Below are 57,671 nucleotides of genomic sequence, written 5' to 3' on the forward strand. Positions count from 1 at the left end.
GCCCATCGGCCCCACGTCGATCAAGAAGTTCGCGCCCGGGTCCGACCCCGGACCGAGCGAGAACTTCTTGACCGACACGACCGGCAGCGGCGTGGTCCGGGGCCGGGGTGCAGCCCGGGCGGAAGGATGGAATGCCGAACGGCCCGTCCCACCGGAGTGGGACGGGCCGTTCTGAGGTGTAGCCCCGACCGGATTCGAACCGGCGCTACCGCCTTGAGAGGGCGGCGTCCTGGGCCGCTAGACGACGGGGCCAAGACTTCACTGCTTCCACCGCCCTTGCGAGCGGTGCGGCTGTAGTCTAGCGGCGTCCCCTCCGGAGACGGAAATCGGGGCCACCGACTCCGGGTCCGCAGGAGCGGGTCCATCGGGACCGGGCCGACCGGGACCGGATCGGCGCGGGGCATCGGCGGTGGCCACCGCACCAGCCACGCGACATGCGAAACGGCCCGCCCCACCGGAGTGGAACGGGCCGTTCACTGTGTAGCCCCGACCGGATTCGAACCGGCGCTACCGCCTTGAGAGGGCGGCGTCCTGGGCCGCTAGACGACGGGGCCAGAACCTGACTTGCGGCACCGCTCTGCCGAGCGGCGCCGCTGGACTCTATCAGAGAGAACCCCGATCCCCTGATCGGGAACCGGAGTCGTCTCCTACGAGATCCAGCGCTCGAAGCTCTTGCGAACCTCGGCTGCGCTGGGGTACCAGGACTCGAACCTAGACTAACTGAACCAGAATCAGTCGGGCTGCCAATTACCCCATACCCCATTGGCCCCTTGCGGTGCCGGGATCAAACTTTACCCTCCCGGTGCCAGCAGGCCAAATCGACTCCCCCAAACCGCCCCTGAACTGCGGAAACGGGGCCTCGACGCGGATCAGGCGACGGGCACCACCGGGTTGGTGAGGTCTCCGATCCCCTCGATCCGCACGGTGACCGTATCCCCGTCCAGCAGCGGGCTAACCCCCGCCGGCGTGCCCGTGAGCACCACGTCGCCGGGGAGCAGCGTCATCACGTGCGAGACGTACGACACCAGGGCCGGCACGTCGAAGACCATGTCGCGGGTCCGGCCGAGCTGACGGACCTCCATCTCCTCGGGATTGCGACCCACCTCACAGCGGATCTCCAGGTCGCGGACGTCGAGCCCGGTGGTGATCCACGGTCCGATCGGGCAGAACGAGTCGAAGCCCTTGGCGCGGGTCCACTGGCCGTCGGAACGCTGGAGGTCCCGGGCGGTGACGTCGTTGGCGCAGGTGTAGCCGAAGATGGCCCGCTCCGCGGCGGCCCGGTCGGCCCGGCGGGCGCCCGGCGCGCCGATCACCACGGCCAGTTCGGCCTCGTGCTCGACCTGCTTCGAGAAGATCGGCAGCCGGATCGCGTCGCGGGGCCCGATCACGGAGGTGGACGGTTTGAGGAAGAGCAGCGGCTCCTTCGGCACCTCGCTGCCGTGCTCGGCGGCGTGCTCGGCGTAGTTGCGACCGACGCAGACGACCTTGCTGGGCAGGATCGGCGAGAGCAGGCGGACGTCCGACAGCGCCCAGCGGGCGCCGCTGAAGGTGATCTGGCCGAACGGGTGGCCCTCGATCTCGGCGATGGTCAGGCCCTGCGGGCCCGCCTCCGCTTCGCCCTCGACGACCCCGAACGACATTCCCTTGGCATGAGCAAAACGAGCGATACGCACCAGGCCAATCTAGCCCCGGCGACCCGCGACCCGGCCGAGGCCGCAGTCAGGCGCGCCCCGGGACGCCGGGAGGGCGCACCCTACGACACCGTCCGTTCGCGGGGGCGGAGTTCGCGACTTCGTACCCGCCCGGTGTCGTCGCGCCCCTAGCGTCGGCTCCGGAGGTTCGTTCGTATGCCTGCATCGACACGACACCACAGGGCCCTCGCAGTGTTCGTACACTGCCTCGGCATTCTCTCCGCCGTGCCGGCACTGCCGGCGGCGGCGCCACCCGCGGCGGCCGCGCCACCACCGGTGGTCGCGCCGACCCCGGAGCCGGCGATGCCGTCGGCGCCGCCGGCGGTGCCCACCCCGGCCCGGGCCGCCCCGCCGGTGGCGAAGCCGCCGGTCACGGTCGCGGTGGTACCGGAGAGCACGCCGGCGCCGCGCTACCGGATCCAGGTCCGCAACAGCGGTGGCACGCCGGTGGACACCACCGTCCGGCAGGAGCTGCCGCCCGGGGCCTCGGCGACCGCCATCACCGCCGGGGGCCGGGCCACCCGGGCCCACGGGCAGTCGGCCACCGAGGTGACCTGGCAGCTGAAGCTGCCCGCCCGTAGCACCACCACCCTGGGCACGGCGCTCACCGCCGCCGCCCCGGCCCGGCCGCTGACCGCGCCGGCCTGCGCCTACGCCCGCGACGGCAGCCGGCCGTACGACTGCGCGACCGCGACCTGGAACGCGGGCGTGCCGGCCGCCGCGCCCGAGCGTTCCGAAGCGCCGCCGTGGCGCCGGACGCCGGTGCTGCTGGCCGGGCTCGGCACGGTGACGGTGCTCGCGGTGGGCGGGGTGTGGACCTGGCGCCGGCGCCGCCGGCCGGTCGCCGCGGCCCTCTCCGGCCAGCGGCCGGGGACGGTCTACCCACGCCCGGCCGCGCCGCGACCGGAACAGCTCCGCCGCAAGCCGTCCGTCTGGTTGATCGTCCCGGTGGCCGCCGCCGTGCTCGCCGGCACCGTGGGCACCGCCGCCTGGACGGCCACCCGGCAGGTCGCCGCCGTCGACACCGACAGCCAGCCGACCAGCGGCGCGTGGCTGGGCCAGGGGGTCAACGGCGCCGTCGGCGAGCCGCTGCGCGAGTCGGCGTTCGAGTTCACCGTGTACCGCGTCGCGTGCGAGCCCGGCGCCACGGCCCGGCAGTGCGAGGCGACGGTCGGGGTGCGCAACCTCACCCCGGAGCAGCAGAGCTGGCACGGCCGGCTGCAACGGGCGTACCTGCCCGACGGCAACTTCGTCAGCACCGACGAGCAGGCGACCCGCGCGGCCAACCAGGGCCGGGACGTCTTCGCCCAGCCGATGGCGGGCGGCAGCCGGACGGTGCTGCCGCTGGTCTTCACCGTCGCCGGGAAGGCGCCGCCGGAGCAGCTTGAGCTGCGCAGCGGGGTGTTCTCCGCCGGGGTCCGGGTGGACGTGCCCTGACCGGGCGCCGGGCGGCGGTCGTACCCTTGGCTTCGTGACCGCCGCCCTCACCCCGCCCGTCGTTCCCGACGCGGCACGCCGCCACCGGGCGCACGAGGAGCCGTCGACCACCGTTCCCGCGACGACCTGGGTTCCCCTCCTGGAGGCGCACGAAAGGCGTGCGGACGTCCTGACCGCGGGCCACCGCGCCCGCAGGGCCACGGGGGAACGCCACGCGATCGACGACTTCCTGTACGACTACTACGGCACCAGGCCCTCCGTGCTCCGACGGTGGCACCCGGGCGTGGGCGTCTCCCTGGAGCCGGGGCCGGACGGCTCCGCCCCGCACCGGCAGTGGCGTTGGTACGCGACGGCGGCGGACGGGGCGGTGAGCTTCGACGTCGCGGCGTTCCTCGCCGACCGGAGCGAGTCGGTGCGCTTCATCCACCGGCTGTTGTCCGCGATCGCGTCGCGACCCGCCTTCACCGGCTGCTTCGGCCTGCACGAGTGGGCGATGGTGTACCGCCAGCGGGAGCACCGGCACCCGCTCCCCCTGCGACTCGGGCAGGAGGGCACCGACGCGGTCGTCGAGTCGCACCAGATCCGCTGCACGCACTTCGACGCGTACCGCTTCTTCACCCCGGACGCCGTCGGCCTCAACCGGCTCCGACCCACGCGGGAGAGCCAGGTGGAACTCGACCAGCCGGGCTGCCTGCACGCATCGATGGACTGCCACAAGTGGGCGACCAAGTTGGGCCCCGCGGTCCCGGGGGACCTGGCGCTCGACTGCTTCGAGCTGGCGAGGGACATCCGGCTACTCGACATGCAGGCGTCCCCGTACGACTTCTCCTCCTACGGGCAGCCCGCGGTGGCCATCGAGACGCCGGAGGGCAAGGCCGAGTACGTGGCGCGGCAACGCGAGTTCGCGCAGCGTGCCGGCCAGCTACGCGCCCGGCTCATCGGCGTCTGCGCGGCACTGCTCGACCAGGCGGCGCCATCGCCACGGGTGGGGCTGTGACGCCCTGAGCCAGCGGTCTGCCCGCTGAGGTCGTGGAGCTGGCCGCCGGGGACCCCGTCGATGACAGCGAGGAACACCAGGCCCCGCGGGGAGCGTCGGGTCAGTCGCCGTCGACGCGGCGGTCGCGCTTGCGCTGTGACCGGCGCTTCTTGTCGGCCAGCCGGCGCTCCTTCGCGCCCCGCGACGGGCGGGTGGGCCGGCGGGGCGGGGGCGGCGGGGCGGCGGCCTCGCGCAGCAGCGCGGCCAGCCGTTCGCGGGCGGCCTCCCGGTTGGCGAGCTGCGCCCGGTGCTCGCTGGCGGCCACGGTGAGCACGCCGTCGACCAGCCGGCCGGCGAGCCGCTCCAGCGCCCGCGCCCGCAGCGGCTCGGGCACGCCGGGCGAGGCGGCCAGGTCGTAGCTCAGCTCGACGCGCGAGTCGGTGGTGTTGACGCCCTGGCCACCGGGCCCCGACGACCGGGAGAACCGTTCCCGCAGCTCGGCGGCGGGAACGGTCCACCGGTCGTTCACCCGCAGTCCGTCGTCCACCCCCCGAGGCTAGCGCCCCTGCCGGACGCTCGGGGTAGCGGACGGGCCCGGGGTCTGCGCGGGTGGGTCGGGACTGTCGTCGGAGTCGGCGGCGGCGTAGGCGACCGCCCCCACCAGCAGCAGGGCGATCACCCCGATCTTCGTGGTGGCCACCTTGATCAGCAGCCACGCGGCGCTCCGGGCGCCGGGCACGGTCATCTTGACGGTCTGGTAGTCGGCCCACCCGCGTCGTGCCCGGGCGTACGCCGACCCCACACCGGTACCGATCAACAGGCCCACCAGCAGGAGGACCACGATTCCAGGACGCTCCACCCGAGCCAGTTATCCATACTCAGCGTGATATTTCCATTGGCCGATCATTCCGCGCCGGGTATCCGACAGTTTTCACATTCCCGGGGCCGTCCCGGACGGCGGCCCGCAGCTCAGCCGCCCTTCCCGATGATCGTGTCGGCGGTCTGCTGCACCTGTTCGATGGGGATGGCGAAGCCGATGCCGATCGAGCCGTTGCCGTCGATCGTGGCGATGGCCGTGTTCACCCCGACCACCTCGCCGCGCGCGTTGACCAGCGGGCCGCCCGAGTTGCCCGGGTTGATCGAGGCGTCGGTCTGCACGGCGGTGTGCCGGTTGTCGCCGAGGCGCACCTGCCGGTCCAGGGCGCTGACGATGCCGGCGGTGACGGTGCCGGACAGCCCGAGCGGCGAGCCGACCGCCAGCACCGGCTCCCCCACCCGGGTGGATCCCGGCTTCGCCAGGGGCAACGCCGCCAGGCCGGCCGACGGCGGCACCCGCAGCACGGCGAGGTCGCTGCGCGGCTCCCGCCCGACGACCTCGGCGGCGAACCGCCGCCCGTCGGGTAGTTCCACCGTCACCGAGCCGCCGCGCCCCTTGGCCAGGATGTGGTCGTTGGTGATGATGTGCTGCTGGTCGTCGACGGCGAAGCCGGAGCCGGAGGCCGAGGCGCCGCCGGCCCCGCCCACCAGCACCGAGACCACCCCGGGCACGGTCTTCCCGGCGGCGGTCACCAGTTCCGCCGGGACGGGGGCCGCCGAGGCCGCCGCCGGGCCCGGGGCGTCGTCGCGGCCCGCCACGATGCCGCCGGCCACCGCGCCGGAGGCGGTCGACAGGGCCACCACCGCCAGCGCCGCCAGCACCCGTCCGCGCGGGCCGCGGCCCGCCGGGCCACCGTCGGGGTCGGACCCGCCCCACCGGGCCCGCCCGTCGGAATCCAGCTCCGGGGAGATGAACCAGGGGCCGCGCGGTTCGCCCAGCCCGGTCTGCACTGCCATGCGTACGCTCCTCACGTGTCCTTCTCGACGGCGGCCGTACGGGTCAGGGCAGCCGGGCGAACCAGCGCATCGAGCCGGCCGCCGCGCCCATGGCGAACACCAGCCCGAGACCGATGAACCGGGCCGAGACGTCCTGCCGTTCGATGCGGTAGCCGACCGAGGTACCGATGTCGTCGTAGACGGCGCGCAGCTCGTCGCTGGTGCTGGCCTCGTGGAACACGCCCCCGGTCTCCTCGGCGACCGCGCGCAGGGTCTGCCCGTCGACGGGCACCTGGATCGGCCGCCCGCCCCGGTCCACCGTGCCGCCGGGGGTGCCGAACGAGATGGTGTGCACCGGCACCTTCATGTCGACCGCCTCGGACGCGGCCTCCATCGGGTCGATGCCGGAGGTGTTCGCCCCGTCGGAGAGCAGGATGATCCGGGCCGGCGGCGGGTCCTTCGCCGCCTGGCTGTCGAAGCCCTTCACCGCGCCGAGCGAGGTGCTGATGGCCTCTCCGATGGCGGTGCCCTGCACCCCGGTGGCCCCCTCGACCAGCCGCTCGACGCCCTCGTGCAGCGCCTCCCGGTCGGTGCTCGGCGGCACCAACACCGCCGCGCTGCCGGCGAAGGCGACCAGCCCGACGTTGAACTCGTCCGGCAGGCCGTCGACGAAGCGCCGGGCGGACTCCTTGGCGGCGCTGAGCCGGTCCGGTTCCACGTCGCCGGCGAGCATCGAGGTGGAGACGTCCACGGCGACCATCACCGTGGCCCGTTCGCGGGGCACCCGGACCTCCGCCGTGGGCCGGGCGAAGCCGACCACCAGCAGCGCCAGCATGGCCACGAAGAGCCCGGCCGGCACGTGCCGCCGCCAGGCCGGACGGTGCGGCGCGACCCGGTCGAGCAGCCGCAGGTTGGTGAAGCGGACGGCGTACCGGCTGCGGCGGCGCTGCATGAGCAGGTAGCCGACGGCCAGGGCGAGCACCCCGAGCAGGAGCCAGAGCCGGGCGGGCGACTGCCAGATCACGCCGCACCTCCCCGGGCCACCCGCGCCGGGGCGGCCGCGAGGCGCCGCTGGGCGTGCACGTGCCGCACGATGTCGGCGCCCCAGTCCCGGTCGGTGCGCAGCGGCAGGTGCGCGGCCCCGCTGCGGCGCAGCGCCTGGCGTACCTGCTCGCGTTGGGCGGTCGCGGCGGCGGCGTAGCGCTCGCGCAGCGCGCGGTCGCCGGTCCAGACCTCGCGCCGCCGCCCGGTCTCCGGGTCGACGAGGGTGACCAGTCCGACGTCGGGCAGCTCCAGCTCCCGGGGGTCGGTGACCTGCACGGCGAGCACCTGGTGCCGCGCGGCGAGGCGGCGCAGGGGCACCTCCCAGGACGGCGCCTGCCGCGGGTCGTCGGGCAGTCCGTCGAGGAAGTCCGAGACCACCACGACGAGGCCGCGGCGCAGCGCCACCCGGTGCACGGCGGCCAGCCCGTCGGCCAGGTCGGGGCCCGCCGGCGCCGGCTCGTCCCGGTCGTAACCGCCGACACGCGGGGCGGTCAGCAGGGCCCGGAGCAGCCCGAACAGATGGGTACGTCCGCTGCGGGGCGGGAACCGGCGCAGCCCGTCCGGGCCGAGCACCTGCGCGCCGAGGCGGTTGCCCACGCCGCCGGTGAGGAAGCCGACCGCCGCGACGGCCGCCACGGCCAGCTCCCGCTTGTCCAGCTCGGCGGTGCCGTACTCCATGCTGGGGCTCGCGTCGACCAGCAGCCAGGTGGTCAGCTCCCGGTCGGCGTCGACCTCGCGTACGTGCGGGACCGTGGTGCGGGCGGTCACCGCCCAGTCCATCCGGCGCACTTCGTCCTCACCGGGCCGGTACTCCCGGCTGCCGGCGGTCTCGCTGCCGGGCCCGGGCAGCAGACCGCGGTACCGGCCGTGCAGCAGCCCGTCGAGCCGGCGCGTGACGGTCAGCTCCAGCCGGCGCAGCCGCCGGTCCCCGGTGAGGTCGGCCAGTCCCGGGTCGGCCGGCCCGGGGGCCGGGGCGGTGGCCCCGCGCCACCTCATGCCGCCGCCAGGTCGGCCGCGGGTTCCGGGTGGGCGGTGGCGACGCGCGGCGGCGGCACGACCTCCACCAGCCGCCGGACCACCGCTTCGGCGGCCACCCCGTCGGCGACCGCGTCGAAGGAGAGCACCAGGCGGTGGGCGAGCACGTCGACGGCGAGTTCGCGGACGTCCTCGGGCAACACGTACCCGCGACCGCGCAGGAGCGCCTGGGCCCGCGCGGCGCGGACCAGGCCGAGGGTGGCCCGGGGGCTGGCCCCGTACGCCAGCAGGGGGGCGATCTCGGGCAGGCCGAACCGGCCGGGGTCCCGGGTCGCGAAGATCAGCCGGACCACGTACTCGGCGATCGCGTGGTGCACGAAGACGTGGGCGGCGCGGGCCTGGAGGTCCCGCAGTCGCTGCGGGTCGAGCACCCGCCGGGCGACGGGCCGGTCGGCGCTCATCCGGTAGAGGATGGCGAGTTCGTCGGCGTCGCTCGGGTAGTCGACGACGACCTTCATCATGAACCGGTCGCGTTGCGCCTCCGGCAGTTGGTAGACCCCCTCCGACTCGATGGGGTTCTGGGTGGCCAGCACCAGGAACGGCTCGGGCACGGGATAGCTGTGCCCGCCGATGGAGACCTGCCGCTCGGCCATCGCCTCCAGCAGGGCGGACTGCACCTTGGCCGGGGCCCGGTTGATCTCGTCGGCGAGCACCAGGTTCGCCATGATCGGGCCCAGCTCGATGTCGAAGTCCTCGCGCGACGCGCGGTAGATCCGGGTGCCGACGATGTCGGAGGGGACCAGGTCCGGGGTGAACTGGATCCGGGAGAAGGTGCCGCCGACCACGGTGGCCAGGGTCTGCGCGGCGAGCGTCTTGGCCACCCCGGGCACGCCCTCCAGGAGGCAGTGCCCGTCCGCGATGAGAGCGGTGAGCAGGCGCTCGACGAGCCGATCCTGCCCGACGATCACGCGTTTGACCTCGAAGAGCGTCTGTTCCAGGTCGGCCGGGGTCGCATCGGGATCGGCCGGGCTGGGCACGCTGGCCAGGGTGTCCGAGATGTCCGTCACGGTGCTTGCTTCCCGTGCCGGCGGTCGGACAAACGTCGGATTATCGGCGCGGGGGCGGTCTTAAGGTGCCCGAACCGGGACGACCTTCCCGGCCGGGTGGTAACGGAAACGGGCACACCCGCGGGCGTCGATCATGCAGTTGTGGTGCCCCGCACAAGGCGCGATTCGGGGCACAACTCCCACCACAACCGCATGATCGACCCGCGAAGGGGCGAAGGGCGGGCGGGACGGGGCGGGGCGCCGGCGCCGGCCCCCGTACGAGACGGAGGCCGGCGTCGTCAGCGGGTGCTCAGTTGGCGACGACCAGGTGGAACGGCCGGTCGGCAACGCTTCCCGACGAGTTGCGGGTCTGGACGAAGACCGCGTTCGGCGTCTGGAGCCGCGGCGCGACGGAGACCTCGCCGCCCGGGGGCACGTTGTACGGGTCGGTGGTCCCGATGGTGGCGTGGAACGCCTTCAGCGAGACGTTGTAGTTGAACAGCACCTGGTACTCCCCGGGGCCGTACCGGGTGGCGGAAACCACCTCGGGCGAGCCGCGGAGCACGGTGCCGCCGTTGGTGACGACGGCGGAGGCGACGGTGCCCGGCGCCGTCGCCTGCGCGGACGGGCCCTGGGCCAGCGCGGCCTTGGCCTTGCGGGCCTCGGCGGGGGTCACCGCCGGCTGGCTGCCGGAGCCGGGCTGACGGGCGGCCGGCTGGACGACCTCGGCGGGCGCCTGCGCCGCCGGCTGGGCGACGGCGATCCCGCCCCCGGCCAGGGTGAGCGCCAGCGCGGCGAACGCCACCGCCACCGCCTTGCGTCGGAAGAGTGTGGTCATGACAGGTCTCCCTTTTGTTGACCGTGCGGATCCGACCGGTCCCACTGCACGCGGGACGGTCGACTTCCATTTTTTTCGGGCCGGGAAATAGCGACAACCGCCTGGAGCCCACACCTTCAGGCCGCACCTAGATGTTGCCGCTTCAACGATTTTGACCGGCTCTGAGCAGCGATTACTACTCAGAGTTTCGACGTCTCAACCCACTGGAAGGTAGCACCGCAAAAAGCCGGGCGTCAATAGTCGATCACGCTCGGCAATTACCCGAATCGAGATCGCCTAATTGTGAGAAGCGAACGCTGAACCATTCACGAACGGGTCACGCGAACTGCGTCGGAGCCGCCGCGTGGGCGCGTTCGGGACCGCCGGACGGGCGCTCGGACGCTATCCTCCGGCCGTGATCATCGAGACCGCGCAACCGGCGACGGGCCGCCGGACGGCGCGGCTGCGCACCGCGCTCTGCTGGGCCGCCGTCGCGCCCGGGATCGCCTGGGCGGCGGTACGACTGGGCGGTCTCGACCGGGGGCCGCTGGTGCAGCTGCTCGCCTTCACCCCGTACGCCGCCGCCGGGAGCCTCCTGCCGCTGGTGCTCGCGCTCGCCCTGCGGCGCCGGTGGCCCGCGGTGGTCGCGGCGCTGGTCACGGCGACCCTGGTGGCCGTGGTGGCACCCCGGGCACTGCCGTCCGGCCAGCCCCCGGCCGGCGGGCCGACGGTACGGCTGCTGACCGCCAACCTGCTCGCCGGGGCCGGCGACACGCGGGCGCTGGTCGACCTGGTCCGGCGGCACCGGGTCGACGTGCTCGCCGTGCAGGAGTTCACCCCGGACGCCGCGGCGGAGCTGGACCGGCTCGGCCTGCCCGGGCTGCTCCCCTACCGGCAACTCCACCCGCAGACCGGCACCGTCGGCTCCGGCCTCTACGCGCGGTTCCCGATCAGCGACGGCGGCGTCCGGCACAACCGCGGCGGCTGGGGCTTCGACCAGGCCTACGGCACGGTGGCGGTCCCCGGGGCGCCGGCGGTCCGGGTCGAGTCGGCGCACCCGTCGGCCCCGTACGCGGTGGACCAGGTCGGCCACTGGCGCGCCGACCTGGCGGCGCAGCCGCCCGCCACCCCGGACGGGCCGCTGCGGATCCTCGCCGGCGACTTCAACGCCACCCTCGACCACGCCCCGCTGCGCGCCCTGCTGGACACCGGCTACGTCGACGCCGCCGACCAGGTCGGCGCGGGCCTGGTCGGCACCTGGGGCCCGTACGACGGGGACCCGATCCCGCCGGTGACCATCGACCACGTGCTGGTCGACCGGCGGATCGCGGTGCGCGCGGTCACCGTGCACCCCGTGCGGGGCAGCGACCACCGCGCCGTCCTCGCCGAGCTGCGCCTCCCGGTCGGGTGAGGTCCCCGGCTGCCGGTGCGCGGGTGGCCGGGGCGGCTCAGACCCGGGCCCGGTCGAGGCCGTAGGTGAGCGCGTCGACGAGGGCGTGCCAGGACGCCTCGACGACGTTGGGGTGCACGCCGACCGTGGTCCAGTCGCGGTTGCTGCCGTCGACCGTCTCCAGCAGCACCCGGGTCACCGCGCCGGTGCCGTGGGTGCCCTCCAGGATCCGCACCTTGTAGTCGGCCAGCTCGAAGTCGCGCAGCTCCGGGTAGTGCCGGGCCAGCCCGACCCGCAGCGCCTCGTCGAGGGCGTTGACCGGGCCGTTGCCCTCGGCGGTGGCGATCACCCGCTCCCCGCGTACGCGGATCTTGACGGTCGCCTCCGAGACCACCGCGCCGTCCTCCCGGTGCTCGACCAGCACCCGGTACGACTCCAGCGCGAACGGCCTGGCGGGGGCGGTGTCCAGCTCCGAGCGGACCAGCAGCTCGAACGACGCGTCGGCGGCCTCGAACGACCAGCCGCCGGCCTCCAGCTCCTTGACCCGCCGGGTGACCCGCGACAGTGCCTCCGGATGGCCGGCCAGATCCAGGCCGAGTTCACGGCTCTTGAGCTCGACGCTGGCCCGGCCGGCCATCTCGGTGACGAGGATCCGCATGTCGTTGCCCACCACCTGTGGGTCCACGTGGTTGTAGAGCAGCGGATCCACCTTGATCGCGCTCGCGTGCAGCCCCGCCTTGTGGGCGAAGGCCGCGGCCCCGACGTACGCCTGGTGGGTGTCGGGGGCGATGTTGGCGATCTCGGCGATGGCGTGGGAGACCCGCACCATCTGCCCCAGGCAGCCCTCCGGTAGGACGGGCAGCCCGAGCTTGAGCTGGAGGTTGGCGACCACGGCGAAGATGTCGGCGTTGCCGGGGCGCTCGCCGTAGCCGTTGGCCGTGCCCTGGAAGTGGCGCACCCCCGCCTCCACGGCGGCGACGGTGTTGGCCACCGCGCAGGCTGTGTCGTTCTGGCAGTGGATGCCGAGCAGTTCCGGGCCGACCCCGAGCCGCGCGGTCAGGTCCGCGATGGCGGCGGTCACCTGGGAGGGCAGCATCCCGCCGTTGGTGTCGCAGAGCACCACCCGCTCGGCGCCGGCGGCGAGGGCGGTCTCCACGACGGCGGCCGTGTACGCCGGGTCGGACCGGTAGCCGTCGAAGAAGTGCTCCCCGTCGACGAAGACCCGGCGCCCCTCGGCCACCAGGTGCGCCACCGTGTCGCGGACCATCGCCAGGTTCTCGGCCCCGGTGGTGCGCAGCGCCCGCTCGACGTGCCGCAGGTCCGCCTTGGCGACCAGGGCGATCGCCGGCGTCTGCGCGTCGAGCAGGCCGCGGACCTGCGGGTCCTCGCCGACCGCCACCCCGGCCCGCCGGGTGGCCCCGAACGCGACCAGCAGCGCGTGCTTCAGGTCGAGTTCGGCGCGCGCCCGGCGGAAGAACTCGGTGTCCTTCGGCACCGCGCCCGGCCAGCCTCCCTCGATGAAGCCGACCCCGAACTCGTCGAGCAGGCGGGCCACCGCGAGCTTGTCGACCACCGAGTAACTGAGCCCCTCGCGCTGGGCGCCGTCGCGCAGCGTGGTGTCGTACACCTGGAACGTCATCAGGGAGTCCTTTCTCAGAGCAACAAAAAGACCCCCCGCGGATGCGGGAGGTCTGCGCGCTCGGCGGAGGGGAGGCCGGCGCGCTAGGTGCGAATAATCAGGTCGGTGCTGGTCACGATCGCCACTCTGCCATCCGGGACCCGGTTTTGGGAGGCGTAATCCACATGGCGGGACGGTGACGGAGGGTCCCGATACCGCACAGGTGGCCGGCTCGCCGGCACGACCCGCCGCCGGTGATCGACTTCACAAGTCACCCGGCCGCCGACCGGCGGAAACGGAGCTGGGGAAGTATCTGGAACCGATCCAGTTACCGGCCTCGTGCCGCTGTCAAGGAGGACCTGTGCTCACTGTCGGTGACCGCTTCCCCGAGTACGAACTCACCGCCTGCGTGTCGCTGGACGCCGACAAGGCGTTCGAGTCGATCGACCACAAGTCGCACCAGGGGAAGTGGCGCGTCGTCTTCTTCTGGCCGAAGGACTTCACCTTCGTCTGCCCGACCGAGATCGCGGAGTTCGGCCGGCTGAACGAGGAGTTCGCCGACCGGGACGCCCAGGTCCTCGGCGTGTCGGTGGACAACGAGTTCGTCCACTACGCGTGGCGCAAGGACCACCCGGACCTGCGCGAGCTGCCGTTCCCGATGCTGAGCGACGTCAAGCGTGAGCTGACCGCCGCCTGCGGCGTGCTCGGCGAGGACGGCGTGGCCCAGCGGGCGACCTTCATCGTCGACCCGGACAACGAGATCCAGTTCGTCATGGTGACCGCCGGCTCGGTCGGCCGCAACGTCTCCGAGGTGCTGCGGGTGCTCGACGCCCTCCAGACCGACGAGCTCTGCCCGTGCAACTGGAACAAGGGCGGCGAGACCCTGGACGCCACCAAGCTCCTCGCCGGCGCCGGGGCCTGACCATGGGTCTGGACGCGGTCAAGGCGGCTCTGCCCGAGTACGCCAAGGACATCAAGCTCAACCTCGGCTCCACCATCGCCACCAGCACGCTGAAGCCGGAGCAGGCGTGGGGCACCGCCCTGGCCTGTGCCGTCGCGGCGCGCAACCCGGTGGTGCTGCGCGAGATCGCGGCCGAGGCGGCCACCCACCTCGGGCCGGAGGCGGTCGAGGCCGCCAAGGGCGCCGCCGCGATCATGGCGATGAACAACGTCTACTACCGGGCCAAGCACCTGATCGGCGACGAGCAGTACCAGTCGATCCCGGCGCGGCTGCGGATGCAGATCATCGCCAAGCCGGGCGTGGACAAGGCCGACTTCGAGCTCTGGTGCCTGGCCGTCTCGGCGATCACCGGCTGCGGGGTGTGCCTGGAGTCGCACGAGAAGACCCTGCGCAACGCGGGCTTCAGCCGCGAGCAGGTGCACGAGGGGCTGCGCATCGCCGCCGTCGTGCACGCCGCCGCGGTGACCCTGGACGCCCAGGCCGCGCTCGCCTGACGGGTACCACACGCAGGGCCGGTGCCGCAGTGCGGCGCCGGCCCTGCGTCGTCCCCGGCACCGGCCCTGCGTCGTTCCCGGCGCCCACCAACGTCGTCCCCGGCGCCCGCCCACGTCGGCTCCGACGCCGGCCCCGCCGTTTCCGGTGGCGACGGCCCGGGTAGCTGACCGGGAGCAGACGAGAGACACCCGGACCGGCGAGACGACTGGCGACAGTCGGGGCAGGAGTTGTCAGATGGACAGGCTCGACCCGCACAGCACCCACGGCAGCCCGGACCCGCTGCGCGGCGGCGGCCAGGGCGAGTTCGCCGGCGGCGCCCCGGCCGGCACGTTCGACCCGTGGCGCTACCGCGACACCGCGAGGGTCGCCGACGCCGACCTGGTCGGCTACAAGGTCGAGGCCACCGACGGCGGCATCGGCAAGATCGACAGCGCCAGCCACGAGGTCAACGACAGCTACCTCGTGGTGGACACCGGGCCGTGGATCTTCGGCCGGAAGGTCATGATCCCGGCCGGCACCGTCAACCACGTCGACCACGACGAGCGCAAGGTGTACGTCGACCGGAGCAAGGACCAGATCAAGGCCGCCCCGGAGTACGACGAGACCGCCGACACCGACCCCACCTACCGGGACCGCCTCGGCGGCTACTACGGCGAGACGTACTCGGCCATCCCGCCCGGCACCGCCCGCTGACCGGCACGGCGTGCGACGGCCTCCCGCGGATCGTGGGAGGCCGTTACCGTGTCAGCGTGGACTCCATCGAGGTCGGTCGCCGGATCCCCTTCTCCGCGATGTTCAACTTCCGCGACGTGGGCGGCCACGTCGGCCACGACGGACGCACGGTGCGCCCGGGGCGGCTCTACCGCTCCGACTCGCTGCACCGCATCGACGACACCGACCGGGAGGCGTTCGCCGCCCTCGGCGTCCGCACGGTCATCGACCTACGCCGCCCGTACGAGGTGGAGCGTGACGGCCGCGTCCCCCACTTCGACGGCCTGACCTGGCGCAACATCCACCCGGAGCACGCGGAGTGGGGCGAGCGGCCCTACCGTCCCGGCACCGACCTGGCCCGCTACCTGGCCGACCGGTACGCCGATCTCGCCGGGACGGGCACCGCCGGGCTCGCCGAGGCGATCGGGCTGATCGCCGACGACGCCAGCGCCCCCGTGGTCGTGCACTGCGTCGCCGGGAAGGACCGCACGGGCATCGTCTGCGGGCTCACCCTCGCGGTGCTCGGCGTCGCCGACGACGACATCGCCGCCGACTACGCCCTGAGCACCGAGGCCGGCGAGCGGTACCGCGCCTGGTTCGAGGCCACCGGCCAGCGGGCGGGGCACACCCTGCCGGTGCTCACCTGCCCCGCCGACGCCATGACGCTCTTCCTCGCCGAGCTGCGGGAGGCCCACGGCTCGGTGGAGGGCTACCTGCGTCACGCCGGCGTCACCGACGCCCAACTCGCCGCGCTGCGCGAGCACCTGCTGACCTGACCCCGCCCTCCCGTGACGGCGCCGCCCCCGCACCGGGCGGCGCGGGGGCGGGGCGGTGCCGTCAGGGGGCGGATCAGAGGATGCGGCGGACCCAGCCGTGCGGGTCGTCGACCTTGCCGCGCTGGAGGTCGACGAGCTGCTGGCGCAGGGCCGTCGTGACCCGCCCGGGCTCGCCGCCGCCCACCAGGAACTCGCCGTCGGGGAAGCGCACCCGCCCGATCGGGGTGACGACGGCGGCGGTGCCGCAGGCGAACACCTCGCGGAGCCGGCCGCTCGCGGCGTCCGCCTGCCAGTCGGCGAAGCTCACCGGCCGCTCCTCGATCCGGTGCCCGGCGTCGGCGGCCAGGGTGAGCACCGACTCCCGGGTGATGCCGGGCAGGATCGTGCCGGTCAGCGGCGGGGTGACCACGGTGTCGTCGTCGTAGACGAAGAACACGTTCATGCCGCCCAGCTCGTCGACGAAGCGACGCTCCACCGCGTCCAGGAAGACCACCTGGTCGCAGCCGTGCTCGATCGCCTCGGCCTGCGCCACCAGCGAGGCGGCGTAGTTGCCACCGCACTTCGCCGCGCCGGTGCCGCCCGGGGCGGCCCGGGTGTAGTCCGGGGAGACCCAGACCGTCACCGGCTTCACCCCGCCGGAGAAGTACGCCCCGACCGGCGAGGCGATCACCACGTAGAGGTATTCGTTGGCGGGCCGGACGCCGAGGAACACCTCGCTGGCGAACATGAACGGCCGCAGGTAGAGGCTGCCGTCCTCGCCCTCGGGGATCCAGCCCTGGTCGGCGTCCACGAGCTGACGCAGCGAGTCGACGAACGCCTCCTCGGGCAGCGGCGGCATCGCCATGCGCCGGGCGGAGGCGGCGAACCGGGCGGCGTTGGCCTCCGGGCGGAACATGGTGACCCCGCCGTCGGCCGTCCGGTAGGCCTTCAGCCCTTCGAAGATCTCCTGCGCGTAGTGCAGCACCGCGGCGGCCGGGTCCATCGGGATCGGCGCCCGCGCCTCGACCCGGGCGTCGTACCAGCCCTTGCCGTCGGCGTAGCGGATGGTGACCATGTGGTCGGTGAAGACCCGTCCGAACCCCGGGTTGGCCAGCAGGGCGGCCCGGTCGGCGACGGATACCGGCGCGGGATTCGGACGGATCTCGAAGTCGAGCTTGTCACCACCGCTCATCGCGCTGACCTCCCTGCGGGGACTACGGCACACGGGTCCGCATGCCGAGAAAACTGGTGCGAGAAACTTACCCCGAACGGTCGTTCAGCGGGTAGCGCCGCCCGGCGTACCGGCAGCGCCGGGCGGGTGCGCGCCGCCCGGACCGGGGTGCGGCCGGGCGGCCTCGCCGGACCGGGTGCGGCCGGGCGGCGTCGACGGAAACCTCGGGGTGGGTGGCCGGCGGCCTCAGGAGGTGGCGTACCCGGCCAGCCGGTCGCCGACCTCCTCGGTGCGCAGTGCCGCGCCCGGGGCCCGGCCGGCCAGCTCCACGCCCACCGCCGCGGTGACCCGGGCGGCGGCGTCGGCGTGCCCGAGCTGGTCGAGCAGCAGGGCCGCCGAGAGTACGGCCGCCACCGGGTCGGCCACGCCGCGCCCGGCGATGTCCGGCGCCGAGCCGTGTACCGGCTCGAACATCGAGGGGTACGCCCCCTCGGGGTTGATGCTGCCGCTGGCGGCCAGCCCGATCCCGCCGGTGACGGCGGCGGCGATGTCGGTGAGGATGTCGCCGAACAGGTTGTCGGTGACCACCACGTCGTAGCGCTGCGGCTGGGTGACCAGGAACATCGCGGCGGCGTCGACGTGCTGGTACTCCGTGGTCACGTCGGGGTGCTCGGCCGCCACGGCCTCGAACGCGCGCGCCCACAGCGAACCGGCGTGGGTCAGCACGTTGGTCTTGTGCACGAGGGTGACCTTGCGCCGCTCCCGGCGCGTGGCGCGGGCGAAGGCGTCGCGGATCACCCGCTCGACGCCGTGCCGGGTGTTCAGGCTCTCCTCGGTGGCGACCTCCGCCGGGGTGCCCCGGTGCAGCGCGCCGCCGGCGCCGGCGTAGAGGCCCTCGGTGCCCTCGCGGACCACCACCAGGTCGACCTCGCCGGGCTTGACGCTGGCCAGCGGCCCGGGCACGCCGGGCCAGAGCCGCGACGGGCGCAGGTTGACGTACTGGTCGAAGGCGAAGCGCAGCTTGAGCAGCAGGCCCCGCTCCAGCACGCCCGGCGGCACGGTCGGGTCGCCGACGGCGCCGAGCAGGATCGCGTCGTGCCCGGCCAGCTCGGTGAGCACCGAGTCGGGCAGCACCTCGCCGGTGCGGTGCCAGCGGGCGGCGCCGAGGTCGTACTCGGTGGCGTCCACCCCCGGCAGCACGGCGTCGATGACCTTGCGGGCCTGCGCGACCACCTCGGGTCCGATCCCGTCCCCGGCCACCACCGCGATCCGTGCCACGTCCCTGTGCTCCCTCGCCTAGCCGTTTCGTCCGACCGTACGCCGCCGTCCCGCCTCCCGGTACGGACCTTCCAGAATGCGGGAAACGGGGATGCACAGGATCCTCCCAGGTGGCATTCATGGCGGGGTCATCTCCGCTGCCTAGCGTGATGACAAGCGGGTCAACGGGGGCCCGTGACGGAGGCCGCGAGGGCGCGGCCGGCGTCAGCGAGGGAGCAACGTCATGCGGATCGACCAGCAGCCACGGACCCGATGGGTGGACCAGTCGGCCTTCCAGCCGCGCCGGCCGGACCTGCGGCTGGGCGCCCGTAGTCACCGCGTGGACCGGTCCGGCACGGTCGGCGAGGACCGCATCGCCGTCCAGCACGCCGTGCGGACCTCCACGGCGGAATACTCGCTGCTGCTCAACGCCCCCGAGTGGCTGGGCCGTCGCGGTGTCGGGGAGGCGCTGCGGGACGCGGTGGCGGAACTGCGGGCCATCGACCTCACCTACGGCCCGACCCGGCCGGAGAGCCTGGTCTCCCGGCTGCGCCGAGGCGAGATCAGCCCCGACTCGTACCCGCCGCTGGCCGACCTGGTGGACCGCTGCGCGGCGATGCGGGCGGCCACCGACGGCTGGTTCGACGCCTGGGCGGTGCCCGGCGGCTTCGACCCCGGCGGCCTGCTCGGCGGGTGGGCGGTGGAGCGGGCCGCCGCCCGGCTGCGCGCCGCCGGCATCCACGACTACGCCGTGCTCAGCGGCGCCGACCTGGTCGTCCGCGGGCACGCGGCGCACGGCGGCCCGTGGCGGGTGGCGGTGCACCACCCGACGGACCAGCACCGGGCGCCGCTCGTGCTGGAGATGACGGCGGGCGCGGTCGGCACCTCGGGGGTGAGCGGCCGGCAGGGGCACGTGGTGGACCCGCACACCGGAGAGCCCGCCGACCAGCTGGTCGCCGCGACGGTCGTCGGGCCGGACCTCGCCGTCGCCGACGCCTACGCCACCGCGCTCTACGCCGCCGGGCCGGCCGGGCTGGACTGGTTCCGCGACGGGTCGGACTACCGCGTGCTCTTCGCCCACCGCCGCTGAGCCGGTCCCGCGTCGGCCCGCCGGGTGGGCCGGACGCGCGATCGGCCCCCACGGTCTCGGCAACGACTGTGAGGGCCGGTCAGCGACGAGTGCGCGTGGCTCGCGCAATCGAGGGGTGCGGGCCGGTCGGCCGGACGTCGACCTCGTCACCCGAAGACGGGCCCACGCCGCGAGCTCGGCCAGTGACCGCACCGATACGCTAGCGAATCGACGCAACTCAACGCAAGGGTCTCCACAGCGGACCGTCGTGACTGGAGCGTGCCGATCCGGGCCGGCAGGCCGATTTCGACGCGGGGACAGGCGGATGGCACGCTGTCCGCCGTGAGTTTCGACCTGAGCGTGTGGGCCCTGGCTGACGGGGCGACACCCGAGGACGTGCGGGCGGCGGTGCTGCGGTGCCGGCGGGGACAGCACGTCGACCGGTACCCGGACCCGCGGGTGGTGGCCTTCTACCGCGCCATCACCGGCAGCTACCCGGACCGGCCGGCCGGCCCCGGCACCCCGTGGGCGGTGGCGCCGCTGCACGCGGCCAGCGACCACGTCGAGCTGAACCTGCACCCGACCTGCGAGGACCAGGTGCTGCTCGACATCGAACGGCTGGCCGGCGCGTACGACCTGATGCTCTTCGACGCGCAGGACGGCTCGGTCTACCCGCCGCCGGCCCGGCTGCCCGGCTGACCACTCCCCGGACACGACGAGGGGCCCGGCGGATCGCCGGGCCCCCGCTCTCGCACGCTCAGGTCACTCGTCGCGCAGGTCCGCCGCGCTGGCCGCGACCGCGCCGATCGACTCCGCCGCCGAGGTGAGCAGGTCCGCGCCGAGCGCCTGGTCGACCGTGAGGGTCATCAGCGTCTCGCCGCCGGCCTCGCGGCGGGCCACCTGCATCGCCGCGATGTTGACGCCGGCCTCGCCGAGCAGCGTACCGACCGTGCCGACCACGCCCGGGCGGTCGACGTAGCGCAGGAAGACCAGGATGCCCTCCGCGCCGATCTCCACGTCGAAGCCGTCGACCTCGGTGAGCTTGATGACGTCCCGGCCGCCGGCGGTGGTCACCGTGCCGGAGACGCTGACCGTACGGCCGTCGGGCAGCGCGCCGCGGACGGTGACCAGGCTGGGGTGGTCGGCCGAGTCGGCCTGGGCGAGCAGCGTGACCTCGACGCCGCGCTCGGCGGCCAGGTGCGGCGCGTTGACGTAGGTGACCTGCTCCTCGACCACCGAGCTGAACAGCCCCTTGGTGGCGGCGAGCTTCAGCACCGACACGTCGTGGTTGACGATCTCGCCGCGCACCTCGACGGTGACGCTGGCGGCCACCCCGCCCGCGACGGCGGTGAAGGCCCGGCCGAGCTTCTCGGCCAGCGGCAGCAGCGGGCGTACGTCCTCGGCGACCACGCCGCCGGCCTGCACGTTCACGGCGTCCGGCACGAACTCGCCCTGCAACGCCAGCTTCACGCTCTTGGCCACGGCCAGGCCGGCCTTGTCCTGCGCCTCGCCCGTGGAGGCGCCCAGGTGCGGGGTGGCGACCACGTTGTCGAAGGCGAACAGCGGCGAGGAGGTGCAGGGCTCCTTGGCGTAGACGTCCACGCCCGCGCCGGCGACCCGGCCCTCGGCGATCGCGTCGGCCAGGGCCTGCTCGTCGACGAGCCCGCCCCGGGCGGCGTTGACGATCCGGACGCCGGGCTTGACGACGGCCAGCTCCTTCTCACCGATCAGGCCGACGGTCTCGGGGGTCTTCGGCAGGTGGATCGAGATGAAGTCGCTCTCCCGCAGCAGCTCCTCCAGGCCCACCAGGCGGACGCCGAGCTGGGCCGCGCGGGCCGGCTGGATGTAGGGGTCGTACGCGATCAGCCGGGTGCCGAAGGCGGCGATCCGCTGGGCGAAGAGCACGCCGATGCGGCCGAGGCCGACCACGCCGACGGTCTTGCCCTGGATCTCGACGCCGGTGTACTTCGACCGCTTCCACTCCCCCGCCTTCAGCGCGGCGCTGGCGCTGGCGGTGTTGCGGGCCACGGCCAGCAGCAGCGCGAGGGCCTGCTCGGCGGCGGAGACGATGTTCGAGGTGGGGGCGTTGACGACCATGACGCCCCGCGCGGTGGCGGCCGGCACCTCGACGTTGTCCAGACCCACGCCCGCCCGGGCGACGACCTTCAGCCGGGGCGCGGCGGCGATCGCCTCGGCGTCGATCCGGGTGGCGCTGCGCACGATGACGGCGTCGGCCTCGGAGAGCGCCGAGAGCAGGGCCGGACGGTCGGTGCCGTCGACGTGCCGGACGTCGAAGTCGTGGGCGAGCACCTCGATGGCGGCGGGAGCGAGTTCTTCGGCGATCAGTACGACAGGAGTCATTGGTCCTCGTAGTTGTCGTCAGAGGTGGGCCGGGCTGCGGGACGCCGCGCTGCGCCCTGCGCTGATCCGGGCCATGGCCGTCAGGTGCCGGCTACGCACCTACCCCGCGATCGTAGGGGGCCGGCCGGCCGGCATGTCCCGGACTACGGGGTGAGTGCCCTCACAACGGGTGACGACCCGCGGGTGGACGGCGAGCGGCGTGGCGGTACGCACAGGAAGCGGCCCGGTCCGGGCGCCGGGGAGAGCGCCCGGGCCGGGCCGCCGGGGGTGTGCGTCAGGCGGTTTCGGTGATCGGGCGGTCGACCCAGCTCATCATGCCGCGCAGCTTGCTGCCGGTCTCCTCGATCGGGTGCGCCGCGCCCTCGGCCTGCCACTTGCTGAAGTTGGGCCGGCCGGCCTCGTCCTCGGCCACCCACTCCCGGGCGAACTCGCCGGACTGGACCTCGCTGAGGATCTTGCGCATCTCCTCCTTGACCCGGGCGTCGATGACGCGCGGGCCGCGGGAGAGGTCGCCGTACTCGGCCGTGTCGGAGATGCTGTAGCGCATCTTCGCGATGCCGCCCTCGTACATGAGGTCGACGATCAGCTTCAGCTCGTGCAGGCACTCGAAGTAGGCCACCTCGGGGGCGTAGCCCGCCTCGGTGAGCACCTCGAAGCCGGTCTGCACGAGCGCCGCCGCGCCGCCGCAGAGCACCGCCTGCTCGCCGAAGAGGTCGGTCTCGGTCTCCTCGGTGAAGGTGGTCCGGATGACGCCGGCCCGGGTGCCGCCGATGCCCTTGGCGTACGACAGGGCCAGCGCGAGGGCGCTGCCGCTGGCGTCCTGCTCGACGGCGACCAGGCAGGGCACGCCCTTGCCGTCGGCGTACTGGCGGCGGACCAGGTGGCCCGGGCCCTTCGGCGCGACCATCGCCACGTCGACGTCGGCCGGCGGCTTGATCAGGCCGTAGCGGATGTTGAAGCCGTGGCCGAAGAAGATCGCCTTGCCCGGGGCCAGGTTCGGCGCGATCGACTCGGCGTAGATGCTGCGCTGGGCGGTGTCCGGCGCGAGGATCATGATGACGTCGGCCTCGGCCGCCGCGTCGGCCGGCGTGAGCACGCGCAGGCCCTGCTCCTCGGCCTTGGCCCGGCTCTTGGAGGCCTCCGGCAGACCGATCACCACGTCGACCCCGGAGTCGCGCAGCGACAGCGCGTGGGCGTGGCCCTGGCTGCCGTAGCCGATCACCGCCACCTTGCGGCCCTGGATCAGGCCCAGGTCGGCATCGTCGTCGTAGTACACCTCAACGCTCATGATTTCCCTTTCGTACGGCGGCCCGGGCGGCCCGTCGTGGATCTGTGCGGTGTCGGTCCCAGGCGGCGCTACGCGCCGGCACTGGTCGGGCGGTCCCGGCCGGCGCGGGGCGCCGGCCGGGTCGGGGTCAGGCGGCCCGGAGCGAGGGTCCGGCGGTGATGGAGCGCGAGCCGCGCCCGATCGCCACCAGCCCGGACTGGACCATCTCCTTGATCCCGAACGGTTCGAGGTCGCGCAGCAGCGCGTCGAGCTTGTCGGGGGTGCCGGTGGCCTCGACGGTCAGCGTGTCCGGTGCCACGTCGACCACCCGGGCCCGGAACAGGCCCACCGTCTCCAGCACCTGGGCCCGGGCCGCGCGGTCGGCGCGCACCTTGACCAGGAGCAGCTCCCGGGCGACCGAGACCTGCGGGTCCAGCTCGACGATCTTGAGCACGTTGACCAGCTTGTTGAGCTGCTTGGTGACCTGCTCCAGCGGGGACGACTCGGCGTTGACCACGATGGTGATCCGCGAGACGTCCGGGTTCTCGGTCTCCCCGACGGCGAGACTGTCGATGTTGAAGCCGCGCCGGGAGAACAGCCCGGAGACCCGGGCCAGGACGCCCGGCTTGTTCTCCACCAGGACGCTCAGGGTGTGCATGGTCATCAGATGTCATCCTCGTCGAAGGCCGGGCGGACGCCCCGGGCGAACATGATCTCGTCGTTGCTGGTGCCGGCGGCGACCATCGGCCACACCATGGCGTCCTTGCCGACGACGAAGTCGATGACCACCGGGGCGTCGTCGATCGCCATCGCGGCGGCGATGGTCGCGTCGACGTCCTCGGCGTTCTCGCAGCGCAGGCCCACGCAGCCGAGCGCCTCCGCGAGCTTCAGGAAGTCGGGGATGCGGTGCTTGTGGGTGCCGAGGTCGGTGTTGGAGTAGCGCTCCCCGTAGAACAGGGTCTGCCACTGCCGCACCATGCCGAGGTTGCCGTTGTTGATCACGGCGATCTTGACCGGGATGCCCTCCAGCGCGCAGGTGGCCAGCTCCTGGTTGGTCATCTGGAAGCAGCCGTCGCCGTCGATCGCCCACACCACCGTGTCGGGCTTGCCGACCTTGGCGCCCATCGCCGCCGGCACCGCGTAGCCCATCGTGCCGAGGCCGCCGGAGTTCAACCAGGTGTACGGCTTCTCGTAGGAGATGAACTGCGAGGCCCACATCTGGTGCTGGCCGACCCCCGCGACGTAGATCGCGTCCGGGCCGACGAGCTCGCCGAGCCGCTTGATCACGTACTGCGGGGAGAGGGTGCCGTCGGCCGGCTCCTCGTAGCCCAGCGGGTACCGCTTGCGCAGGTCGTCGAGCTGGGTCCACCAGTCGGCGAGGTCGGCGCGACGGCCGGCCGCCTGCTCGTTGGTCACCGCTGCGATCAGCTCGTCGATGACGTGCCGGGCGTCGCCGACGATCGGGACGTCCGCGTGCCGGTTCTTGCCGATCTCGGCCGGGTCGATGTCGGCGTGCACGACCGCCGCGTCCGGGGCGAACGAGTCCAGCTTGCCGGTGACCCGGTCGTCGAAGCGGGCGCCCAGGGCCACGATCAGGTCGGCCTTCTGCAGGCCGTAGACGGCGGAGACCGTGCCGTGCATGCCGGGCATGCCCAGGTGCTGCGGGTGCGAGTCGGGGAACGCGCCGAGGGCCATCAGCGTGGTGACCACCGGGATCCCGGTCAGCTCGGCCAGCCGGCGCAGCCCCTCCGTGGCGCCGGCCTTCAGCACGCCGCCACCGACGTAGAGCACCGGGCGCCGGGCGGTGGCCATCAGTCGGGCCGCCTCGCGGATCTGCTTGCCGTGCGGGTGCAGGGTCGGGCGGTAGCCGGGCAGGTCCAGCGTCGGCGGCCAGGTGAAGGTGGTGGGCGCCTGGAGGACGTCCTTGGGGATGTCGACCAGGACCGGCCCGGGCCGGCCGGTGGCGGCCAGGTGGAACGCCTCGGCCAGCACCCGGGGGATCTCCTCGGCCTCCTGCACCAGGAAGTTGTGCTTGGTGATCGGCAGGGTGATGCCCTGGATGTCCGCCTCCTGGAAGGCGTCCGTGCCGATCGAGGGCCGCGCGACCTGACCGGTGATGGCCACGATCGGCACCGAGTCCATGTACGCGTCGGCGATCGGGGTGACCAGGTTCGTCGCGCCGGGCCCGGAGGTGGCCATGCAGACCCCCACCCGGCCGGTCGCCTGGGCGTAGCCCGTCGCCGCGTGCCCGGCGCCCTGCTCGTGGCGGACCAGGATGTGCCGGACGGTGGAGTCGTAGAGCGGGTCGTACGCCGGCAGGATGGCGCCGCCCGGGATGCCGAAGACGACGTCGACGCCGAGCGCCTCGAGGGACCGCACGAGCGAACCGGCGCCGCTGACCTGGGCCGGAGCGGGTGTGCGTACCCCCGGGACGGCCGGGGTGGCCGCGGCGCGCGCGGCGCCGGCGTGCTCGGCGTCGCTCGCGGGCTCGGCGACCGTGCGGGCCCGCCGGGCGGAGTGGGCGAGTGTCTCTGGCGTGGGTCTCGTCATGGCGGTTCAGGCCTTCGGCTGGAGTGGGTGCGGCTGTTCGAGCGGGTGACGCGGGCGACGCCCGGCGTCGATGGGTCCGACGGCAACAAAAAAGCCCTCGTGCAGGATGCACGGGGCCAGCGCACTCTCAACGTGGAGAGTGCGCTCAGGTAAGTACTCGCAGCGACCGGTACGACGACATGCGGCAAGCCTGACGCATCTCACGCGATGAGTCAACTGATCCCACATGTTGGTTCACGGACCGCCGGGTTTCACCCGTCCGGGGCGCTAGGAACCCTGCTCCACCTGCGCGGACCCCGGCCCGGAGGGGCGCGGGGCGGGCAGCGTCGGCAGCCGCCGGGGCGGCGGCGCCGCGGGCGGGCCGGCCGGCGCGGGCGTCGGGGCCGGGCGGGCCCCCGGGGACGTGGCCGCCTCCAGCATCGCCTCCAGGTGCTCGGCCGGCACGCCCCAGCCGAAGAGCGCCCCCTGGCCGAACCGGCAGCCGGCGGCGACCACGGCGGCCAGCTCCGTCGGCGTGGTCACCCCCTCGGCGATGACCTCCAGGCCGAGCTGGTGGCCGAGGCGCATGACGATGTCGACCATCGGCGCGAACGCCGGGCCGTCCCGGCCTACCGGCCGCACCGGCTCGTGCTCCGCGACCAGCCCGTGGTCGATCTTGAGGATGTCGATCGGCAGGCGGCGCAGCTGGCCCAGCGAGGAGTACCCGGCGCCGAAGTCGTCCAGCGCGATCCGCACACCCGTCAGCCGCAGCGCCGTCAGCCGCCGGATCAGCTCGTCCAGGTCCGTCGCGACGGCGTGCTCGGTGACCTCCAGCACAAGCCGCTGCGGTGGCACCCGGTGGGCGCGCAGCGCCTCGGCGACCTGGACCACGTATTCCGGGGCGTGCAGCTCGCGGGGGGACACGTTGACCGAGACCCAGACGTCGTGGCCGTCGGCCAGCCAGCGGGAGAGCTGGTGGCACGCCTGGTGCAGCACCCAGGCCCCCAGCTTGGCGATCATCCCGCACTCCTCGGCCAGCGGGATGAACTCGTCCGGGCCGACCTTGCCCAGCACCGGGTGACGCCAGCGCAGCAGCGCCTCCGCGCCGACCGGGCGCACCGAGGGCAGCGAGGCGACCGGCTGGAACACCAGGCGCAGCTCGTCGCGCTCGATCGCGCCGCGCAGCTCGTGCTCCAGCGTGGTGCGCCGGCGCAGCAGCTGGTCGTACGCGGCGTCGTAGCGCTCGATCCGGTTCTTGCCGCGCTGCTTGGCGTAGCGCAGCGCCAGGTCGGCGTGGCGCAGCAGCAGCTCCACGTCGGGCTCGCCCGTCCAGCCGGCAACCCCGATGCTCACCGACAGGAAGACCGGCCCCTCCGGCTGGTCGTAGGCGCGCCCGAGCACGCCGAGCAGGCGCTCGGCGACCCGGTCCGCGTCGGCGGGCTGGCCGTGCATCAGCACCGCGAACTCGTCGCCGCCGAGCCGGGCCGCCACGTCGCCGGGGCGCAGGTTGGCGCGCAGCCGCTCGCCGACCTCGGCCAGCACCGCGTCGCCCACGTCGTGGCCGCGCATGTCGTTGACGTGCTTGAAGCCGTCGAGGTCGAGCCCGAGCAGCACGCAGGGGGCGCCGGCCTCGGCGCACCGGTGCAGCGCCTGCAACAGCCCCCGCCGGTTGGCCAGCCCGGTGAGCTGGTCGGTGTGTGCCAGCTCGCGGAAGTGCGCCTCCCGCTCGGCCAGCCGCCGGGCGTATCCGCGCACGTCGTGCAGCGTGAGGTACTGCCGGGTCACCAGGGCGAAGCCCTCCACGCTGCCGGCGACGATGCCGAGCGCGTCGAACCGGCCGTCCTGGAGCAGGTGGTACATCGCCGAGGCCGCCATGGCGAACATCGGGACGAACGCGTACGCGCCGTCGCGGCGGATCAGGTCGGGCGGCGGCCGGTCCGCCGCGTCCGGGCGGCGGGCGGCCGACGCGGCGGCGACCAGGCCGGCGGCGAGCACTCCCGCCCCGGCCAGCGCCATGCCCGGCCCGGCCTGGCAGAGACCGGTGGCGATGCCGAGCCCGCCGCAGGTCACGGCGGTGGCCCCGACGCCGACCCAGGCGGCGCGACCGCGCGGCGGCGGGGCACGGAAGGCCACGATCAGGGCGAGCCCGGCCGTCAGGGCCGCGCTGACCGTGGCGAGCAGGATCGGCACGCAGGCCACCGGGGTGGCGTCGCCGAGCAGCCGGGTGGGCTCGGAGAAGACCACCCAGCCGACGAACCAGAACGCCGTCGCCATCACCAGGCCGTCGAGCGCCAGCCGGACGGTGGCCGCCGCCGTGGCGGCCACGCCCGGCAGCCGGAGCAGCCCGGCGGAGAAGAGCAGCCCGCTGGTCGCCGTGCCGATCGCCACGACGCCGGCCCAGCCGGTGTGCCCGTCCGGGGTGTGCCCCGCGTGCCCGGCGGTGGCGAGCGCCACGGCCGCCCCGACCAGCAGGGTGACCAGCGCCACCCCGGACGCGGCGGCGAGCAGCGCGTACGCCTGCCGGTGCGGCCCGGCGCTGCGCCGGGCGCCGACGGCCGACAGCGCGGCGGCCGCCGCGGCGACCAGCCCGCACAGCACCGCGACCGCGACCATGCCCGGGGGGAACTGCACGTCCCAACTGTGCCGGATGCGCGCGCGGTGTGGGGGCCCGGGTGTGCAACCTTTGGGACACGTCGCGCACGGCGGCCGGCCGTCCCGGCGGCGGTGTAACACTGGTGGGCATGCCTGAGCTGCGGTCGAAGACCTCCACGCACGGTCGGACGATGGCCGGCGCCCGGGCCCTCTGGCGGGCCACCGGGATGACCGACGACGACTTCGGCAAGCCGATCGTCGCCATCGCCAACAGCTTCACCCAGTTCGTACCCGGTCACGTGCACCTCAAGGACATGGGTGGGCTGGTCGCCGAGGCGGTGGCGGAGGCCGGCGGGGTGGGCCGCGAGTTCAACACGATCGCCGTGGACGACGGCATCGCCATGGGCCACGGCGGCATGCTCTACTCCCTGCCCAGCCGGGAGCTGATCGCCGACGCGGTGGAGTACATGGTCAACGCGCACTGCGCCGACGCCCTGGTCTGCATCTCGAACTGCGACAAGATCACCCCGGGCATGCTGCTGGCCGCCCTGCGGCTGAACATCCCGGCCGTCTTCGTCTCCGGCGGGCCGATGGAGGCCGGCAAGACCGTGGCGATCGAGGGCGTCGTGCACTCCAAGATCGACCTGATCGACGCGATGATCGCCTCCTCCAACGAGGCGGTCACCGACGACCAGCTCGGCGAGATCGAGCGGTCGGCCTGCCCGACCTGCGGCTCCTGCTCCGGCATGTTCACCGCCAACTCGATGAACTGCCTCACCGAGGCGATCGGCCTGGCGCTGCCGGGCAACGGCTCGACGCTGGCGACCCACGCCGCGCGCCGGTCGCTCTTCGTCGAGGCCGGCCGCACCGCCGTGGAGATCGCCAAGCGGTGGTACGACGGCGACGACGCCTCCGTGCTGCCCCGCGCGGTCGCCAGCCGGGCCGCGTTCGAGAACGCCGTCGCGCTCGACGTGGCGATGGGCGGCTCGACCAACACGATCCTGCACCTGCTCGCCGCCGCCCGCGAGGCCGAGCTGGACTTCGGCGTCGCCGACATCGACGCCGTCTCCCGCCGGGTGCCCTGCCTGGCCAAGGTCGCCCCGAACTCCCCGAACTACCACATGGAGGACGTGCACCGGGCCGGCGGCATCCCGGCCATCCTCGGTGAACTGGACCGGGCCGGCCTGCTGCACCGGGATGTGCACGCGGTGCACTCCCCCAGTCTGGAGCGCTGGCTCGCCGACTGGGACGTCCGGGGCGGTTCGCCGACGCCGGAGGCGGTCGAGCTGTTCCACGCCGCCCCGGGCGGGGTGCGCACCGTCGAGCCTTTCTCCACCACCAACCGCTGGTCGTCGCTGGACACCGACGCCGCCGAGGGTTGCGTGCGGGACCTCGCGCACGCCTACAGCGCCGATGGCGGGCTGGCGATCCTGCACGGCAACCTTGCGCCGGACGGCTGCGTGGTGAAGACCGCCGGGGTGCCCGAGGAGTGCCTGACCTTCCGCGGCCCGGCCAAGGTCTACGAGTCCCAGGACGACGCCGTCGAGGCGATCCTCAACAAGCGGATCGTCGCCGGCGACGTGGTGGTGATCCGCTACGAGGGCCCGAAGGGCGGCCCCGGCATGCAGGAGATGCTCTACCCCACCTCGTTCCTCAAGGGCCGGGGGCTGGGCCGCTCCTGCGCGCTGCTCACCGACGGCCGCTTCTCCGGCGGCACCTCCGGGCTCTCCATCGGGCACGTCTCCCCGGAGGCGGCCTCCGGCGGGCTGATCGCCCTCGTCGAGTCCGGCGACGAGATCGTCATCGACATCCCGGGTCGTTCGATCGCGCTGAACGTGGCCCCCGACGTGCTGGAGGCCCGGCGCATCGCGCAGGAGAAGCGCGACAGGCCGTACACCCCGGTCGACCGGCAGCGGCCGGTGTCCGCGGCGCTGCGCGCGTACGCCTCGATGGCCACCTCGGCCAGCGACGGCGCCTACCGGCGCGTCCCGGAGTAGCGCCGCGGCGGGCCGTCTTCGTGAGCGGGTATCCGTGCTCCCGGGACGGTGGCGCCGTACGACCCTTCGCCGGGGGCGAAGGGTCGTACGGACGCTTTCGCGCTGAGTCGTTGGTGACATCAGGCGGGTGACGTCCGGGCCGCGCCGCGCCACCAGCCGGCGGTGGATCGTCGACGACGTCAGAAGGACAACGGTGTCGTGCACCGGGTGCGACGCACCTGGGACCGTCGCACCCGTGGGCACCGAAGGCTCAGCCGGCGAACAGCGTTCCGAGGTCCTTGTACGCCTGGTCGAAGCGGGCCATCGCCGCCGCGATGTTGGGCTCTGGCTGCGGATCACCGAGCGCCTTCTGCATCAGTTCGAGCCCGCCAACCAGGTTCTCCCCGCCCGCCACCAGCGACGGCTGCGGATCCGGGTCGCCGTGGAACTTCTCGTTCTTCAGGTCCGCCCAGCCGACCTGGCGGAGCTTCACCTCTGAACCCTCCAGCAGTTTCGCCGACGACCAGAAGCTCTCCGTCGCCAACTCCCGCAGGTGCTCGGCCTTGACCGGGTCCGCGGCCTGCGCCGCCTCCCCCAGCAGCGACATGCCTCGACCCAGCCGGTGCAGATACTCGAATCGCTTCTCCGGGTCGATCCGGTCCCACAACTCGTAGACCGGCGGGCAACTCAGACACTCGATCGGCCCGATCGGTCTCGGTTTGAACTCCGGCAGCACGATCTCATGACAGTCGAAGATCGGCCGACCGCCGAACTCACCGACCTGGAAACAGATCTTCACCGGCTGACCAACGGCACTGGCTGGTGTGGCCGGTACCAGCAGCGCCGCAGTGACGACGAGCGCCATCGTGAGCAGTATGCGACGAAAACGACTCATGTAATACCTCCCGAGAGAGACGTCGATGCCTCGTCATTGTTGTCTGTCGATGCAATGAGGCGCAGCAAGGATGTTCGTCCATCCCGTGACCGCACCCCGAGCAGGACTGTCGGATGGGCAACACTTCCTGGCTCCACTGAGGAGTGCGGCGTCGAATGGAGCCATGTCCCCCGATCTTCGCCTCGGCACCGGTGAGCGCCCCGGAGCGGCGCGTGAACCAGCCGAGTCCACCACCTTCGGACAGACGGGTCGTGCTGGTGTCGACGGCTGCCGGCGTGGTGGGCGCGGTGGCGGGTGTCATGCAGTGGCTGACCAGCGCCGGCGCCTGGGCCGTGGTGGCGGTCGGGCTCGCCGGGCTCGCCGCGGCCTGCTGGGCGCTGGGGTGGCTCTGGATGCAACGCCGCCCCGCACTCGCCACCGTGGTGGTGATGATCAGCGAACAACTCCGGACAAACCAGTCCTTCTGTGTGCGGACAACAGAAAAACGTTGGGCGTGGTTGACCGTCAAGCGCTACGAACCACGGCAGACGCTCACCTTCGACGTGATCGTCTGGTAGCGGCGGGCACGGGCCGCCAGTCACCACCCCGACCTCGTCGCCTCCGCTCGCACTTTCCTCCTCAGCCGGAGCGTGACGACGCTGCTCACCCAGCCCTGGCCGCCTCCTGAGCGTCGTCGCCGGCCAGGCCTTCTCTGCCGGGCAGCACGACGGTGCGGGCGTACCGGATCGCGGCCGGGGTGTCGGGGAAGACCAGGCCGTCGCGGCGCAGCTGGTCGGCCACGCCGAGAGTGGCCAACACCTGGTCGTGGCCGGGGACGATGCCGGAGAGCAGCACGGTGATGCCGCGTTCCTGGAGCCGGAGGATGGCGTCGCCGAGCACCTGCGCGCCGGTCGCGTCGAGGGTGCTCACGCGCGACATCCGCAGGATGACCACGCGCACGTCGGCCACGTCGGAGAGTTGGAGCAGGAAGCTGTGCGCGGCAGCGAAGAAGAGCGGGCCGTCCAGCCGGTAGGCCACTATGTGGTCGGTGAGCAGGGCCTGTTCCTCGGCGCTGTGCTCGCCGGGGTCGAGGGGAACCTGTTCCACGCGGGCGGTACGGGCCACCGCGCGCAGCGCGATCACGATCGCCACGCCCACCCCGACCGCCACGGCGGTGACCAGGTCCAGCGTCACCGTGACCGCGAAGGTGAGCACCAGCACGAGGGCGTCGCCCCGGGTGGCACGGGCCAGCGCCCACAGGGCCCCGGCCTCGACCATCCGGACCGTGGTGGCCAGTAGGACACCGGCCAGCGCGGCGAGCGGGATCCGGCCCACCAGGGGCGCGGCGGCCAGCACGATCCCGGCGAGGGCGACGGCGTGGGTGAGCGAGGCCAACTTCGAACTCGCGCCGGCGCGCACGTTCACCGCCGTACGTGCGATGGCGGCGGTGGCCGGGATCCCGCCGAACACGGGGGCGGCGAGATTGGCCAGCCCCTGGCCGAAGAGTTCGCGATCGGGGTCGTGGCGCTGGCCCACGGTCATCTGGTCGGCCACGGTGGCGGAGAGCAGGCTCTCCAACGCGGCCAGCGCCGCGACAGCGAGGGCGGAGGACAGCAGGACCCCGACGGCGTCGAGGTCGAGAAAGCCCAGCGAGGGCGCGGGCAGGCCGGCGGGCAGGGTGCCGATGCGGACCAGTTCGACCGGAGCGGTCTCGGCCAGTACGGTCGCGGCGGCCACCCCGAGAAGGGAGAACGGCAAGCCGGGACGCCATCGGGCACCGAGCAGCATCATCGCCGCCACGCCGAGGGCCACCGCGACAGGGACCGGCCGTGGATCCGCGACGAACCGGACGACCGCGTCGGCGGCGACGGCCCAGACGCGGTCGCCGTGCGCATCGGTGACCCCGAGCGCGGCCGGCACCTGTTGCAGGGCGATGACCACCGCGATGCCGGCGGTGAACCCCTCGATCACGGGGACGGGCAGGTAGTGGACGTACCGGCCGAGGCGGGCGAGGGCCAGTGCGATCAGCACCAGCCCGGCCAGTACCCCGACCATCAGCACCCCGGTGGGGCCGAACTGCTGGACCACCGGCACCAGCACCACGGTCATCGCCCCGGTCGGCCCGGAGACCTGGAGGTGGGAGCCGCCGAAGACGGCGGCGACGGCGCCGGCCACCACCGCCGTCACCAGCCCGGCCTGGGCCCCGAGCCCGGAGGTGACGCCGAAGGCCAGGGCCAGCGGCAGCGCCACCACGGCCACGGTCAGCCCGGCGAGCAGGTCGCGCCGGGGCGCGCGGCGCACCGCCAGCCAGTCGGCGCGTGGTGGCAGCAGCCCGACGAACCGGTCACGCACCGACAGTGTGCTCACCGGTCCCGCCCGTCGGCCCGAAGCTGGTCCAACAGCGCGTCGCGGTCGGTGAGGACGGCGCCGAGGATGCGGCGGCCGGCGGCCAGCAGGTCCGCCACGTCCGGGGTGCTGAGGGCGTAGACGACGAGGGCGCCGTCGCGGCTGGAGGTGACCATGCCGGCCCGGCGCAGCACCGCGAGCTGCTGGGACAGGTTGGACGCCTCCACGTCGATCGCCGCCAGCAGGTCGCGGACCGGCTTCGGCCCGTCCTGGAGCAGCTCCAGCACCCGGATCCGCACCGGGTGGCCGAGGGTGCGGAACAGCTCCGCCTTCGCCTGGTAGAGCGGTACCGACACGTCAGCCTCCGTCACGCGACGCCACATCCGATTGCCGACTTTAGCACTTGCACAAATCTTCAACTCTCAACGTCGACCGGGCCCGCCCCTTCCGGGGCGACGACGGTCGGCAAGGGCGGCTACCGCTGCGAGCCGGAGTCGGCGTCAGACGGCCCGGCCGCCGCTCCGCGTGCGGCCGGGCCGCCCGCCTCAGTACGCGACCAACGCGATGATTAGCGACGACACGGCGGCGGCGAGCAGCACCACGCCCACGCCGAGACCGACCACCGCGCTCACCGCGACGGCGCGGGCCCGGGCCACCGGGACCACCGCCAGCGCCACCGCCGTCACCAGGGCGGCGACCACGTGGACCAGCGGATAGTCGATCAGCGCCGCGACCGGGAACAGGTGCAGGCCCACCACGAGGGCGACCCAGACCGGGATCAGGTCCCGTCGGCGCCGCAGGGCGAGCAGCCCGGCACCGAGCGCGGCGACGCCGAACTCGATGCCCACGACGACTCCGAAGGCACGGCTGGTGTCGGCGTCGAAGGCCGTCGGGTCGGACCAGCGCCGCCAGGTCAGGATGCCGCCGGCGACCGCGGTGAGCAACGAGAGCACCGAACCGGCGCCGAGGAACGGTGGCCACCGCCGGGGCGGCGCCTCCTGCGCCCAGCCGAACCAGCCGGACGCGAAGAAACCGAACACGACCGCCGTGGCCGACGCGTCACGAATGTGCTCCGCGATCATGGTTCTCCCTGTGGCTGGTGCGACCTCCGGCGCGGGTCGGCTCCCGCCCCGGCCGGCCCTCCGCTCCTGATGGATCCTTCCCCAGACACCGGGCCGCCCGCCCTCGGGGTGCGCACGACGGAGATCTTGGTGCGGAACGGCCCTTCCGAGGGCCGGGGCTTGCCAAGATCTCCGTCGTGGCACCGGCCGGGTCAGCCGGCGAGGTCGTTGACGCAGCGCAGGACGGGGCGGGTGGTCAGGGCCGCCGGGTCCAGCGGGGCGGCTGCGCGCACCGTGAACGTGGCCGTCTCCCCCGGCAGGAGGGTGACCAGCGCCTCGTCGGCCTCGGCTGTCGGGTCGAGGCGGTCCGGGAAGAGGGTCACGTCCCGCAGGACCGTGCGGGCGGTGACCCGGACCCGCTGGCCGCCGTCGACCGGCTCGACCGCCGCGTCGTACCGGGCCGCCGGCCAGTCGGCGTCGCGGTCCTCGGCGAAGAACCAGAGCCCCCGCTCCGCCGCCCCGCCCGCCTCCGCCACCAGCAGCTCGCGCCGGGCCTCGTCCGGCCGTGCCAGCTCCGCCGGCAGCGCCAGCGTCACCGAGGAGTACGCACCGACGTCCAGCTCCAGCGTCGTCTTCGCCCGGGGCTCGCCGGTCAGGGTCAGCCGGGTCACCGATGCCGTCGCCCGCCACGGGGTCGTCCCGTCGTTGACCGCGACCAGGGCCAGGCCGCCGTCGCGGGGCTGGACGGTCAGCAGCCGGTCGGCGTACGCCCGGCGCAGCGCGTACCACAGGGGCTTGCGGCGGCCGTCGCCGTCGACGGCCGACCACGAGGTCACCGGCCAGCAGTCGTTGAGCTGCCAGACGATGGTGCCGGCGCAGACGTCCCGGTGGGAGCGGAAGTGCTCGACGGCGAGCTGGATCGCCCGCGCCTGGTTGAGCTGGGTCAGCCAGTGCCAGTCGTCGAAGTCCGCCGGGGCGGGCAGGTGCGCGTCGAGCCCGCGCCGGAGCTTGGCGTCGCCGTCGATCGCCTTCTGGTGGTGGGCCATGCCGGGCGAGTCGGGTGCGAGGGGCTCGTCCGACAGCGCCCGGCGCAGCGTCGCGTACGCGGGCGGGGCCTGGTATCCGAACTCGGCGACGAAGCGCGGCACGTACTCGCGGTACTTCGTGTAGTCGTCGGTGTTCCAGACGTCCCAGATGTGCGTGGTGCCGTGCGCCGGGTCGTTGGGGTGGATCTGCTCGCTGCCGGACCACGGGCTGCCGGGCCAGTACGGCCGCGTCGGGTCCAGTTCGGCCACGATCCGGGGCAGCAGTTCCAGGTAGTAGCCGCGTCCCCAGGTGCGCCCCGCGAGGGGCTCCTGCCAGTCCCAGTCGTGCCAGCCCCAGATGTTCTCGTTGTTGCCGGTCCAGAGCGCCAGCGACGGGTGCGGGGCGAGCCGGACCACCTGCTCGGCGGCCTCGGCGGCCACCTCGGCGCGCAGTGGCTCCTCCTCCGGGTAGGCGGCGCAGGCGAAGAGGAAGTCCTGCTGCACGAGCAGGCCCAGCTCGTCGGCGAGGTCGTAGAAGTCGTCCGACTCGTACCGGCCGCCGCCCCAGACGCGCAGCAGGTTGACGTTCGCGGCGGCGGCCTGCCGAAACCGGTGTGCCAGCCGGTCCCGGGTGATCCGGGTGGGGAACGCGTCGTCGGGGATCCAGTTCACTCCCCGGACGAAGACCGGGGTGTCGTTGACGCGCAGGGCGAACGGGGTGCCGTGCGCGTCGGGGGTGGTGTCGAGGCGTACGGAGCGGAAGCCGATCCGCCGCGACCAGGTGTCGAGCGGGTGGTCGTCGGCGTCGTGCAGGGTCACCTCCAGCGGGTGCAGCGGCTGGTCGCCGTACCCCCTGGGCCACCAGAGCGCCGGGTCGCGGACGGTGAGGGTCAGCACGGCCGTGCGCTCCCCCGCCGGGATCGTCGCCTCGGTCGCCGCGCCGGCGACGGTCGCCCGCACGGTGAGCGGCGCGGCGCCGGCCCGCTCGACCTCGACGTGCAGCTCCACCCGGCCGTCGCCGGCCTCGACGGTCACCAGGGGACGCACGACGGCCAGCCGGGCCGTGGACCAGGCGTGCAGCCCGATCTCCTGCCAGATGCCGGCGGTGACCAGGGTCGGCCCCCAGTCCCAGCCGAAGTTGCAGGCCATCTTGCGGATGAACGGGAAGGGCTCCGGGTAGGCGTTCGGCCGGTCCCCGAGCCGGTCCCGCTGCGCCTCGGCGTAGCCGTAGGCGGAGTCGAAGCGTACGGCCAGGGTGTTGGACCCGGCGACCAACCGCGACCGGACGTCGAAGCGGTGGCTGCGGTGCATGTTCTCGGCGCGGCCGACCTCGGTGCCGTTGAGGGTGAGCGTGGCGACGGTGTCGAGGCCGGCGCAGACGAGGTCGACCCGCTCGTCGCCGCCCGGCCGATGGTCGAAGGTGGTCTCGTAGACCCAGTCGGTCCGGCCGATCCAGGCGAGCTGCTTCTCGTTGTCGTCCAGGTACGGGTCGGGGATCAGGCCGGCAGCGAGCAGGTCGGTGTGCACGCAGCCGGGAACGGTGGCCGGCACGGCGCGACCCGCGATCCCTGCCGGCACCTGCGGCCCCTCGACCGCCCGCAGGGTCCAGCCCTCGTGCAACGCTTGCCGGGTCACGACTTCACCGCACCTTCCATGATTCCGCGGACGATCTGACGGCCGCCGATGAACAGCATCACCAGCAGCGGGAGGGTGGCGACCAGGGCCCCGGCGAGCACCCGCCGGTACAGCACGTAGTTGCCGCTGGCGAGGTCGGAGAGGGCGACCATCGAGGTCGGGTAGTCGGTGCCGCCGAGGGTGATCAGCGGCCACTGGAACTCGTTCCAGGTGGCGACGAAGGTCAGCAGGCCGAGCACCGCCATGGCGGGCCGGACCGCCGGCACCACCACGCTCCAGAAGATCCGCATGGTGCTCGCGCCGTCCATCCGCGCGGCCTCGACCAGCTCGTCGGGGACCGCGTCGAGGATGAACTGCCGCATGTAGAAGACGCCGAACGCAGTGACCAGGCCGGGCACGATCACCGCGAGGAGGGTGCCGTTCCAGCCGCCCTCGCCGGGCATCCGGCCCATCAGGATGTAGAGGGCGACGACGCCGAGCTGGTTCGGCACCGTCATGGTCAGGACGACCATGACCATCAGCGCGTTGCGCCCCTTGAACCGCAGCTTGGCGAAGGCGAAGCCGGCCAGCGCGCAGAAGAAGAGCACCGACGCCGTCACCACCGACGACACGATCACGCTGTTGCCGAGCGACTGGAGGAAGAACACGTCCTGCATGGAGAAGACCTCCCGCAGGTTCGTGACGAGCTGCCCACCGGGCAGCACCTGCGGCGGGATCTTCGCCAGCGCCTCGTCGGTGTTCGTGGCGATGACGAACATCCAGTAGAGCGGGAACGCCGAGAACGCGATCACGACGCTCAGGAACAGGTAGGTCCAGACGGTGCCGGGCATGTGCTGCGGCGCCCGACCCGTCAGCGCCGCCCGCCGAACGTTCGAAGCCTTCACCTGTACCTCCTTTCGTTCGCGACTGCGGGGCTCGCAAGCTCACTCCTCGCGCTCACCGCTTACCACCTCCCAGGCGGTTGGTGACCAGGGCGTTGATCGCCGCGACGAGCAGGATGACCAGGAAGAGGGCCCAGGACATGGCGGCGGCGTAGCCGAGGTTGAGGTCCCGCCAGCCGACCTTGTAGATGAGCTGCGCGACGGTCTGCCACTGCCCGTCGTCGCCGCCGAGGCCCAGGGCCGGATTGGCGTCGAAGAGCATCGGCTCGGTGAACAGTTGCAGGCCGCCGATGGTGGAGAGCACGACGGTGAAGATGACCACGGGCCGGATCATCGGCACGGTGATCCGCCACAGTTGGCGCCACGGCCCGGCGCCGTCGACGGCGGCGGCCTCGTAGACGTTGCGCGGGATGGACTGCATGGCGGCCAGGTAGAGCAGCGCGTTGTAGCCGATCCACTTCCAGTTGACCATGGTGGCGATGGCGATCCACGAGGACCACTTGGCGGACCGCCAGTCGATCGGCTCGGTCTCGCCGATGCCGAGCAGCGACAGCGCCCAGTTGGCGATGCCGGTGTCCCGGGCGAAGACCACGGAGAAGATCAGCGTGGAGGCGGTCACCGGGGTGATGTACGGCAGCAGCACCCCGACCCGGAACCAGGTCTGGGCCCGCAGCTTCCGGTTGAGCAGCGACGCGACGATCAGCGCCAGCAGCAGCTGCGGCACGGTGGAGAGCAGGAAGATGCCGAAGGTGTTGGCGAGCGCGTTGAAGAAGTCGTCGTCGGTGAAGAGGCGGCGGAAGTTCTCCAGCCCGGCCCAGCCGGTGAGCGTCGGGTCGTCGAGCCGCCAGTGGCGCAGGGCGACGACGCCGTTGAAGACGATCGGAAAGAGCCCGAAGACGGCGAAGAGCAGGAAGAACGGGGCGATCAGCAGGTACGGCACGTAGCGCACGTCGAAGCGGTACAACCGGGTACGCCAGCCGCCCGGCTCTGGTCGGCGGCCCCGGCGTTCGGCCGTCGCACCGGGCTCCTGGCCGGGCCGGGGCGCCGTGGGGGCGGCACGGGTGGTGGACATCGGGGCACCTCCAGGCACCGAAGGGAGGGCCGGTCGGGACGGGGCGGCCCGCCCCGACCGGCGGGCGGTCAGGACCTGGCGGCCTTCTCGGCTTCCTTGACCGCCTCGGTCCACGCCTGGTCGGGCTTGCCCTTCAGGTTTCCGGTGGCCAGCCGGTTCAGGACGTTCTCCACCGCCACCCGGGTGGGGCCGTTGCGCTTGCCGAGGTACTGCGGGGTCAGGCTCTCCGCCGTTCTGGAGAAGATCTGGCCCACCGGGGCGTCGCTGAAGAAGGGGTTGGTGAAGTCCCTGATCGCCGGGTCCTGGTAGAGCGCCGGCTGGGACGGCAGGTTGCCGACCTTCTTGAAGATCTCGATCTGCTGCTCGGGCTGGATCAGCCACTCGACGAACTTGTACGCCTCGTCGACGTTCCTGCCCTGCTTGGGGATGGTCAGGAACGAGCCGCCCCAGTTGCCGCCCCCGCCGGGGATCGCGGCCACGTCCCACTTGCCGCTGGTGCCGGGGGCGGTGTTCTTGATGTGCCCCTGCATCCAGGCCGGGCAGGCGAGCACGGCGAAGTTGCCCTTGACGAAGCCGCTGTTCCACTCGGGGGAGAACGCGGTGAGGTTGGCCGAGAGGTCCGCGGCGATGGTCCGGGCCGCCACGTCGAAGGCGACCTTCGGGCCGCCGTCCATCTTGAGCGCCTCGCTCTCGTCGTAGAAGCCGACCGGCTGCTGCCCGAGGACGGGGTTGAAGATGTTGGTGCCGGCGTCGATGAACTTCTTGCCGCTCTTGGCGGTGTACTGCTGGCCGACCTCGATGAACCTGTCCCAGGTGGGCCAGAGCGCGGAGACCTGGTCGCGCCCGGTGGGCAGGCCGGCGGCCTTGAACAGGTCGGTGCGGTAGCACATGGCCAGGCCGCCCACGTCGGTGCCGAGGCCGATCTGGGTCTTGCCGTCGGGCGTCAGGGTCTGCTTCCACTTCCACGGCAGGTACTTCTGCTCGTACGTGCCGGCACCCTTGTCGAGCAGGTTGACGAACTTGTCGGCCTGGCCGCGGAACTGGACGACGAAGCCCTCGTCGACGGCGGCGATGTCCGGCGCGCCGGAGCCGGCAACGAGCTTCTTCTGCAGGTCCTCGTGCTGGGCGTTGTACTCGCCGGTGTTCAGGCTGATCTTGACGTTCGGGTTGGCGTCCTCGTACTTCGTCTTGAGCTCGTCGAGCCCGAAGTCGCCCCAGAAGTTGATTTTCAGGGTGACCTGGCCGCCCGCCCGGGAGTCGCCGCCACCTCCGCTGTTGCCACTGCACGCCGCGACCATGACCAGGCTGACCGCGCCGACGGCGGCCGTCCTGGCCCAGTGCGTCAAGGACCGTCTCATGTCATCCTCCGCGCCAGATGGGAACGCTCCCGACATCGAGAGTCGTTGACTGAACCGGATAAGTTCCGCCACCGTACGGGGCGGTTTCGGCGCTGTCAACGGGCAGTCACGATCGGTGCATCGCGGTAATCTGCACCTGCCGTGGGAGCGCGATCATGGGAGGTGGAGACATTCCTGCGAGACGGCGGAACGCGGCCCCGCGACGCGGCCCGGGACCGCGCCGAGCCGCACCAGATCACTTAACCGGGAAAGTCGGCGACCGGCCCGACGCCGCGCACCGGTCGCGCCGGCCCTCCCCGGGGCCGGTGCAGTAGCGTGGACCGCCGCCGGTCGCCCCGGCCTCGTGGTGACACCCGCCCGGGCGGGAGAGTGGAGGAGTACGCCGGTGAAGCGACCCACGATCGCCGACGTCGCCCGCCGCGCCGGGGTGTCCAAGGGGGCGGTCTCCTACGCGCTGAACGGCCAGCCCGGGGTCTCCGAGGCCACCCGGCAGCGGATCCTCGCCATCGCCGCCGAGATCGGCTTCAACCCGAGCCGCGCCGCCCGCTCCCTCTCCGGGGCCACCGCCGACGCGGTCGGCCTCACCCTCTGCCGCCCCGCTCGCACGCTCGGCATCGAGCCGTTCTTCATGGAGCTGATCAGCGGCGTCGAGGCCGAACTCTCCGCCCGGTCGTACGCGCTCACCCTCCAGGTGGTGGCCGACCAGGAGGCGGAGGTCGCGGTCTACCGCCGGTGGTGGGGTGAGCGCCGCGTCGACGGCGTCCTCGTCTGCGACCTGCGCGCCGACGACCGCCGGGTGCCGGTGCTGGAGGAGTTGGGCCTGCCCGCGGTGGTGATCGGCGGCCCGGGCGGCACGGGCGGGCTGGCCAGTGTCTGGTCCGACGACGCGGCGGCGCTGGTGGAGACCGTGGAGTACCTGGTCGCCCTCGGCCACCGCCGGATCGCCCGCGTCGGCGGCCTGCCCGCCCTGCTGCACACCGAGATCCGCACCGAGGCGTTCACCCAGGTGTGCCGCCGGCTCGGCCTGGCCGACGCGGTCACGGTGCCGTCGGACTACACCGGCGAGGAGGGGGCGCGCGCCACCCGGCGGCTGCTCAGCTCGGCCGGCCGCCCCACCGCCGTGATCTACGACAACGACGTGATGGCGATAGCGGGGCTGTCGGTGGCCCAGGAGATGGGCCTCGCCGTGCCGGGCGAGGTGTCCATCGTGGCCTGGGACGACTCGCCGCTCTGCCAGCTGGTGCACCCGCCGCTGACCGCGCTCGGCCGGGACATCCCGGCGTACGGCGCGCACGCCGCCCGGGAGCTGCTGGCGGTGATCGGCGGCGCGCCGGCCCGGCAGGTGCAGGACGGGACCGCCCACCTCACGCCCCGGGGCAGCACGGCCCCGCCGCGCGCGAGCTGAGCCGGACCGCGCCGACCCGGCGCCCCGCCCGTCGACTTCTCGGCCGAGACGACGGCGGAAGCCGCGGGCGCATCCTGCTCACTTAACCGGTTCACCGATCACCTCGGGGCCGCACGGCGGCACCCCGGGCCACCCGCCCGTCCGGCTCCGCACGTCCGGGGCCGACGGGCCTCCGTCCGATCAGTGTGAACGCCTGGTGTCGGGACGTTGATGGTGGTAACTTTCTCGCCACTTGCAAGACCTTGCAGAAACATTCGTCATCATGTGACGCGATCCGTCACGTCACTGTCCGGTCCGGACAATCCCCCACAGTCGACGGCTGTCACGCAAGGCACCCCGTCCCCCTCGGCCCCCGCCGACAACCACCCCCGAGGAGCTCCGATGCATCCCAGCACCGGACGACGACGACGGACGATCGCGGCCGCGCTGGCCGCCGGGATCGCCGTCGGGCTGGCCCCGCTCAGCACGGCCTCCGCCGCGAACTCCGTGACCGTCTACTACCGACCCGCCGCCACCTGGACCGGCCAGGTCAACGTCCACTACGCCCCGGACGGCGGCGCGTGGACGGCCGTGCCCGGGGTGGCGATGGAGGCGGCGTGCGCCGGCTGGCGCAAACGCACCATCGACGCCGGTAGCGCCACCGGCCTCCAGGTGGTGTTCAACCACAACGGCGCCACCTGGGACAACAACCGGGGCGCGAACTACCGCACCGGCACCGGGACGGTGACCGTCGCGGACGGCGTGGTCGGCGCGGGCGACCCCTGCGCCGGCACGCCCTCGCCCACGCCCACCCCGTCGAACCCGCCGACCGGCCGGACGGCCGACGTGTGGTACCACGTCGGGATCAGGGGCTGGGCCGCCGCGAACATCCACTACCAGCCCGCGGGCGGGGCCTGGACCACCGTCCCCGGCGTGCCCATGCAGGCCGGCTGCGCCGGATGGGCCCGCCGGGTGGTCGACCTCGGCACCGCCGCCACGCTCCGGGCGGCGTTCAACAACGGCGCCGGCGCCTGGGACAACAACAACGGCGCGGACTACACCCTGAGCGCCGGGGTGAGCACCGTCAAGGCGGGGGTGGTGACCGCCGGGGCTGCCGCACCGTGCCCGCCCGACACGCCGGACACCACCGCGCCGTCCACCCCCACCGGGCTGGGCGCGACCGCGAACGGGCTGCGCGTCGCGGTCTCCTGGGCCGCGGCCACCGACGACCGCGGGGTCACCGGCTACCGGCTCACCCGCACCGGCGGGTCGCAGGGCACTGTCACGGTGACCACCGCCGGCACCGGCCACGTCGACGACGCGCTGAGCCCGCAGACCCGCTACGAGTACACCGTCCGGGCGTACGACGCGGCCGGCAACACCTCCCCGGCCAGTGCCCCCGTGGCGGTCACCACCGGCACCACCACGCCCCCGCCCGCGGCCGGCACCCCGCTCGGCGGCGACCCCCGCGCGGACAGCATCTACTTCGTCATGACCGCCCGGTTCGCCGACGGCGACGCCACCAACAACCGGGGCGGCAGCCAGCACGTCAAGTCGGGCAACGCGGCCAACGACGACCCGATGTTCCGCGGCGACTTCAAGGGTCTGATCGACAAGCTCGACTACGTCAAGGGGCTCGGCTTCTCCGCCCTCTGGATCACCCCGGTCGTGCTGAACCGGTCCGACTACGACTTCCACGGCTACCACGGCTGGGACTTCCAGCGGGTCGACCCGCGGCTGGAGAGCCCCGGCGCGAGCTACCAGGACCTGATCGACGCCGCGCACGGCAAGGGGATCAAGGTCTTCCAGGACGTGGTCTACAACCACAGCTCCCGCTGGGGCGCCAAGGGCCTGTTCACCCCCACGGTGTACGGCGCCCGCGACGAGCAGTGGAAGTGGATGTACAGCAGGCAGGAGCCGGGCCGCGCGTACGACCCCATGGTCGAGCACCCCGGCACCGACCCGGAGCTGACTCCGGCGCAGAACGCCCTCGCCAAGGGACGGCCCTACAACGGCGACGTCTGGTCGAGCACCGCGCCGACCGGCAACCAGTGCCCGCGCTGGGGCGCCCCGGCCGGCACCAGCCCCGAGGGCTTCCGCCTCTACGAGTGCCAGTGGCCGACCCCGACCAGCAAGCTCTTCCCGGCCGACCTGTACCACCAGTGCTGGATCGGCAACTGGGAGGGCGAGGACTCACGCAGCTGCTGGCTGCACGAGGACCTGGCCGACTTCAACACCGAGAACGCCACCGTGCAGAAGTATTTGATCGACACGTACAACAAGTTCATCGACATGGGGGTCGACGGCTTCCGCATCGACACGGCCGTGCACATCCCCCGCGTCACCTGGAACCGGCGCTTCCTGCCGGCGATCCAGCAGCACGCGCTGGCCAGGCACGGTGAGAAGGGCCGGGACTTCTACGTCTTCGGCGAGGTCGCCGCGTTCGTCAACGACAAGTGGAACCGGGGCTCGGTGAACCACTCGGCGCAGTTCTTCACCTGGAAGGAGCGCAAGGAGTACAGCCCCGACGACGTGCGCGCCGCCATCGAGCAGTACGACCACGAGCAGCTGCTCGGCCCGAACGGGCAGCCGACCAGCGACAACGCGTTCCTGCGCGGGAACACCTACCACACGCCGGACCACTCGAAGTTTTCCGGCATGAACGTCATCGACATGCGGATGCACATGAACTTCGGCGACGCGAACAACGCCTTCGGCAACGGCAGGGACTCCGACGACAGCTACAACGACGCGACCTACAACGTCGTGTACGTCGACAGCCACGACTACGGCCCGAACAAGTCGAACACCCGCTACACCGGGGGCACCGGCGCCTGGGCGGAGAACATGAGCCTGATGTGGACGTTCCGGGGGATCCCGACGCTCTACTACGGTTCCGAGATCGAGTTCCAGAAGGGCGCGAAGATCGACTGCGGGCCGACCTGCCCGCTGGCCACCACCGGCCGGGCCTACTACGGCAACCACCTCCAGGGCACGGTCACCGCGGCCGACTTCGGCCGGGTCAGTGCCGCCACCGGGCCGGTTGCCAGCACGCTGGACAAGCCGCTGGTCAAGCACGTGCAGCGGCTCAACCAGATCCGCCGGGCGGTGCCGGCCCTGCAGAAGGGGCAGTACTCGACCGAGGGGATCAGCGGCGCGATGGCGTACAAGCGGCGCTTCACCGCCGGCGGCGTGGACAGCTTCGCGCTGGTCACGGTCTCCGGGAGCGCAACGTTCACGGGCGTGCCCAACGGCCGGTACGTCGACGCGGTCACCGGCGACGTCCGGACGGTCACCAACGGGACGCTGACGGCAACGGTCAGCGGGCAGGGAAACCTGCGGGTGTACGTGCTGGACCTGCCGGGCAACCCGGCGCCGGGCAAGGTCGGCGAGACCGGCCCGTACCTGCGGTGACGTCGGTGTCGGGGCGGCCCAGCACGGTCGCCCCGACACCGCCGGTGGCCCGGCCCGAGCGCGGGCCGGGCCACCGCTCACGCCGCGACCACCGGCAACTGGAGCTCGGTGACGCCCTTCTCCGGCTCGTCCTGGGAGTAGTCCAGGTACAGCTCGCGGGCGTACCCGTCGGCCCGCCAGCCGTTCGCCTCGATCCAGGTGGCGAGCACCTGGATGGTGCCCTCCACCTCGTCCATCGACCCGTGGTGGATGATCGTCGCCGCGGCGGGCACCGCGGGCAGGTCGACGATGTCGAAGTCCCGGGCCGCCGAGGGGTCGGCGGCCACCGTCAGCCCGGCGTGCACCACGACGGACTCGCCCTCCCCTGTCGCCTCGTACCAGGCCAGCGCCGGCCCAGCGGGCGCGACACCCGCCGCATCGAGGCGCCGGAACAGCTCCGGGTAGAGCGGCTGGATCACCGGGGAGATCTCCGGGGTCTCGTAGCTGCGGGCCACCCCGGTCAGCTCCGCCACCCGGAGCGCGGGAATTTCCTTGAGTACGACGTCCTGGCTGGTCATCCGACCCTCCGTCTCGATCATGCGGAGTCTCGCCTCGACCCCGGCCAGCCGGGCGGTGTCGGCCGCCAGCTGCGCCTCCAGCTGCGACCGGCGCAGCCGCAGCATGCCGCGCAGTTCGGCGACCTCCACGGCGTCGTCGAGGATCGCCTGCACCTGCCCGAGGGTGAGCCCCAGTTCCTTGAGGGCGATCACCCGGTTGAGCCGGCGCAGCTGCTCGGCCCGGTAGAACCGGTACCCCGTGTGCGGGTCGACGGCGGCCGGGCGGAGCAGCCCGATGCTGTCGTAGTGGCGCAGCATGCGGACCGACACGCGGCCGAGCCCGGCGAAGTCTCCGATGGTGAACATGGCCCCTCACACGTTCGGCCCTGACACGGTGTCAGAGTCAACCAGACGGGGCGGAGGGCCGCCGCCCGCTCAGCGCGAGGCCGACGGGAACTCCTCGAAGTACGCCTCGACCCGCTCGGCGGTGGCCGGGCGGGCCAGCGCGAAGCCCTGCCCGTACCGGCAGCCGGCCCGGCGCGCTCCGTCGAGCAGGCTCGCCGACTCCAACTCCTCGGCCACGATGTCCAGCCCCAGCCGGTCCCCCACGTTCACGACCACGTCGATCAGCGGGCGCTGCGGGTCCGCCGGGTCCACCAGTTGCGGGCCGACCTTGAGCAGGTCGATCGGCAACCGGCGGAGCTGCGCCAGCGAGGCGTGCTCGGCCCGGAAGTCGTCCAGCGCGGTGCGCACGCCCAGCGAGCGCAGCCCGGCCAGCCGGGCCACCACCGTCGGCAGCTCGGCGCCCACCCGGGGCTCCGCCACCTCGACCACCAGCCGGTCCGGCGACAACCCGTACGCGTCGAGCACGGCCGCCGTGCGCGGCACGAAGTCGGGCGAGGCCAGCTCCCGGACGGTCACGTTGACCGCCATCCAGAGCTGCCGGCTGCCCGTCGACCAGGCGGCGAGCTGCCGGCAGGCCCGGTCGAGCACCCAGCAGCCCAGCTCGCCCACGACGTCGAGGTCCTCGGCCACCGGCAGGAACTCGGCGGGAAGCACCGTGCCGAGCACCGGGCTGCGCCAGCGCAGCAGCGCCTCCGTGCCGACCGGTTGCCGGTCGGCCAGGTCGAGCACCGGCTGGTAGACGAGGTCCAGCTCGCCCCGGGCGACCGCCCCGGGCAGCTCCCGTTCCAGGTCGAGCCGGCGGACGAGCTGCTCCTCCAGGTAGGCGTCGTACCACTCGACCCGGTCCCGGCCGAGCTGCACGGCCCGCCGCCGGGCCAGGTCCGCCTGGCGCAGCACGTCCTCCGGGCCGCCGTTGCCGATCTCGGCGAGCCCGATGCCGGCCCGCAGCCGCAGCGACCCGCCCGCCGTGGGGTAGGGCTCGGTGAGGGCGGCGAGCAGCCGGGTGCCCAGCGCGTACGCCAGCACCGGCCCGACCTCGGTGACCACGGCGAAGCCGGTGGCGGTGACGTCCGCGAGCAGGTCCCGGGGGCCGACCACCGCGCGGGCCCGGCGGAGCACCTCGGCCAGCACGTCCTCGCGGCCCTGGTGCCCGTCGGGGCCGGGTCCGTCGAGGTCGACGACGAGCAGCGCGCCGGCGGGAGCCGGCGCGTTCCGGAGGGCGGCGAGGGCCCGCAGCAGCGCCGGCCGGTCCACGGGCGCGCCGGACCGGTCCGGGTCCGCCGGGCGGTGCCCGGCCGGCGGGTCGCCGGGAGAGGTCGGCTGCGCCGGGCCGTCCGCCCGGAGCAGGTCGCGCAGCACCAACGGCGGGGCCAGCGCGAGCGCGAGCAGGACCGCGGTGAGGTCCGGCGGCCCGCCGTCGCGGAGCTGCCATCCGACGGCCGCCACGGCCGCGGCGGCCGGGACCACGGCCCGGGGCCACACCCTGGTCGGCGGGGCGGGCGGGTCCGGCTCCGGACGGGTCGCCCGCCGCGCCCCCGCCGCCGTCAGCAGCACCCCACCCACCAGCGGGGGTACGGACACCAGCGCCGCCCGCTCCGGTGCCGTGCCCGTCTGCAGGGCGGCCAGCACCACCAGCCCGGACAGGGTGAGCGCCGCCCCGCCCCGGCAGCGGGCCGCGCCGGTCCGCCGGTGCGGCCCGGTCAGCACCGTGAGCACGGCGAGCGCGAGCCCGCCCAGGGCCACGGCCACGGCGAACCGCACCCGCGGGTCGAGGGGGTCGCGGGGCAGCAGCAGCCAGCCGGCGAGGACCAGCCCCAGGCCGGCGGCGGTCGCGTCGACGGCCCCACGGAGCCGGACCCGGGCGGACGGGCGGGGCCGCCGCGCCACCGGAGGCAGACCCGCGACGAACAACGCGGCGGAGGCGGCCAGCCCCGACACGACGACGGCGGAGCGTTGGCCCGGTTCGGCGAGCGGGAGCACGGCGGCGGTGAGCCCCGCCGTCACCACCGCGGCGTCGAGCAGCACGGCGACGCGTCGGGGCGGCGCCGCACGCCGGCGGGCGGCGCGGGACCGGGTGGGGACCGGTGCGGGGATCGGCGGCGGGACGGCGGTGAGCCAGGAGAGCCGCGCGCCGGCCAGGGCGCAGCTGGCCGCGCCGGCCAGCGCCACGACGGCCAGGGCGGGCACCCGACCGGCCGCGCCGGCGAGCAGGAGCAGCGCGACGGCGGCGAGGACGAGGGTGTCCGGCAGTGCGGGACGGGGGATGGACGCGCGTTGCGGGTACGCGAGGGGCACGGCGGTCGCCTTCGTGAGGGGGCACGGGCGGTGCGACGGTGCGGGGCTGCGGACCCGGGGTTGGTCCGCTGCCCATCAGTCGCCAACGAGCGGGCCACGAAGTCGGTGACGCCGAGTCGCCAGTGATCCCCGTCACTGACGCTCGGGTCCACGCCGGTGCCGCCCGGCGCGTACCGGGGCCGGCGGGGGTGGGATCATCGGGGGGTGAGCAGTTCCGACACCGTCCACTTCCGGCACAACCAGGCCATCCTGGCCGCCGCGATCGTCGCCTTCTTCGGCGCCCTGCCGGTGGCCGGCGCCCGGTGGTACCTGCTGCCGGTGCTGCTCGTCCCGCTCGCCGTCACGGTGTGGGCGTGGCGGGCCGGCACCGACGCGGACGCCCGCGAGCTGCGCCTGCGGGCGCTGGTCGGGCAGCGCCGGATCAGCTGGGACCGGGTCGTCGAGCTGGCCGCCGACCCGCGCGGCCGGGCGGTCGCGCGGCTCGACGACGGCCAGCGCGTCACGCTGCCGGCCGTACGCGGCACCGACCTGCCCCGGCTGATCTCGGCCACCGGCCAGAGCCTGCCCGGCGCGACCGGCTGAGCACCGCGCGCCGGGCACCGCTCAGTAGCCGTCCACCACCGTGTTGATCAGCGGCTCGCCGGCGGCGAACCGGCGGACCTGGTCGCCGACCAGCCGGTACGCGCGCGGCAGCAGGCCGCGCACCGATCCGGCCACGTGCGGGGTGAGCAGCACGTTCGGCATCGCCCACAGCTCGTGGTCGGCGGGCAGCGGCTCGGGGTCGGTGACGTCCAGCGCCGCCGAGATCCGGCCGGTACGCAGCTCGGCGACCAGCGCCTCGGTCCGGGCCACCGGCCCACGGGCGGCGTTGACCAGCAGCGCGCCGTCCCGCATGGCGGCCAGGAACTTCTCGTCCACCAGCCCCCGGGTGTGCTCGGTCAGCGGCACCAGCAGCACCACCACGTCGGCCTCGGGAAGCAGCCCCGGCAGCTCCGCCACGCCGTGCACGCCCTGCTCCGGGCGCGCGGTCCGGGCCACCAGCGTGAAGCTCACCTCGAAGGGCGCGAGCCGGTCGCGTACCGCCGTGCCGATCGAGCCCGCCCCGACGATCAGCACCCGCTTGCCGGTCAGCTCGTCGGTGGGGGCCACCTCGTCGTACGCCCAGTCGCGCCGGGCCTGCGCCCGGGCGAGAGCGGGGAAGGCGCGCAGCTGGGACAGGATCGCCGCGACCACCCACTCGGCGGTGGACGGGTCGTGCACCCCCCTGGCGTCGCAGAGCGTCACGCCGGGCGGGACCCGGCCGGCCCAGGCGTCCGCCCCGGCGGAGAGGAGCTGCACCACTTCCAGGTCGGGCAGCTCGCCCAGCAGGGCGGTGGCGTCCCCGCCGGCCAGGAAGGGCGGCACCCAGAACCGGACGCCGGCGGCCTCCGAGGGGAGCCGGGAGACGTCCTCGGCCACCTCGACCGTGACCTCCGGCGGCAGCTCGCCGAGGAGCGTCCGGCCGGCCTGGTGCGGGATCCATACCTTCACGCCCGCCGACGATAGCCCCCGGCGGGGGTGCCCGTCGGGCGGGGCGGCCCCCGGCACCCGGACGGGCCCGCCCGGCGTGGGTGAGGTGATCAGGGCGACGGTCCGGCGACCGCGTCGATTCTGGTCCCGAGGGGGTATAAGGGAGGACCGGAGTGCCGGTCGGCCTCCATCCGGCACGGACAGGTGGGTCAATGACCGACGGCTCCCGCGACGACGCCCCGGAGCGGGCCGATCCGATCCCGGCGCTCCACGATCCCGATCGGCTGCGCTCCCTCGCCGAGACCCGGCTGACGGCCGCCCCCGACGAGGCGTTCGACCGGTTCGCCCGGCTGGTCGGGGACCTGCTCGACGTGCCGGTCGCGCTGGTTTCCCTGGTCGACGCCGAACGCCAGTTCTTCCCCGGCGAGGTGGGCCTGGCCCGACCGTGGGCCGCCCGGCGGCAGACCCCGCTGAGCCACTCGTTCTGCCAGCACGTCGTCGACCTCGGCACCCCGATGGTGCTGCCGGACGCCCGGCTTCATCCCACCCTGCGGGACAACCTCGCCGTGCCCGAGCTGGGCGTGGTGGCGTACGCCGGGATGCCGCTGACCGATCTGGAGGGACGCGTCCTCGGGTCGCTCTGCGCGATCGACGACAAGCCGCGCGACTGGACCGCCGAGCAGTTGCGGACGCTCGCCGACCTGGCCGCCGCCTGCTCCTCCGAGCTGCGGCTGCGGATCGCCCTGGAGGGCGCCGAGCAGGCCCGGCGGCGCGCCGAGGAGGCCAACGGCCGGCTGGAGCTGCTGGCCGGGCTGGCGGGGACCCTGGCCGGGACGCTCGACGTCGCCACCGCGCTGCGCCACCTGCGCGACACCATGGTGCCGCTGCTGGCCGACTGGTCGCTGGTGACCCTGGTCGGGCCCGACGGGGCGCCGCGCGACGTGACCGCCGCGCACCGCGACCCGGCCCGCGCCCCCGACGTCGCCCGCTTCGCCGAGCTGATGCGCACAGGGCTGAGCCCCGACTCGATCACCCGGGCGGTGCTGCGTACCGGGCGGCCCGTACTGGGCGGCGCCGCCACCCTCGCCGACGTGCGGCGGGGCACGATCGGGCCGGAGATGCCGGAGATCGCCGCCCGCCTCGGCTTCTCCTCGCACCTCAGCGTGCCGATCACCGACGCGGGGCGGGTGCTCGGCTGCATCACCCTGATCAACGGGCCGCAACGGCGGCACTTCGACGACAGCGACCTGCTCATCGCCGAGGACGTCGGCCGCCGGGCCGGACAGGCGATCGGCAACAGCCGGATGTACGGCGAACAGCGGCACGTCGCGCACGTCCTGCAACACAGCATGCTGCCGCGGCTGCCCGTCACCGACGACCTCGAGCTGGCCGCCCGCTACCAGCCGGCGGCGGACCGGGTCGAGGTCGGCGGCGACTGGTACGACGCCTTCCGTCAGCCCGGCGGGGAGTTGATCGCGGCGATCGGCGACGTGGCCGGGCACGACATCGAGGCCGCCGCGACCATGGGACAGCTGCGCAACCTCGTCCGGGGCAACGCGTACGGCCGGCCCGACACGGTCGGCGAGCTGATGAGCCGCCTGGACGAGACGATCCGCGGGCTGCGTATCCCCGCCGCGGCCACCGCGACCCTGGTGCGGCTGCACGCCGACGACGCCGGCGGCCAGCGGGTCACCTGGTGCAACGCGGGCCACCCCGCGCCGCTCGTGGTCCGGGCCGGCGGCACGGTGGAGGTGCTCGCCGGGACGCCGGAGCCGCTGCTCGGGCTGAACCGTCCGGTGCGGCGGACCAGCCGGCACGCCCACCTGGCCACCGGGGACACCCTGCTGCTCTACACCGACGGCCTCATCGAGCGACGGGACCGGTCCATCGACGAGGGAATGACGGAGCTGGTCGCCCGGCTGGGCGGTACGGACCGGCTGCCGCTGGGCGAGTTCTGCGACCTGCTGTTGACCGCCGCGCCCCACCGGGAGGACGACGTCGCGCTGCTGGCCGTCCGGGCGATCTGACCACCCCACGGAGTCGGTCCGATCCGTCGACCCCGGCGGGACGTTCCGGCGGGCTACCCTGGGCCGGGTGAGCGCCCGTCCCCCGTACCCCCGCACCCACCGTCTCCGGACGGCCCTGGCGGCCTCGTGCGCGGCGCTGCTGCTGGCGACCGCCGGTTGCAGCCTCGGCGAGCCGGAGCCCGACCCGGCCGGTGAGCCGCCGACCTTCCCGACGCCGTCGGCGACGGCGAGCCCCGGCGGCGCCGGCCAGGAGGTCGTCACCACCGTGCTGGCCAAGGGCCTGCGGGTGCCGTGGGGGATCGCCTTCCTGCCCGACGGCGCCGCGCTGGTCACCGAACGCGACAGCGGCCGGATCCTGCGGGTCGGCCCCGAGTCCGGGCCCGACGGGCTGAAGGTCACCCCGGTGCAGACCATCGCCGACGTGGCGGCCTCCGGCGAGGGTGGGCTGATGGGCATCGCCGTCTCGCCCGACTACCAGCGCGACAAGTCGGTCTTCGTCTACTACACGACCGAGCGGGACAACCGGATCGCCCGACTGGAGCTGGGCGGCACGCCGGCCCCGATCCTCACCGGCATCCCCAGGGCCGGCATCCACAACGGCGGCGGCCTGGCCTTCGGCCCGGACGGCCTGCTCTACGCGAGCACCGGTGACGCCGGCGACCGGCCGCAGGCGCAGGACGTCAAGCGCCTCGGCGGCAAGATCCTGCGGATCACGAAGGACGGCAAGCCGGCGCCCGGCAACCCGTTCCCGAACTCCCCCGTGTGGTCGCTGGGCCACCGCAACGTCCAGGGCATCGCCTGGGACGCCGGCAAGCGGATGTACGCCGTGGAGTTCGGCCAGAACACCTGGGACGAGATCAACCAGGTCGCCAAGGGGCGCAACTACGGGTGGCCGACGGTCGAGGGGCGCGGCGACGACAAGCGCTTCGTCAACCCCGTCGCCCAGTGGCCGACGTCGGACGCGTCCTGCTCCGGGCTGACCGCCGTGGACCGGCTGCTCGTCACCGCGTGCCTGCGCGGCAAGCGACTCTGGCTGGTCGAGCTGACCGACACCGGCACCGTGCTCGGCCAGCCGCGCGAGCTGCTCACCGACCGCTTCGGGCGGCTCCGTGCCGTGGCCGCCGCTCCCGACGGCTCGATCTGGGTGAGCACCTCCAACCACGACGGGCGGGGCCAGCCGCAGCCCGAGGACGACCGGCTGCTGCGGCTGGTCTTCGCGGGCGGCGGGGCCGGCCGAAGCTGACGCACCGGCTCGTCCGGGTTTGCCAAGATCCTTCAGTGGGCAGGTCAGAATCTCACCATGGACGGCCAGGAGAACGAACAGCACGCGAACCGGGACGAGGACGCCCCGGAGACCGGTCCTGCCCCACGCCCGGCGCTCCGGCGGGGTGGCGCCGACCGGACCGGTCGGCGAGCCCTCCGCGCGACCGGGTGGACCCTGGCGGTCCTCGTCGTCGCCCTGGTCGGCGTGGTGATCGGCGTGCTCGCCGGCGGCCGGGTCAGCACGGACATCGGCCCGTTCCAGGCCGACCTCACGGTCGCGCCGGCGCTGGGCGGCGGCACCACCGTCGACATCCCGCCGCTGGGCGCGCTGCTGCTCGACAGCCACGACGGGCCGACCCACCTCACGGTGGAGCTGGGCGCGCTGGACCAGAGCCGCACGGAGGCGCTGCTCGACGATCCGGCGAGCATCAACCGGGCCAGCCAGTCGGCCGTCGACGACGTCCGCAAGGGCGTGCTGCGCCTCGGCCTGCGGACGCTCGCCTCGACGGTGCTGGTCACCCTGCTGCTGGCGCTGCTGATCTTCCGCGACACCCGCCGGGCGGCCTGGGCGGGCGGGCTGGCGCTGGTGATCACCGCCGCCAGCCTCGGCACCGCCGCGACCACCATCCGGCCGGAGTCGATCGAGGAGCCGCGCTACGAGGGACTGCTGGTCAACGCCCCCGCGATCGTCGGTGACGCCCGGCGGATCGCGAACGACTACACCCGGTACGCCGAGCAGCTTCAGCGCATCGTCGGCAACGTCAGCCAGCTCTACACCACCGTGTCGTCGCTGCCGGTCTACGAGCCCGCCCCCGGCACTACCCGTGTACTGCACGTCTCCGACATGCACCTCAACCCGACCGGCTGGCAGCTCATCCGCACCGTCGTCGAGCAGTTCGGCATCGACGTGGTGATCGACACCGGGGACATCACCGACTGGGGCTCCGAGCCGGAGGCCTCGTACGTCGGCTCGATCGGCCTGCTCAGGAAGCCGTACGTCTACATCCGGGGCAACCACGACTCGGGGCGGACCGCGGCGGCCGTGGCCCGCCAGCCGAACGCGATCGTGCTGAGCAACACGACCACCACGGTCGCGGGGTTGACCATCGCCGGCATCGGCGACCCGCGCTTCACCCCCGACAAGAACACCTCGCCGGCGGGCAGCGGGCTCACCCAGCAGACCGCGGACCAGCTCATCGGCGTCGGTGAACAGCTCGCGGCCACGGTAGGCAGCTCGCCGCGCCCGGTGAACATCGCGCTGGTGCACGACCCGGCCTCCGCCGGTCCGCTGTCGGGCGCGTGCCCGCTGGTGCTCGCCGGGCACACCCACGACCGGCAGGTCTCGAAGCTGCCCGAGGTGCCCGGGAAGGGGCCCACCCAGCTGATGGTGCAGGGGTCCACGGGCGGTGCCGGCCTGCGCGGCCTGGAGGGCGAGAAGCCCACTCCGCTGTCGATGACGGTGCTCTACTTCGACAAGGACAAGCTGCTCCAGGCGTACGACGACATCACCGTCGGCGGCACGGGGCAGGCGCAGGTGAACCTGGAGCGGCACGTCGTGGAGGACCCGAAGGCCGGTGTTCCCGTCCCGGTCACCCCCACCCCGACCCGCTGACCGCCGCCGCGCCGACCCGGCACGCCCTGAACGCCGCGCGTGTGATCGCGCCCCGCCTGACCGCCGCGCCTCCGGCTGCCGCGGCCGTCACCTTAAGTAGCGACAATCGTCCGCGACCGACCACGCCCTCGGACGCTTTGCTCTGCAGCCACGGAGGCACCAGTGACCCATCGTGACGATTCGCTGTCAGCTTTCGATGGGCACGACTTGCGCCCGTAGCTGGTCAGGGGACTGGTGCGTCCATGGCTGCAGAGCAAAGGGCGCAAGCAAGCACTGCCGCGCCTCTCGCTTACCGTCACACTCTGTCACGCAGCGCCCGAATCACTTTCGGTAACCGGACCCGGACCCCCGGGGCCCCGGCCGCGCTCCTGCATCCACGCCGGCAGGCTCGCCCGGCCGCCGCCGTCCTCCCGCAGCCGCAATCCACCGCACCCGCACCCGCGCCGGACGCCCCGCGCGGCGGGTGACGGGCCGCGACAGGCTCCTGCGGGTCAGCGCAGGGTCAGCGCAGGGACAGGGCCGCGAGGGCGGCGTTGACGATGCTGCCGGGCAGCAGGTCGTGCAGGTCGTACAGCTCGTGGACGCTGCCGGACTGGCCGAACTCGTCCACGCCCAGCGGCACCGCCGGGGCGGCGAGCGCCGAGCCGAGCCAGGCCATGGCGTGCGAGGCGGCGTCGTGCACCGTCACCACCGGCACCCGGTCCACGAACGCCGAGCGCAGCGCGCCCGGCACGCTCGGCACGGTCGCCGTGCGGACGCCCTGGCGCAGGGTGCGCTGCCAGGCCCGGTAGAGCCGGTCCAGCGAGGTGACGTCGACGACGTGCGCGGCGATGCCCTCCTCGGCCAGTTCCGCCGCCGCCGCGAGCACCTCGGGCAGCACCGCGCCGGAGGCGGCGAGCTGCACCACCGGGGCGTCGGCCAGGTGCGGGTACGCCTCGTGGGCGTCCACCAGCCGGTACGCCCCGGCGACCGCCTGCCGGCGCAGCACCGCATCGCCGAGTCGGGCCCGCGCCGCCTCGAAGGGCGCCTGGTCGATCGGGCGGGTGCTGAGCCGGAAGTAGTACGCCCCGTCCTCGGCCGGAGCCGCGGTCGCCGACGGGGCGGCCCCGCCGGCGATCTGGCCCAGCGCGTCGCAGAGCAGCCAGTCCAGGGTGGCCGCGTACGCGGGTTCGAGGAACGTCACCCCGGGCAGCTCCAGGCCCACCGAGGCGGTGATGGTCGACTGGTGGGCGCCGCCCTCCGGGGCGAGCGTGATGCCCGACGGGGTACCGGCGACCACGAACCGGGAGCCGGAGTAGGTGCCGTAGAGGAACGCGTCCAGGCCACGCAGCACGAACGGGTCGTAGACCGTGCCGACCGGCAGCAGCGGCTGCGCAGACAGGTCCCAGGCGAGGCCGAGCTGCCCGAGCAGCAGGAACAGGTTCATCTCCGAGATGCCCAGCTCGATGTGCTGCCCGGCGGGGCTCTCCGTCCAGCGCAGCATCCGGTCCTCGGTCCAGGAGCGCTGCTCGGTCGGGGCGAAGACACCGGTCTTGTTGATGAACCCGGCCAGGTTGGTGGAGGTGGCCACGTCCGGCGCGGTGGTCACCAGGTAGCGGCCCACCTCCGGGTTGCGGGCCAGCTCGACCAGCACCCGGCCGAAGATCTCCTGCGTCGAGATCGGCTTGTTCGCGCGTACCCGCGTCGTGTCCGGAACGGTGACGCCCAGCGCCCGCTCGCGGGGCGCGCGGGACAGCGCCTCCCGGCGCCCGCCGGCCCGGATGCCGGCCTCCGATGCCGGGTCCAGGCGGTCCCACTCGGTCTCGCGCGTCAGCCCGTGCGCGGTGCGCAGCGCGTCGACCTGCTCGGCGGTGAGCAGCGCCGAGTGGTTGCGCGGATTGCCGGCGATCGGCAGACCCCACCCCTTGACGGTGTACGCGAAGACCACGCTGGGCCGGTCGGTGACCGCGTCGCACTGGGCGTACGCGTCGAGCATCGCCGCCATGTCGTGCCCGCCCAGGTCGGTGACGAGCGGCCCCAGCTCGTCGTCGCCGATGTCGGCGATGAACGCCTCGATGCCGTCGGGCGCGCCGTCGAGGAACTGCTTGCGCAGCGCCGCGCCGGTGAGCCCGAACAGCGACTGGTACTGCTCGTTGGGCATCGCGTCGATCCAGTCGCGCAGCGCCTCGCCGCCGGGACGGGCGTACGCCTCGGCGAGCTTGCGGCCGTACTTGACCTCGACGACGTGCCAGCCGGCGGCCTCGAACTGGCCCCGCCACTGGTTGATCCGCACCCCGGGCACCACCCGGTCCAACGACTGCCGGTTGAAGTCGACCAGCCACGTCACGTTGCCCAGCCCGGTGGTGGCCGGGTCGGCGACGGCCTCCCAGATGTTGCCCTCGTCCAGCTCGGCGTCGCCGATCAGCGCGACGAACCGGGAGTGCGGGCGGGCGCCGAAGTGCGCGTCGACGTAGCGGCGCGTCGCGGCGGCGAAGAGCGGCGCCGCCGCGCCGAGCCCGACGGAGCCGGTGGAGAAGTCGACCTCGTCCGGGTCCTTCGTGCGCGACGGGTACGACTGGAGCCCGCCCCGGGCGCGCAGCCTCGTCAGGTAGGAGCGGTCGAGGTTGCCCAGCAGGTACTGGATGGCGTGGAAGACCGGCGAGGCGTGCGGCTTGACCGCCACCCGGTCCTCGGCGTCGAGGTGCGCGAACCACAGCGCCGTCATGGCGGTGACCAGCGAGGCGCTGGACGCCTGGTGCCCGCCGACCTTCACCCCGTCGCCGGTGTCCCGGTCGTGGTTGGCCGCGTCCACGATCCGGGTCGCGAGCCAGAGCACCCGCTGCTGGATCTCGTCGAGGACGTCGAGGTCGGTACGGTTCACGGTCGACTCCAGGGGTCCGGCAGTCACCGTTGACGGCCGGTCGGGGGCGGGCGGGCTGCGCGGCGTGCACAGCCGCCGCGCACGACGGACGCACGCGGCGGCTCAGGTGTAAGGAAGGGCACCTTCCTATACAGAAAACGTTAGGAAGGTGCCCTTCCTTACCG

The 57,671-nt window shown here is 73.6% G+C and carries 45 protein-coding genes and 3 tRNA genes; 17 read left to right on the top strand and 31 right to left on the bottom strand.

The genetic code is table 11. The annotated features are described in order from the left end of the window. Positions 1-179: 179 nt before the first annotated feature. The 4 genes from RM555_RS07290 to RM555_RS07305 all read right to left on the bottom strand — a co-directional run bounded on the left by RM555_RS07290 (position 180) and on the right by RM555_RS07305 (position 1,673). A tRNA-Glu gene (locus tag RM555_RS07290) sits at positions 180-252 on the bottom strand. A gap of 229 nt (positions 253-481) precedes the next feature. After that, a tRNA-Glu gene (locus tag RM555_RS07295) sits at positions 482-554 on the bottom strand. A 136-nt stretch (positions 555-690) separates the two neighbouring features. Next, positions 691-762 (bottom strand) — tRNA-Gln (locus tag RM555_RS07300). Between the two features lie 107 nt (positions 763-869). After that, a complete protein-coding gene (locus RM555_RS07305; RefSeq protein ID WP_151457599.1) occupies positions 870-1,673 on the bottom strand; it encodes a fumarylacetoacetate hydrolase family protein in 804 nt (267 codons plus the stop codon). Positions 1,674-1,847: 174 nt separating this feature from the next. On the opposite strand from RM555_RS07305, the gene RM555_RS07310 reads away from it, so the two are divergent. Further along, a complete protein-coding gene (locus tag RM555_RS07310) occupies positions 1,848-3,128 on the top strand; it encodes a hypothetical protein (RefSeq protein ID WP_311410986.1) in 1,281 nt (426 codons plus the stop codon). A gap of 34 nt (positions 3,129-3,162) precedes the next feature. Beyond that, entirely contained in the window at positions 3,163-4,125 is a 963-nt protein-coding gene (locus RM555_RS07315; RefSeq protein ID WP_311410987.1) for a 3-methyladenine DNA glycosylase, read from the top strand. 100 nt (positions 4,126-4,225) lie between these two features. Here the strand turns inward: RM555_RS07315 and arfB are convergent, their stop codons facing one another. The 7 genes from arfB to RM555_RS07350 all read right to left on the bottom strand — a co-directional run bounded on the left by arfB (position 4,226) and on the right by RM555_RS07350 (position 9,819). Beyond that, positions 4,226-4,651, bottom strand: coding sequence for an alternative ribosome rescue aminoacyl-tRNA hydrolase ArfB (arfB, locus tag RM555_RS07320; RefSeq protein WP_132232586.1), 426 nt, complete (start codon positions 4,649-4,651; stop codon positions 4,226-4,228). A gap of 9 nt (positions 4,652-4,660) precedes the next feature. Then, the gene (locus RM555_RS07325) at positions 4,661-4,963 is read right to left on the bottom strand and encodes a hypothetical protein (RefSeq protein ID WP_311410988.1); all 303 of its coding nucleotides are present in this window, start codon (positions 4,961-4,963) and stop codon (positions 4,661-4,663) included. 110 nt (positions 4,964-5,073) lie between these two features. Then, a complete protein-coding gene (locus tag RM555_RS07330; RefSeq protein WP_311410989.1) occupies positions 5,074-5,937 on the bottom strand; it encodes a S1C family serine protease in 864 nt (287 codons plus the stop codon). A 43-nt stretch (positions 5,938-5,980) separates the two neighbouring features. Then, entirely contained in the window at positions 5,981-6,940 is a 960-nt protein-coding gene (locus RM555_RS07335; RefSeq protein WP_311410990.1) for a VWA domain-containing protein, read from the bottom strand. Then, a complete protein-coding gene (locus RM555_RS07340) occupies positions 6,937-7,956 on the bottom strand; it encodes a DUF58 domain-containing protein (RefSeq protein WP_311410991.1) in 1,020 nt (339 codons plus the stop codon). Before RM555_RS07340 ends, RM555_RS07335 begins: the two co-directional genes overlap by 4 nt. Continuing rightward, complete coding sequence (locus RM555_RS07345; RefSeq protein WP_311410992.1) at positions 7,953-9,002, bottom strand: AAA family ATPase; 1,050 nt, start codon at positions 9,000-9,002, stop codon at positions 7,953-7,955. The genes RM555_RS07340 and RM555_RS07345 overlap by 4 nt, the downstream gene beginning before the upstream one ends. Before the next feature lie 289 nt (positions 9,003-9,291). Next, complete coding sequence (locus RM555_RS07350; protein WP_311410993.1) at positions 9,292-9,819, bottom strand: hypothetical protein; 528 nt, start codon at positions 9,817-9,819, stop codon at positions 9,292-9,294. A gap of 400 nt (positions 9,820-10,219) precedes the next feature. Between RM555_RS07350 and RM555_RS07355 the strand changes: the two genes are divergently transcribed. Further along, entirely contained in the window at positions 10,220-11,209 is a 990-nt protein-coding gene (locus RM555_RS07355) for an endonuclease/exonuclease/phosphatase family protein (protein ID WP_311411037.1), read from the top strand. 37 nt (positions 11,210-11,246) lie between these two features. On the opposite strand, the gene cimA is transcribed toward RM555_RS07355, so the two are convergent. Continuing rightward, complete coding sequence (gene cimA, locus RM555_RS07360; protein WP_311410994.1) at positions 11,247-12,827, bottom strand: citramalate synthase; 1,581 nt, start codon at positions 12,825-12,827, stop codon at positions 11,247-11,249. A gap of 340 nt (positions 12,828-13,167) precedes the next feature. Here cimA and RM555_RS07365 point away from each other — a divergent pair, with 340 nt between their 5' ends. From RM555_RS07365 to RM555_RS07380, 4 genes are all read left to right on the top strand, one after another. After that, positions 13,168-13,728 (top strand): peroxiredoxin, encoded by a 561-nt coding sequence (locus tag RM555_RS07365; RefSeq protein ID WP_089001610.1) that lies wholly within the window; start codon positions 13,168-13,170, stop codon positions 13,726-13,728. 2 nt (positions 13,729-13,730) lie between these two features. Beyond that, the gene (locus tag RM555_RS07370) at positions 13,731-14,261 is read left to right on the top strand and encodes a carboxymuconolactone decarboxylase family protein (RefSeq protein WP_132232570.1); all 531 of its coding nucleotides are present in this window, start codon (positions 13,731-13,733) and stop codon (positions 14,259-14,261) included. A gap of 235 nt (positions 14,262-14,496) precedes the next feature. Further along, on the top strand, positions 14,497-14,955 hold the full coding sequence (locus RM555_RS07375) for a PRC-barrel domain-containing protein (RefSeq protein WP_311410995.1): 459 nt from the start codon (positions 14,497-14,499) through the stop codon (positions 14,953-14,955). A gap of 98 nt (positions 14,956-15,053) precedes the next feature. After that, positions 15,054-15,749, top strand: a complete 696-nt coding sequence (locus RM555_RS07380; RefSeq protein ID WP_396888713.1) for a tyrosine-protein phosphatase — start codon at positions 15,054-15,056, stop codon at positions 15,747-15,749. 73 nt (positions 15,750-15,822) lie between these two features. Here RM555_RS07380 and RM555_RS07385 read toward each other — a convergent pair whose 3' ends face one another. Both RM555_RS07385 and RM555_RS07390 read right to left on the bottom strand, forming a co-directional pair. Then, complete coding sequence (locus RM555_RS07385; RefSeq protein WP_311410997.1) at positions 15,823-16,920, bottom strand: branched-chain amino acid aminotransferase; 1,098 nt, start codon at positions 16,918-16,920, stop codon at positions 15,823-15,825. A gap of 225 nt (positions 16,921-17,145) precedes the next feature. Further along, on the bottom strand, positions 17,146-18,177 hold the full coding sequence (locus RM555_RS07390) for a 3-isopropylmalate dehydrogenase (RefSeq protein ID WP_311410998.1): 1,032 nt from the start codon (positions 18,175-18,177) through the stop codon (positions 17,146-17,148). A 223-nt stretch (positions 18,178-18,400) separates the two neighbouring features. Between RM555_RS07390 and RM555_RS07395 the strand changes: the two genes are divergently transcribed. Together RM555_RS07395 and RM555_RS07400 are read left to right on the top strand one after the other, a co-directional pair. Continuing rightward, complete coding sequence (locus RM555_RS07395) at positions 18,401-19,246, top strand: FAD:protein FMN transferase (RefSeq protein WP_311410999.1); 846 nt, start codon at positions 18,401-18,403, stop codon at positions 19,244-19,246. A gap of 321 nt (positions 19,247-19,567) precedes the next feature. Continuing rightward, positions 19,568-19,924 carry a hypothetical protein gene (locus RM555_RS07400; RefSeq protein ID WP_311411000.1) on the top strand — a complete coding sequence of 119 codons (357 nt, stop codon included), beginning with the start codon at positions 19,568-19,570 and terminating at the stop codon, positions 19,922-19,924. Between the two features lie 63 nt (positions 19,925-19,987). Here RM555_RS07400 and serA read toward each other — a convergent pair whose 3' ends face one another. The 5 genes from serA to RM555_RS07425 form a co-directional block, all read right to left on the bottom strand. Then, complete coding sequence (gene serA, locus RM555_RS07405; RefSeq protein ID WP_311411001.1) at positions 19,988-21,586, bottom strand: phosphoglycerate dehydrogenase; 1,599 nt, start codon at positions 21,584-21,586, stop codon at positions 19,988-19,990. A gap of 274 nt (positions 21,587-21,860) precedes the next feature. After that, positions 21,861-22,874 carry a ketol-acid reductoisomerase gene (gene ilvC, locus RM555_RS07410; RefSeq protein ID WP_311411002.1) on the bottom strand — a complete coding sequence of 338 codons (1,014 nt, stop codon included), beginning with the start codon at positions 22,872-22,874 and terminating at the stop codon, positions 21,861-21,863. A gap of 127 nt (positions 22,875-23,001) precedes the next feature. Then, on the bottom strand, positions 23,002-23,517 hold the full coding sequence (gene ilvN, locus RM555_RS07415) for an acetolactate synthase small subunit (protein WP_210837033.1): 516 nt from the start codon (positions 23,515-23,517) through the stop codon (positions 23,002-23,004). After that, complete coding sequence (locus tag RM555_RS07420) at positions 23,517-25,403, bottom strand: acetolactate synthase large subunit (RefSeq protein WP_311411003.1); 1,887 nt, start codon at positions 25,401-25,403, stop codon at positions 23,517-23,519. The genes ilvN and RM555_RS07420 overlap by 1 nt, the downstream gene beginning before the upstream one ends. Before the next feature lie 267 nt (positions 25,404-25,670). Further along, positions 25,671-27,995, bottom strand: a complete 2,325-nt coding sequence (locus tag RM555_RS07425; RefSeq protein ID WP_396888714.1) for a putative bifunctional diguanylate cyclase/phosphodiesterase — start codon at positions 27,993-27,995, stop codon at positions 25,671-25,673. A gap of 128 nt (positions 27,996-28,123) precedes the next feature. Between RM555_RS07425 and ilvD the strand changes: the two genes are divergently transcribed. Continuing rightward, the gene (gene ilvD / locus RM555_RS07430) at positions 28,124-29,971 is read left to right on the top strand and encodes a dihydroxy-acid dehydratase (protein WP_311411005.1); all 1,848 of its coding nucleotides are present in this window, start codon (positions 28,124-28,126) and stop codon (positions 29,969-29,971) included. Between the two features lie 250 nt (positions 29,972-30,221). Here ilvD and RM555_RS07435 read toward each other — a convergent pair whose 3' ends face one another. Then, positions 30,222-30,815 carry a hypothetical protein gene (locus RM555_RS07435; RefSeq protein ID WP_311411006.1) on the bottom strand — a complete coding sequence of 198 codons (594 nt, stop codon included), beginning with the start codon at positions 30,813-30,815 and terminating at the stop codon, positions 30,222-30,224. A gap of 287 nt (positions 30,816-31,102) precedes the next feature. Here RM555_RS07435 and RM555_RS07440 point away from each other — a divergent pair, with 287 nt between their 5' ends. After that, positions 31,103-31,402: a hypothetical protein gene (locus RM555_RS07440; RefSeq protein WP_311411007.1), complete on the top strand. Its 300-nt coding sequence runs from the start codon at positions 31,103-31,105 to the stop codon at positions 31,400-31,402. A gap of 85 nt (positions 31,403-31,487) precedes the next feature. Here the strand turns inward: RM555_RS07440 and RM555_RS07445 are convergent, their stop codons facing one another. The 7 genes from RM555_RS07445 to RM555_RS07475 all read right to left on the bottom strand — a co-directional run bounded on the left by RM555_RS07445 (position 31,488) and on the right by RM555_RS07475 (position 40,202). After that, on the bottom strand, positions 31,488-33,191 hold the full coding sequence (locus RM555_RS07445) for a SulP family inorganic anion transporter (protein ID WP_311411008.1): 1,704 nt from the start codon (positions 33,189-33,191) through the stop codon (positions 31,488-31,490). Continuing rightward, positions 33,188-33,526 carry an ArsR/SmtB family transcription factor gene (locus RM555_RS07450; RefSeq protein WP_311411009.1) on the bottom strand — a complete coding sequence of 113 codons (339 nt, stop codon included), beginning with the start codon at positions 33,524-33,526 and terminating at the stop codon, positions 33,188-33,190. Before RM555_RS07450 ends, RM555_RS07445 begins: the two co-directional genes overlap by 4 nt. Before the next feature lie 189 nt (positions 33,527-33,715). After that, positions 33,716-34,252 (bottom strand): hypothetical protein, encoded by a 537-nt coding sequence (locus RM555_RS07455; RefSeq protein ID WP_311411010.1) that lies wholly within the window; start codon positions 34,250-34,252, stop codon positions 33,716-33,718. A gap of 191 nt (positions 34,253-34,443) precedes the next feature. After that, entirely contained in the window at positions 34,444-36,891 is a 2,448-nt protein-coding gene (locus RM555_RS07460) for a glycoside hydrolase family 2 protein (RefSeq protein ID WP_311411011.1), read from the bottom strand. After that, complete coding sequence (locus RM555_RS07465) at positions 36,888-37,721, bottom strand: carbohydrate ABC transporter permease (protein ID WP_311411038.1); 834 nt, start codon at positions 37,719-37,721, stop codon at positions 36,888-36,890. Before RM555_RS07465 ends, RM555_RS07460 begins: the two co-directional genes overlap by 4 nt. A gap of 106 nt (positions 37,722-37,827) precedes the next feature. Beyond that, positions 37,828-38,844, bottom strand: coding sequence for a carbohydrate ABC transporter permease (locus tag RM555_RS07470; RefSeq protein WP_311411012.1), 1,017 nt, complete (start codon positions 38,842-38,844; stop codon positions 37,828-37,830). A gap of 68 nt (positions 38,845-38,912) precedes the next feature. Further along, a complete protein-coding gene (locus RM555_RS07475) occupies positions 38,913-40,202 on the bottom strand; it encodes an ABC transporter substrate-binding protein (RefSeq protein WP_311411013.1) in 1,290 nt (429 codons plus the stop codon). A gap of 385 nt (positions 40,203-40,587) precedes the next feature. Between RM555_RS07475 and RM555_RS07480 the strand changes: the two genes are divergently transcribed. Both RM555_RS07480 and RM555_RS07485 read left to right on the top strand, forming a co-directional pair. After that, on the top strand, positions 40,588-41,607 hold the full coding sequence (locus RM555_RS07480; RefSeq protein ID WP_151455349.1) for a LacI family DNA-binding transcriptional regulator: 1,020 nt from the start codon (positions 40,588-40,590) through the stop codon (positions 41,605-41,607). A 381-nt stretch (positions 41,608-41,988) separates the two neighbouring features. After that, a complete protein-coding gene (locus tag RM555_RS07485; RefSeq protein WP_311411014.1) occupies positions 41,989-45,000 on the top strand; it encodes a carbohydrate binding domain-containing protein in 3,012 nt (1,003 codons plus the stop codon). Between the two features lie 77 nt (positions 45,001-45,077). Here the strand turns inward: RM555_RS07485 and RM555_RS07490 are convergent, their stop codons facing one another. Together RM555_RS07490 and RM555_RS07495 are read right to left on the bottom strand one after the other, a co-directional pair. Beyond that, on the bottom strand, positions 45,078-45,902 hold the full coding sequence (locus tag RM555_RS07490) for a MerR family transcriptional regulator (RefSeq protein WP_311411015.1): 825 nt from the start codon (positions 45,900-45,902) through the stop codon (positions 45,078-45,080). 69 nt (positions 45,903-45,971) lie between these two features. Continuing rightward, positions 45,972-48,236 (bottom strand): bifunctional diguanylate cyclase/phosphodiesterase, encoded by a 2,265-nt coding sequence (locus RM555_RS07495; RefSeq protein WP_311411016.1) that lies wholly within the window; start codon positions 48,234-48,236, stop codon positions 45,972-45,974. A gap of 204 nt (positions 48,237-48,440) precedes the next feature. On the opposite strand from RM555_RS07495, the gene RM555_RS07500 reads away from it, so the two are divergent. After that, a complete protein-coding gene (locus tag RM555_RS07500) occupies positions 48,441-48,818 on the top strand; it encodes a PH domain-containing protein (RefSeq protein WP_311411017.1) in 378 nt (125 codons plus the stop codon). A 21-nt stretch (positions 48,819-48,839) separates the two neighbouring features. Here the strand turns inward: RM555_RS07500 and RM555_RS07505 are convergent, their stop codons facing one another. Beyond that, positions 48,840-49,766 carry a 2-hydroxyacid dehydrogenase gene (locus tag RM555_RS07505; RefSeq protein ID WP_311411018.1) on the bottom strand — a complete coding sequence of 309 codons (927 nt, stop codon included), beginning with the start codon at positions 49,764-49,766 and terminating at the stop codon, positions 48,840-48,842. Between the two features lie 191 nt (positions 49,767-49,957). Here RM555_RS07505 and RM555_RS07510 point away from each other — a divergent pair, with 191 nt between their 5' ends. The 3 genes from RM555_RS07510 (at position 49,958) to RM555_RS07520 (ending at position 54,647) form a co-directional block, all read left to right on the top strand. Beyond that, on the top strand, positions 49,958-51,772 hold the full coding sequence (locus RM555_RS07510; protein ID WP_311411019.1) for a SpoIIE family protein phosphatase: 1,815 nt from the start codon (positions 49,958-49,960) through the stop codon (positions 51,770-51,772). A gap of 67 nt (positions 51,773-51,839) precedes the next feature. Further along, on the top strand, positions 51,840-53,015 hold the full coding sequence (locus tag RM555_RS07515) for a PQQ-dependent sugar dehydrogenase (RefSeq protein ID WP_311411020.1): 1,176 nt from the start codon (positions 51,840-51,842) through the stop codon (positions 53,013-53,015). A gap of 57 nt (positions 53,016-53,072) precedes the next feature. Beyond that, positions 53,073-54,647: a metallophosphoesterase gene (locus RM555_RS07520; protein WP_311411021.1), complete on the top strand. Its 1,575-nt coding sequence runs from the start codon at positions 53,073-53,075 to the stop codon at positions 54,645-54,647. Positions 54,648-55,149: 502 nt separating this feature from the next. Here the strand turns inward: RM555_RS07520 and RM555_RS07525 are convergent. Next, positions 55,150-57,507: a transketolase-like TK C-terminal-containing protein gene (locus RM555_RS07525; protein WP_311411022.1), complete on the bottom strand. Its 2,358-nt coding sequence runs from the start codon at positions 57,505-57,507 to the stop codon at positions 55,150-55,152. Positions 57,508-57,671: the final 164 nt, after the last annotated feature.

The organism is Micromonospora reichwaldensis (genome assembly GCF_031845925.1).
Lineage (GTDB): Bacteria > Actinomycetota > Actinomycetes > Mycobacteriales > Micromonosporaceae > Micromonospora > Micromonospora reichwaldensis.

Bases quoted from the DNA above. Each gene is read 5' to 3' on its own strand.
- RM555_RS07310 (WP_311410986.1), top strand. From the start codon at position 1,848: ATGCCTGCATCGACACGACACCACAGGGCCCTCGCAGTGTTCGTACAC.
- RM555_RS07330 (WP_311410989.1), bottom strand. From the start codon at position 5,937: ATGGCAGTGCAGACCGGGCTGGGCGAACCGCGCGGCCCCTGGTTCATC.
- RM555_RS07340 (WP_311410991.1), bottom strand. From the start codon at position 7,956: ATGAGGTGGCGCGGGGCCACCGCCCCGGCCCCCGGGCCGGCCGACCCG.
- RM555_RS07350 (WP_311410993.1), bottom strand. From the start codon at position 9,819: ATGACCACACTCTTCCGACGCAAGGCGGTGGCGGTGGCGTTCGCCGCG.
- cimA (WP_311410994.1), bottom strand. From the start codon at position 12,827: ATGACGTTCCAGGTGTACGACACCACGCTGCGCGACGGCGCCCAGCGC.
- RM555_RS07370 (WP_132232570.1), top strand. From the start codon at position 13,731: ATGGGTCTGGACGCGGTCAAGGCGGCTCTGCCCGAGTACGCCAAGGAC.
- RM555_RS07375 (WP_311410995.1), top strand. From the start codon at position 14,497: ATGGACAGGCTCGACCCGCACAGCACCCACGGCAGCCCGGACCCGCTG.
- RM555_RS07380 (WP_396888713.1), top strand. From the start codon at position 15,054: ATGTTCAACTTCCGCGACGTGGGCGGCCACGTCGGCCACGACGGACGC.
- RM555_RS07385 (WP_311410997.1), bottom strand. From the start codon at position 16,920: ATGAGCGGTGGTGACAAGCTCGACTTCGAGATCCGTCCGAATCCCGCG.
- RM555_RS07395 (WP_311410999.1), top strand. From the start codon at position 18,401: ATGCGGATCGACCAGCAGCCACGGACCCGATGGGTGGACCAGTCGGCC.
- serA (WP_311411001.1), bottom strand. From the start codon at position 21,586: ATGACTCCTGTCGTACTGATCGCCGAAGAACTCGCTCCCGCCGCCATC.
- ilvC (WP_311411002.1), bottom strand. From the start codon at position 22,874: ATGAGCGTTGAGGTGTACTACGACGACGATGCCGACCTGGGCCTGATC.
- ilvN (WP_210837033.1), bottom strand. From the start codon at position 23,517: ATGACCATGCACACCCTGAGCGTCCTGGTGGAGAACAAGCCGGGCGTC.
- RM555_RS07420 (WP_311411003.1), bottom strand. From the start codon at position 25,403: ATGACGAGACCCACGCCAGAGACACTCGCCCACTCCGCCCGGCGGGCC.
- RM555_RS07425 (WP_396888714.1), bottom strand. From the start codon at position 27,995: ATGGTCGCGGTCGCGGTGCTGTGCGGGCTGGTCGCCGCGGCGGCCGCC.
- ilvD (WP_311411005.1), top strand. From the start codon at position 28,124: ATGCCTGAGCTGCGGTCGAAGACCTCCACGCACGGTCGGACGATGGCC.
- RM555_RS07435 (WP_311411006.1), bottom strand. From the start codon at position 30,815: ATGGCGCTCGTCGTCACTGCGGCGCTGCTGGTACCGGCCACACCAGCC.
- RM555_RS07455 (WP_311411010.1), bottom strand. From the start codon at position 34,252: ATGATCGCGGAGCACATTCGTGACGCGTCGGCCACGGCGGTCGTGTTC.
- RM555_RS07465 (WP_311411038.1), bottom strand. From the start codon at position 37,721: ATGCCCGGCACCGTCTGGACCTACCTGTTCCTGAGCGTCGTGATCGCG.
- RM555_RS07470 (WP_311411012.1), bottom strand. From the start codon at position 38,844: ATGTCCACCACCCGTGCCGCCCCCACGGCGCCCCGGCCCGGCCAGGAG.
- RM555_RS07475 (WP_311411013.1), bottom strand. From the start codon at position 40,202: ATGAGACGGTCCTTGACGCACTGGGCCAGGACGGCCGCCGTCGGCGCG.
- RM555_RS07485 (WP_311411014.1), top strand. From the start codon at position 41,989: ATGCATCCCAGCACCGGACGACGACGACGGACGATCGCGGCCGCGCTG.
- RM555_RS07490 (WP_311411015.1), bottom strand. From the start codon at position 45,902: ATGTTCACCATCGGAGACTTCGCCGGGCTCGGCCGCGTGTCGGTCCGC.
- RM555_RS07510 (WP_311411019.1), top strand. From the start codon at position 49,958: ATGACCGACGGCTCCCGCGACGACGCCCCGGAGCGGGCCGATCCGATC.
- RM555_RS07520 (WP_311411021.1), top strand. From the start codon at position 53,073: ATGGACGGCCAGGAGAACGAACAGCACGCGAACCGGGACGAGGACGCC.